Below are 56603 nucleotides of genomic sequence, written 5' to 3'. Positions count from 1 at the left end.
CATGCCCCAGCGGAACGAGCGGTCCATCTGCGGGCTGTACATGCCGGAGCGGCTTTCCTTGATCACATTACCAAACCAGCCGAACAGCATGTAAGCGAGAAACAGGCCACCAACAAAGAAGATCAGCGGGCCGTTGGAGTCAGCACGATCGGCCTTCATATCATTGAACCAGGTGCCCACGCCGTACACCGAAAACAGCATGCCCAGTGTGGCGATGATCGGCCATTTGCTCTGGGCCGGGACGTAATAGCTTTCGTGCGTTTCATGACTCGACATTTATTGTTCTCCTTATGGAGCCGCCCGAGTAGGGGTCGCTTGCGCCACCGGCGGTTTGCGCGCGGTGACATCAAACAAGGTGTAAGCCAGGGTTAGGTGGCGAACATCTGCCGGTAAGTCTCTATCGACGATAAAGCGCACCGGCATTTCGATGCGTTCACCGGGTTGCAGTACTTGCTGGGTAAAGCAAAAACATTCGGTCTTATGGAAATAAGCGGCCGCTTTCGACGGTGCCACACTGGGGATCGCCTGAGCGGTCATCGGCTTGTCGGTGGGGTTGTACGCCACAAACAGCATTTGCGTACTGTCGCCCGGATGCACAACTACTTCATCTGCCTGGGGGCCGAACTCCCAGACCATCTCGGCTGCATTGGTGGCGAGAAACTGCACGCGCACCCGGCGCTGTTCGTCCACCGCCTGGCTGCCTTCGTAGGCCCCGGCGGTTTTACCGTTGATGCCGAAGGCTTGGCACATCACGTCGTAGATTGGTACCAAGGCGAAGCCAAAGCCGAACATGGCGACCACCACCAATGACAGGCGGATCACCAAACGACGTGTCGACAGGGCTTCGCTCATCGCTGCAGCTCCTTATTTCACTTCCGGCGGCGTACTGAAGGTGTGATAAGGCGCCGGCGACGGTATTGACCATTCCAACCCCTCTGCTCCATCCCAGGGTTTGGCCGGCGCGGGTTTACCCCCACGAATGCACTTAATGACGATAAACAGGAACAGCAACTGAGTGGCACCAAACATAAAGGCACCAATACTCGAGACCATATTGAAGTTGGCGAACATCATGTTGTAGTCGGGAATACGCCGCGGCATGCCTGCAAGGCCAACGAAGTGCATCGGAAAGAACGCCATGTTCATGCCGATAAAACTCATCCAGAAATGCAGCTTGCCGAGCGTCTCGTCATACATGTGCCCAGTCCACTTCGGCAGCCAGAAATAGGCCGAAGCGAAGATGCCAAAGATCGCGCCTGGCACCAGCACATAGTGGAAGTGCGCCACCACGAAGTAGGTGTCGTGGTACTGGAAGTCCGCCGGGGCGATGGCCAACATCAGCCCGGAGAAACCGCCGATGGTGAACAGGATGACGAAGGCCACCGAGAACAGCATCGGCGTCTCAAAGGTCATCGAGCCGCGCCACATAGTGCTGGCCCAGTTGAACACCTTCACCCCGGTCGGTACGGCGATCAGCATGGTCGCGTACATAAAGAACAGCTCACCGGTCAGCGGAATACCCACGGTGAACATGTGGTGCGCCCAGACGATAAACGACAGGAAGGCGATCGACGCAGTGGCGTAAACCATCGAGGTATAACCGAACAGCGGCTTGCGGGCGAACGCCGGAATGATCGCACTGACCGCGCCGAATGCCGGCAGGATCATGATGTACACCTCGGGGTGACCGAAGAACCAGAACACGTGCTGGAACAGCACCGGGTCACCGCCACCGGCCGCGCTGAAGAAACTGGTGCCGAAGTGGATGTCCATCAACATCATGGTCACCACTCCTGCCAGAACGGGCATTACAGCAATCAGCAAAAATGCGGTGATCAACCAGGTCCAGACGAACAAAGGCATCTTCATCAGGGTCATGCCGGGGGCACGCAAGTTGAGGATGGTGGCGATCACGTTGATCGCGCCCATGATCGAACTGAAGCCCATTAAGTGCACGGCAAAGATAAAGAAGGTCACCGACTCCGGTGCATAAGTGGTCGACAGCGGTGCATAGAAGGTCCAACCGAAGTTCGGCCCACCACCCTCCATAAACAGCGTGCTGACCAGCATGCTGAACGCGGCCGGTAGCAGCCAGAAGCTGAAGTTATTCATGCGCGGCAGGGCCATGTCCGGCGCGCCAATCATCAGCGGAATCATCCAGTTAGCCAGGCCGACAAACGCCGGCATGACCGCGCCGAAGACCATGATCAGGCCATGCATGGTGGTCATCTGGTTGAAGAACTCCGGCTGCACGATTTGCAGGCCCGGCTGGAACAACTCGGCACGGATCACCATGGCCATGCTGCCGCCCAGCAGGAACATGGCAAAACTGAACCACAGGTACATGGTGCCGATATCTTTATGGTTGGTGGTCAACACCCAGCGCATCAGGCCTTTGGCCGGGCCGTGGTGATGGTCATGTCCGGCATGACCGTGGCCAGCGTGGCCCGGATCGATCACTGCACTCATGTCCTTACTCCTGAGCCTGTTTGAACGCGAGGATGTCTTTTGGCGTGACCATGTCACCGACCGCGTTGCCCCAGGCATTGCGCTCGTAGGTAATGATCGCGGCAATATCGACTTCCGAAAGTTGCTTGCCGAACGCCGCCATGGCCGTACCTGGCTTGCCATTGACCACGATGCCGATATGACCGGCCGCCGGGCCAACAGCAATCGCTGAGCCCTTTAGCGCCGGGAACATCGGCGGCAGCCCCTCACCCGTCGGCTGATGGCAAGACGCACAGTTTGTTAGGTACGACTTCTCGCCGCGCGCCATCAGCTCATCCATACTCCACTCTTTACTGGTCAGCTCCTTCTCGGCAGCCGCCAGCTGTTTACGCTCGGCGAGCCAGGTGGCGTAGTCCTCTTTCGACTTGGCTTCGACCACAATCGGCATAAAGCCATGGTCCTTGCCGCACAGTTCGGTGCATTGGCCACGGTAGATGCCGGGCTCGTCGATGCGCGTCCAGGACTCGTTGACAAAACCCGGGATCGCATCTTTTTTCACCGCCAACGCCGGTACCCACCAGGAGTGAATGACATCGGCGGCAGTAATCAAAAAGCGCACTTTGGTGCCGACCGGCACCACCAGCGGTTCGTCGACCTCTAACAGGTAATGCTCGCCCTTGGTGGCCTTGTTGTTGATCTGATCTTTGGGGGTGGTCAGGTTGCTGAAGAACTCGACATCTTCACCCAGGTATTTGTAGTGCCATTTCCACTGATAACCGGTGACCTGAATATCCAGCTCCGACTCGCTGGAGTCGTAGATATCGATCAAGGTTTTGGTCGCTGGGATGGCCATCAGCACCAGAATCACCAACGGTACAACCGTCCAGAGAATCTCGACTGTGGTGCTTTCGTGGAAGTGCGCGGGCTCCTGACCTGTGGAGCGACGGTGGACCAGCATCGACCAGAACATGGCACCAAACACGATCACGCCGATGACGACGCAGATCCAGAAGATGGTCATGTGCAAGTCAAATACTGAGCGGCTCACCTCGGTGGCACCGGGCGTCATATTGATGCCCCAGCTGGCGTGTGCCGAGCTGTATACCAACCACAACAGGAGGCCCATCCAGACTCGTGGATGTCGCATCATTGCGGGTTCCCCTTAATTATTCTTGTTATCCCGCCGAATCGGTCAGAGGCTGAGCCATCACGCATTTTCTCAGTGAAAACGCCTAGGAAGACTGTCCATGCCGCAGCTGATTCGGAGTTATCAGGTACTGCCTTTCGAGTTCGAGTATAGACAGGGACTTACACCTGGCAACGCGAAAGCCGAAAAGAGCAACGCACTGCAAGGCACGCGCTAAAGACCACGGCTGGCGTGGGATAGGCCGGGGTGGCGACGACTACTTATAGCCAGTCCGCATAAATGTTTAATAATTATGACAATCGAGTCTTAGCAGCTACGCTCAGCCAACTAAGGTCCTCGTCCATGTCCTCACTTCAGGAGCAGTCATGAACATCACCGCTTTGCACGCGCTGATCCAGCGTGCACACCAACACGAAGCCAGTACGGGTCATCTGAGCAAGCAGATGCAGGCACACGCGGGGCAGCTACACCCCTCCATCCGCCTGCCCAGCGAAAACACCTCCGGCGTGCTGCAGCAGTTTGTCAGCGCCTATATCGAACAGGTGCCGGAACTGTTGCTAGCCGCCCAGCAAGTCGCTCAGGAAGCCGGGATCGAGGCGCATATCAAGCCGGTGCTGAAGATTGCCGAGCAATTCTTTCTCCAGCCGCCCGCGCTGATGGCCGGCCATGAGGGGTTGGAAGGCTTACTCGATGAGGCCTATCTGGCCCACCGTTTGGTCGAAGAAGTGAATGATCGCTATATCACTCACCTGGGCGCACCGTTGATTCCGCTGGATACCACGGTGGCTAATCTGATTGCTCACCAACTGATCGGCGAGCCCTTTGCCAATCAACTGGATGAGGCCGTGCATCATGCCGTCGAGGGCATGCTCGACGACGCCAGCTTTGCCCAGGGCTCGGTGCAAGCCTATCGCGAGCGCCTGCACAGCCCGCAGACCGAAGCGGCGTGGCTGCGCTGGCCGTGCCTGTCACGCCGGCTGGGGGTAGAACTGCAATTGGATGAAACCCGCGCGGCGGGCTAGCCCTAACGTCCGCGCGGCTGCCGACTAGCTCGGCAGGTAGCGCGGGCGCGGCGTAGCCATCGGCAGTGGCCCATCATCGATCAGGCGAAACTCGCCCTTTTCCGCGTCATACGCCTTGATCTCACTGGTTTCGATGTCATACACCCAACCGTGGATGAACACCTGCCCGCAAGCCATACGAGACGCCACCGAAGGGTGGGTGCGCAGGTGGTCAAGCTGCGCCACCACGTTTTCCTCGGTGAGGATGCCAAGGGTATTGTGATCGGCGCAGCCACAGTTGTCTGCCACCACCGTCTTGGCCACTTCAGCATGGCGCAACCAGGCTTTTACCGTGGGCATGCGCTCCAGCTCAGCAGGATTGAGTACCGCTTTCATCGCTCCGCAATCGGAATGCCCGCAAATGATGATGTGCTGTACGCCCAAGGCCATCACCGCGTACTCGATCGCAGTGGAAACGCCACCCATCATCTGCCCATAAGGCGGCACCACATTGCCGACGTTGCGGTTAACGAACAGATCGCCCGGCGAGCTTTGGGTGATCAGTTCAGGCACCACCCGTGAGTCGGCGCAGGTGATGAACATCGCACGCGGGCTCTGCGCGGTGGCCAGCTTTTTGAACAACTCTTCCTGCTGCGGAAAGATCTCGCGGCGAAAACGTTTGAAGCCATCGACGATGCTCTGCAGGGCTTCCTCGGCAGTTTCACTGCCCGTGCGCCCCTGCAACGGAATCAACTGATGCTTGTATGGCATGTGTGCGACCTCTGAACCTGAAAAAACCTGCTAAAGCGACAGCCAAGCAGGCTGGCAAGTCACATGCCAAGTGTTACTGCCGCAGGCCCTAACGGCAACCACCCACCTTGCGCTCCGGTTAAAGCAGCGCCATCTGGCCACCGGGTGGGCAGAAGCGCATGCAGTCGGGGTGAACGCCTCGCGTCGATTCAGTCCAAGGCGTTTGCTGGCAAGGCAAAGCGCTGTGCGAGCAATTCAGCAAAAGCGCCCTCACCACGAAAACGCTGACCGAAGCGACTGTCATACAGCGCACCACCAAACCCAGTCGCCAGCGCCATGCACCTGCATCAGCCCACGACCAGTAGCAACAACAGCGGCAGACTGGCCGCCGCCAGCAGGGTTTGCAGGGTAATAATCCCCGCCATTAAGTGGCTGTCTCCGCCCAGCTGCCTGGTCAACACATACGCCGTTGGCGCGGTTGGCAAGGCAAAGAACAGCACCAATACGGTGCTTTCCATCGCCGGTAATTGCAGACCATAGGCCACCGCCCAAGCCAGCATCGGCATGGCTAACAAGCGCAGCAGGCTGTTGCCGAGCAACGCCGGAATCTCGCCACTTAATTGCTCGGGTTTCAACGCCGCGCCCACACACAGCAAGCCCAACGGCAAACTGGCAGCCGCCAACAAGCTGAGCAGGCGATCACTGCCACCGGGTAACCCAAGGCCACTGAGGTTGACCAAGGCCCCACCCAGGCAGGCCAGGATCAGCGGGTTCTTCAGGATCGGCAGCAACAGGCTGCGCGCACTAACGCCGCGCTCGGCGGTCAGCGACCAGACCGACAGTACATTCACCGTCGGTACCATCAAGGCCAGCATCAACGCCGCCAGGGTCAGCCCAGGCTGGCCAAACAGGCTACCGACAGCGGCCAGGCCGAGGTAAGTGTTAAAGCGCAGAATGCCCTGGGAGAACGCGCCGAAGCGCCCCGCCGGCCAGCCGCGCAGGCGGCGCACCACTAGCAGCGCCAGCCAGGCAATACCCAACGCCAGCATTACCGCCAACGCCAAGCGCGGCAACGCAGGGTTATTCAACGGCGCCTTGGCCAGGCTGCTGAATAGCAGCGCAGGAAACAGCATGAAGTAATTCAGACGCTCGGCACCGGGCCAGAACGCCTCACTGGGAAACGCCCAGCGACGCAGGTAGTAACCGGCCACGATCAGCGCAAACAGCGGCCACAAGGCCAGCAACAATTCCAGCACGGCAACCTCCAGCCACAAGCAAGCCGCCATCTTGAGCAGCCGCATGGAGTGACGCAAGGTCGGCGTTGATCTTGCGCTGTTCTAGCTAGGGCAACTGCAAGCCGCCGCCAGCTTTGTGCAACGCGCGCAGGTGTTGACCGAGTTGTGCCAGATTGGCTTCAGCGGCTTGTAGCTCAGCCAGGCGAGCAGGTTCCAGCAAGGTACGCACTTCCTGATCGAGGTTGTCGCTGAGCTGACGCAGTTGTTGCTGGCGTGCCTGGCTCTCGGCTTCCAAGCGTTGCCATTCAGCGCGTTGCGGCAAGCCATAGCCCCCTTCGAGCAACTCCGCCGGACGACTGAGAAACCCACTGTTGGCGAGGATCTGCTGCAGCGCACCACCCGCTGTATTGAGCTCAGGATCAGCGCCCTCGCGCCCGCTCAGGTAGCGGCGCTTAAGCTCATCCTGGGCCAGCAACAACTGTCGGCGCAGCGCCGCCTGCTCAAGCAGCAGCAGCGCCGCGCTGGCGCGCAGATTGGCCTGAGCAAACCAGGGCTGGCGCTTCACGGCCGGCAAGCTCAACCAGTCCTCGACGTGCGCCTGGGTAATTGGCAACTGCGCCTGCAGCACGCTGAACATGGCTTGATAGCGGTCACGGAAGGAGTCAAAGCGATACCCCAGGCGCAACGCCTCAGCATCGTCGGCGAGCACGCTGCGGTCGGCCAACTCACGGGCGACCAAGGTATCCAACAGACCGTTGGGCATGATGCTGTCGAGTGCATGCAAGCGCGGGTGCTGGCTGCCGCTGCGTAACAGCTTGAGGGTTTCCACGGCACAGTTGTTGGAAAGAAACCAGTAGTCGCCGTCATAACTCCAGTGCTGCTCAGCCGCGCGAATCACCAGTTGCTCAAGCTGCGGACGTTCGAGTTTAAGCGGCACCGACGCCAGGCTACGCAGCTCAACCTTGGTGTATTCCTCAATAACCTGCTCCAACGGCAACACGAACAACCGCGATGGGTACGCGCCGGTCAGGCCATCCCAGCTGGACAGCTGCACATCGCCGACAAAAGCGCGGTAGGACAGCACTAGGTGCTCCTGCAGGTCCAACCGACAATCCGGCCCCAGCGGCCGGCCAGGCGCGCAGATTACTAGGCGCAGCATGCTGTGCCCCCAACGACTGGCCAGGGCATCGTTGGCTTCGGCGAGCAGATAATCCACCTGATAGACCCGCTGCGGGTCGATACTGCCAAGCGGCTGGCGGGCAAAGTCGCGCCCGGCATTCAGATAAGCCAAGCCGTCCGCGCACGTTTCTTGGCCAGCAGGCGACCAGCCGAAATGCGCACTCAAGTAGCGCGCCACCGAAGGTCGGCGGCAGGCGTAGCTGGGGTCGAGGAGGAAGTACTCCATGTTCACCGCGAGGTACTCGCGCGGGTTCGTTAATTCATAGCGGTCTGGGCTGCGCGCAACTTGGTGGTTCTCGTGGCCGCGCTCACCACGTCGGCCAACCTGTTGCGGCCAGCCAGCCAGGTCGAGCAACAGCGGATCATCACTCAGGGTAAAAAGCCGCGCAGTCTGGCCCCGGCAATAATCAGGCAACCCGACAGCCCCCAGGCTCTGCTCACGCTGGCGACACTGGCGTTGCAGCTGCCTGTCAGCCTGTGGCCAACGCTGGGCGCGGTCATACAAATGGGTGAGTTCGTGCAGCACAGTCGCCAGCAGTTCGCGGCGCATGCTGCCATGTGGGCGATGGGTTTCGTGGGTGGCGCCCGTGCCGTCACTCAAGGCTGGCAGCAGCGCGGCATTGAGTTCAATGCCACTGAAACGCCCGGCACGGCCATAGACCTGCGCAGGCATGTCGCCCCAGCGCACACTGACACGGCGGTCGAGTTGTTGCTTGAAGCGCGGCGGTAACGCCTCCAGCGCTTCTTGCAACAGCTGCTGGCTGGCCTGACGTTCACGGGCACTGAGTCCCGCGTCGTTCAGGTGCAGACGCAACTCGGCCTGGCTGTTGGTGCTAACAAGTGCGACCAGTAGCAGCAGCCAGGTACGCGGCCAATTCACAGCGCCAGAATGGCTTCGGCCAATACCAGATCGGAAGCACCCTGTGCTTCAGGCACTTGGCTGCGAATGACACCGATGGCCGCTTCCAGCTGCGCGCCACGGATCTGCCCTTGGCTGGCCACAAAGCTGGCCGCATCGTCACGCGCTGCCAACACGATTTTCGAATCGCGAATTGAGGTGGTGGTATCTGAAGTGAAATCCAGGGTGCGATCCAGTGCACGCACGATGATGTTGCTGGTCGCCACCAAGGTTTGCGCCTGGGCAGTGGCACTCAACAGAACAATCGCAACTACAGCACCGAGTAAGGCAGGGCGCATACGCATCTCCAATAATCAACCATCAACCCGACGGGGTTGGTTTGGACGAGTATTCTGCCACACAGTTCCGCCAGCGCTTCTGGCTAAGCGCTGGCATCCCCCACACTCAGAGGCTGAGGATAGCGCTCGCCAGCTGCATATCGTCGCTTACCAACGTCGGCACCTGCTGGCGGATATGCTGCAACGCGGCCTCCAGACGCACGCCGCGGATATTGCCCTGACTCGCTACAAAAGCGGCAGCGTCATCACGCGCGGCAAGCACAATCTTGTCATCACTGAAGGAAGAGGAAACATCGGAGGTGGCGTCCGAGGTGGCGCCAATCGCGCCCACCACTGCATCTGTGGTCACCACAAAACTGGTGGCGCTAGCCGTACCGGCCAGCGCCAAGAGTGCCGCCAGGCTAAAGGTCTTTATCGCATTCATATCCACGCTCCTGAAAAGGCCCAACAGTCGGGCTAATTCATTGTAGACCGAGCGCATGCCAGTTGGTTGCCAGGCAGATCAGCGCCAAAACGGCTTTTCCAACTCAACCTGACGCTGCGCCTCACTGATCCCAGCATCCGCCAGCTGACGACTATCCAGGTGTGCCAAATGCTTACGCGTATGCCGATTGCGTTGCCAGCCACACAGCGTGGCATAGAGCTTCAGCCATAGCGGGCGATGGTCCTGAGCAGATTGTGAGGGCCGGCGTTTGAGCGTGCGTTCCATGGCGCAATTCCTTGTCAACCAACAGAGATGGCAACCTAGGATGCGCGCTAAGGCGCGGAGCGGGCAGAGACAGCAGCTGGAAATTGTTATGGTGCAGTTACAGTTTCATCCATACTGTACCGCTTCACGCACAGCAGACTGTTACGGATAAATAGTCCTGCAGATAAAAAGAAAGCCCCAGCACGCAGGGTGCTGGAGCTTCAAAAATCCCATAAAAGGGAGGAGCAGAAATCGGTGTTTGGCGGCGGTTAACGCCAGAAAGGCTTACTCAATTCGGCCTGACGCTGTGCTTCGCTGATTCCGGCATCTGCAAGCAGACGGGCATCCAAACGAGCAAGTTGACGGCGACTGACAGCACGGCGCTGCCAAAGCAAAACAGAAGACAATATGCGCAGCGGCAGAGCGCTGGAGCCGGTGGCTTGGCTGTGATCAAAAAACAGGTCGGAACTGAGGGTACGTTCCATGGTGGTCATCCTTCCGCTTGTGGCGGGTCAGTGGTGTGTTGCGATGTAAGCATTATTGCCGCCACCTCCTGCACGCAGTAGCCACAGCTGAATTGAATTGCAGCACTAATAGATAGCTTGCTTTGTAACTGTTCAGCCTTTTTTAGCATCAACTGTACTGGCCATAAGTTCTTTAGCCTAAAAAACAATTAATAGCAGATAAAACACCTGCATAAATGCTTAATAAGCAGTGATTTAGCACAGGTACAGTTACAGATTTCACTTCTATTACAGTTGACCTGTTTTTCAGATTTTCACCTGGAAAAAACACTTTCCTGGTTGCCTGGTCAGAAAAAAGCCCGGCTGATAGCCGGGCTTTTTTATACAACGCAGCGGTTAGATTTAGTCGACCGCTTTGACCATGTCTTCGATGACCTTCTTGGCATCACCAAAGACCATCATGGTCTTGTCCAAATAGAACAGTTCGTTGTCCAGGCCGGCGTAACCGCTGGCCATCGAGCGCTTGTTGACGATCACGGTCTTGGCTTTGTAAGCCTCGAGGATCGGCATGCCGGCGATCGGCGACGTCGGGTCGTTCTTCGCGGCCGGGTTGACCACGTCGTTGGCGCCCAGCACCAGCACCACGTCAGCTTGACCGAACTCGGAGTTGATGTCGTCCATCTCGAACACCTGCTCGTAAGGCACTTCAGCCTCGGCCAGCAGGACGTTCATATGGCCTGGCATCCGCCCGGCAACCGGGTGGATCGCGTACTTCACGGTCACACCGCGATGGGTCAGCTTCTCCGCCAGTTCCATCAGCGCATGCTGGGCACGGGCTACTGCCAGGCCGTAGCCCGGCACGATAATCACGGTATCAGCGTTGGTCAGCAGGAAGGCCGCGTCGTCGCTCGAACCGGATTTAACCGGGCGTGCTTCTTTGGCACCTGCTGGGCCAGCTTCTGCCGGAGCACCGCCGAAACCACCGAGGATCACGTTGAAGAACGAACGGTTCATCGCCTTGCACATGATGTACGAGAGGATCGCACCGCTCGAACCCACCAAGGAACCAGCAATGATCAACATCGAGTTGTTCAGCGAGAAGCCGATACCGGCCGCCGCCCAGCCCGAGTAGCTGTTGAGCATCGACACCACCACCGGCATATCAGCACCGCCAATCGGGATGATGATCAGCACGCCAATCACGAAGGCCAAGGCCAGCAGAATGGCGAAGGCGGTCAGGTTACCGGTGAAGGTGTACATCAGACCGAGGCCAAGGATCGCCAGGCCGATGGCCAGGTTGACCCAGTGTTGGCCCTTGAACTGTACCGGTGCGCCCTGGAACAAGCGGAACTTGTACTTGCCCGAGAGTTTGCCGAAGGCAATCACCGAACCGGAGAAGGTGATGGCACCGATGGCAGCACCGAGGAACAACTCCAGACGGTTACCAGCCGGAATCGCATCGCCCAAGGCAGCAACGATACCCAGCGACTGCGGCTCAACCACGGCGGCAATGGCGATAAACACCGCAGCCAGGCCGATCATGCTGTGCATAAAGGCAACCAGCTCAGGCATCTTGGTCATTTCCACACGCTTGGCCATGACCGTACCGACCGTGCCGCCGACCAGCAGGCCGACAATCACGTAGCCGATGCCTTGGGTAGCCAATTCAGCACCAAGCTTGTAGATCAGGCCAACGGTGGTCAGCACCGCCAAACCCATGCCGAGCATGCCAAACAGGTTGCCGCGACGCGAGGTCGTCGGATGCGACAGACCTTTGAGTGCCTGGATAAAGCAGATCGAGGCAACGAGGTAGAGCACGGTGATCAGATTCATACTCATCAGTGCTTCTCCCCTGCAGCGGCTTTAGGCGCTTTCTTCTTGAACATTTCCAGCATGCGCCGGGTCACCAAAAAGCCACCGAACACGTTGACCGCAGCCAGGGCCACCGCCAGGGTGCCCATGGTTTTACCCAGCGGGGTCACGGTCAGCGCGGCAGCCAGCATGGCGCCGACGATCACGATCGCGGAAATTGCGTTGGTCACCGCCATCAGTGGGGTGTGCAAGGCCGGAGTCACGTTCCACACCACGTGGTAACCCACGTAGATGGCCAGGGCGAAGATGATCAGGTTGTAGATGCCGTCGGAAATCATATCCATGTGCGGTACTCCCCTTAGCCGTTGGTGCGCACGACGTTGCCGTCGCGGCACATCAGGCACGCGGCGACGATGTCGTCTTCAAGGTTGAGGTGGAACTTGCCTTCGCCGTCGATAACCAGCTTGAGGAAGTCCAGCAGGTTGCGTGCATACAGCGCCGAAGCATCGGCCGGCACCAGAGCCGCCAGGTTGCTGTGGCCGACGATGGTCACGCCGTGCTCGACCACCACCTGCTCGGCGACGGTCAGCGGGCAGTTGCCGCCTTGCGCTGCGGCGAGGTCGATGATCACCGAGCCTGGCTTCATCTCCGCCACGGTGGCGGTATGCAGCAGGGTCGGTGCCTTGCGGCCCGGGATCAGCGCAGTGGTGATAACGATGTCAGCCTGCTTGGCCTTCTCGTGCACCGCCTTGGCCTGACGCTCCATCCACGACGCCGGCATCGGCCGCGCGTAGCCGCCTACGCCTTGGGCGCATTCGCGCTCTTCATCGGTCTCGAACGGTACGTCGACGAACTTGGCGCCGAGCGATTCGATCTGCTCTTTAACCGCCGGACGCACGTCCGAAGCCTCGATCACCGCACCCAGGCGCTTGGCCGTGGCGATGGCCTGCAAACCAGCAACACCGGCACCAAGAATCAGAATGCGCGCGGCCTTAACGGTACCGGCAGCGGTCATCAGCATCGGCATAAAGCGCGGGTAGTGATGCGCCGCCAGCAGCACGGCCTTGTAGCCGGCGATGTTGGCTTGCGACGACAGCACGTCCAGGCTCTGCGCGCGGGAGGTACGCGGGGCGGCCTCCAGGGCGAAGGCGGTGACGCCGCGAGCATTGATGCGCGCGATGGTCTCGTTGCTGAACGGGTTGAGCATGCCCACCAGCACCGCGCCGGCTTTCATATGCGCCAGTTCAGCATCGGTCGGGGCGACCACTTTCAGCACCAGATCGGCACCAAAGGCAGCAGCATCGTTACCAATGGCCGCACCAACGGCTTCATAGGCGCTGTCCGGAATGCTCGCGCTAACGCCAGCACCGCTCTGTACAGTCACCTGATGGCCTTGGCCGATCAGCTTCTTGATGGTTTCGGGAGTTGCGGCAACGCGCGTCTCACCAGCATGGGTTTCGAGAGGAACACCGATGTGCACTTCAATTCTCCTGCGTGATCTTTTTGGTGAACCGGCGCACTGCGGATGGCACGCGGGCATTAGGGAGGATCAGCACAAACCCGTCGAAAAGTGGCGGGGCCCGCATTCTGCCGGCGAACGGCAGTCCCTTCAAGAAGTTATGGAGTAAGAAAATCGCATTACTACAAGTTATAGGTCTATGACTACTTTTCATACCGACCACAGGCCGCGCCGTTTCTGGCTTAGCCCTTCAATCACGCTGCTTACAGAGGAAAAACCCATGCGTATGGTGGATGACAGCCGATCGAATCTTCTGATATGTAGAAAGTAGCGAACACAGCGTAAAAAATAGCCTTCACACCAGCAGGCATGGGCCTTAGCGGTTTTTAGCGCCTGATTCTCATGTAGTTTGTAAAACAATCCACTACCTAACACTTAAGGCGGCATAAGGCCGTATCCGCGCATGTGTTTATGCACAGATCGACCACTAATTCGCTGACAAATGCTCAAGCAGGCGGGCGTTTACCCAGTCGCTTTTACTGTGCAAACGATGCGGATGCGAACCCGCGTTCTTGCCCCTGAAACACCTAGGCGCTGCGGTAACGCGCCGCCTCGCCGACCAACCAATCACGAAACGCCGCGAGCGCCGCCGACTGCACTTTGCGTTCCGGCACAATCAAGTAATAAGCCCGGCCGCTGTCCGCGAGCGGCTTATCAGACGCAATCACCAGCCGTCCTTCATCCAACTCGCGGCGGATCAGAAACGGCGGAATCAACGCCACGCCCATCTCATGCATGGCCGCCTGAGCCAGCATCGAGAACAGCTCATAGCGCGGCCCGGCCATGTCCCGCGCGGTACTGATACCCTGGGCGTTGAACCACTGACGCCAGGCGTAAGGCCGGGTGGTCTGTTGCAACAGCGGCAGGCTGGCCATTTGTTCACCGCTGAGGTGCGTCTGCTCACCCAGCAGCGCCGGGCTGCACACCGGCATCGGGTTCTCTCCCATCAGCAGGTGCGCCTGGGTACCAGACCAATCGCCATCGCCGAAATACACGGCCGCGTCGAACTCGGTATCGGCAAACAGAAAGGGCCGCGTGCGGTTGGTCAGGTTGACGGTAATTTCCGGGTGCAGGTGCTGAAAGTCTTTCAGCCGTGGCAGCAGCCACTGCGTACCGAAGGTCGGCACCACGGCCAGTTCGATACTCATCGCCCCTTGCTGACCCATTACAGCCAAGGTGTCACGCTCCACTGCGTCCAGCTGCCCAGCCACCCGCCGCGCATAGGACTGGCCCGCCTCAGTCAGCTTCACACCACGCCGTGAGCGGCGAAACAGCTCGATATTAAGGAAGGCTTCCAGCCCAGCGATCTGCCGACAGACCGCGCCCTGGGTCAGGCTCAGCTCATCGGCCGCTCGGGTAAAACTCTGATGGCGCGCGGCTGATTCAAAGGCAATCAGGGCGGCAGTGCTGGGAATCTTGCGGCGCATATGTGCATCAGCCTCACTTTATTCACTGTAAAAAGCCGAATAACCCTATCTCGAAGTGAGTAATACGCACAACAGGGTGCGTATTACTCGTTTGCCTGCCCGGTATAAGCCGCCTAGGATCAAGGCCACTTACCGCTGGGCGCGGTTCGGTTGCGCAGATACCCGCCCCCCCACAGTCTGATTTCGAGGTTTTCGCGATGGCCAAGGCAAGCTTCAACTGGATCGACCCGCTGCTGCTGGATCAGCAACTGACCGAAGAAGAACGCATGGTGCGTGACAGCGCCCAACAGTTCGCGGCCGACAAGCTGAAGCCGCGCGTGCAACTGGCCTTCCGTAACGAGCAGACCGATCCGAAAATCTTCCGCGAGATGGGCGACACCGGCCTGCTCGGTGCAACCATCCCCGAGCAGTATGGCGGCAGCGGCCTGAACTACGTGTGCTACGGCTTGATCGCCCGCGAAGTGGAGCGCATCGACTCCGGCTACCGCTCGATGATGAGCGTGCAATCGTCCCTGGTGATGGTGCCAATCTTCGAATTCGGCAACGAAGCGACCAAACAGAAATACCTGCCGAAACTGGCCAGCGGCGAATACATCGGCTGCTTTGGCCTGACCGAGCCGGACCACGGTTCCGACCCAGGCAGCATGATCACCCGCGCCAAGAAGGTCGATGGCGGCTACCGCCTGACCGGCGCCAAAATGTGGATCACCAACAGCCCGATTGCCGATGTGTTTGTGGTTTGGGCCAAGGATGATGCCGGCGAGATCCGCGGCTTCGTGCTGGAAAAAGGCTGGCAGGGCCTGAGCGCACCGGCGATCCACGGCAAGGTCGGCCTGCGCGCCTCGATCACCGGCGAAATCGTCATGGACAACGTATTCGTCCCGGAAGAAAACGCCTTCCCTGACGTGCGCGGCCTGAAAGGCCCTTTCACCTGCCTCAACTCGGCGCGCTATGGCATCAGCTGGGGCGCCCTCGGTGCCGCCGAAGACTGCTGGCACACCGCCCGCCAATACACCCTGGACCGCAAGCAGTTCGGCCGCCCGCTGGCGCAAACGCAGCTGATCCAGAAAAAGCTCGCCGACATGCAGACCGAAATCACCCTGGCCCTGCAAGGTTGCCTGCGCCTGGGGCGGATGAAAGACGAAGGCACGGCAGCGGTGGAAATCACCTCGATCATGAAGCGCAACAGCTGCGGCAAGTCCCTGGACATCGCCCGCATGGCCCGCGACATGCTCGGCGGTAACGGCATCAGCGATGAATACAGCGTGGCCCGTCACCTGGTTAACCTGGAAGTGGTCAACACCTACGAAGGCACCCACGACGTTCACGCGCTGATCCTTGGCCGCGCGCAGACCGGCCTGCAGGCGTTCTTTTAAACCTGCCCACAAACGCCCTCGGACCGCAGGGTGGATGACGCTCTTTTCATCCACCTTCTCTACCGCATGGTGGATGGATAAAGCGCCAGCTACGCGCCCCGATCCACCCTACGCAGGAATCTTCGCTATGCCCGGCGCCCTTTCGCATATCCGCGTTCTCGACCTGTCTCGTGTATTGGCAGGACCTTGGGCCGGGCAGATTCTCGGTGACCTGGGCGCTGAAGTGATCAAGGTCGAGCGCCCCGGCAGCGGCGATGACACCCGCCACTGGGGCCCACCTTATGTGAAGGACGCCGAGGGCAACGACTCGCGCGAAGCGGCGTACTTTCAGAGCGCCAATCGCAACAAACAATCGGTCACCCTCGACTTCACCCAGCCCGATGGCCAACGCCTGGTGCGTGAGCTGGTGCAAAACTGCGACGTGCTGCTGGAGAACTTCAAGGTCGGCGGCCTGGCGGCCTATGGCCTTGATTACGACTCGCTGAAAGCCATCAATCCGCGCCTGATTTATTGCTCGATCACCGGCTTTGGTCAGGACGGCCCTTATGCCAAACGCGCCGGCTATGACTTTATGATTCAGGGCCTCGGCGGGCTGATGAGCCTGACCGGCAAGCCCGATGGAGAAGAAGGCGCCGGCCCGATGAAAGTCGGGGTCGCCCTCACCGACATCCTCACCGGCCTTTACGCCACCGTCGGCGTGCTGGCGGCGCTCAATCAGCGTGAGCAATCGGGGCTTGGCCAACATATTGATGTGGCCCTGCTGGATGTGCAGGTGGCTTGCCTGGCTAACCAGGCGATGAATTACCTCAACACCGGCGTCTCGCCGAAACGCCTGGGCAACGCCCACCCGAATATCGTGCCCTACCAGGATTTCCCCTCGGCCGACGGCGACTTCATCATCGCCGTGGGTAATGACGGGCAGTTCCGCAAACTGTGCGAGGTGGCCGGCCTTGCGGAGTTGGCCGACGACCCGCGTTTTTCTTCAAACAAAGCCCGGGTTGCCCATCGCGCCGAGCTGATCCCATTGCTGCGTCAGGCCACGGTGTTCAAGACCACGGCGCAATGGATCGGTTTGCTCGAACAGGCAGGCGTCCCCTGTGGGCCGATCAATGACCTGGCCCAGGTATTTGCCGACCCGCAGGTTCTGGCACGCGGCCTGCGCATCGACATGCCCAACAGCCTGGGCAGCAGCACTCCGCAAGTGGCCAGCCCGCTGCGGTTGTCAGAAACCCCGGTGCAATACCGCAACGCACCGCCACTGCTCGGCGAACACACCGAGCAGGTACTCAGCCGTCACTTGGGCCTAAGCCCTGAGCAGATCACTGCCCTGCGTGCAGCTGGCGTGCTCTGAGCGGTTGCTCACCCGCGATCAATCCACCTGCCTGTTACTGCATTTTGTTACGCAGCAACTAGGCAGCAGCCCTAACGCACGCGCCATCTCAGCAACACAGGTCGATGCGCCAGCACGCTCAGCGCGAGAGCACGCGACTTGGCCTACCAGAGCGCACTCACTGCGGAACTCGCCGGCGGCCGTTCACCTGATCAATAGACAAAAGTAATTTGCTGTTCCTTGCGCCGATAGTGGCTAATGGCTCGCAATCGAAATCCGCACTGGAGCGCCTGCATGGCCGATGACGCCAAAACAGACCGCATCAAAGTCGAAGCAGCTCAGCTGACAATCGGCATGTATGTAGTTGAGCTTGATCGACCATGGACGGATACCAGCTTTCTTTTTCAGGGATTTAGAATTCAAAAGCAGCAGGAAATCAGCCTGTTTCAACAGCAATGCAGTTACGTATGGGTGGATGCGCGGCGCTCTTTAAGCGTGAGCGAGCAGATCGCGGAAAATGCAGGCGCGCCTGCGCCACTGCAGCCGGTGATAGCCAAGGTCGATTTCAACCTGGAGATACAGCAGGCAGCGCCTGTATGGCATGCCGCCCGCGAGGAGTCTCTGCGGATTCTTCAGGCCGTCAAATTGGGCCAGGAACTGGACGTTGATGCGGTGAAAGCCGTGGTCAAGGATTGCGTTGAAAGCATCCTGCGCAATCCAACAGCCATGCTATGGCTGGCTCGCATCAAAAACAGTGACGAATACACCGCCGAGCATTCGCTGCGCGTGTCCATTCTGTCGATTGCCCTAGCTAAAGCGCTGGGCTTGCCGACTTATCAACTTGAGCAAATCGGTATCTGCGGCATGCTCCACGATGTCGGCAAAGTCAAAATACCCAATGAGATACTCAACAAGCCCGGCAAATTGACGGATGACGAGCACGGCATCATGCAGAGCCATGCGGCGGAAGGGCGCAGGCTATTGATGAGTAACCAGCAGGTCACTCCAGCCACGGTCGACGTCGCCTACTCCCACCACGAGCGCGTGGATGGCAAGGGCTACCCTCGCGGCCTGGATGCCAGCAAAATTCCTTATTTCGCCAAGATCATTGCCGTAGCCGACAGCTATGACGCCATTAATAGCGACCGCGTTTACAGCAAAGGTAAATCCAGCTTGGCATCGCTGTGTATCTTGCTGGAAGCCGTCGACAGCCATTTCGATGAAGATATTGTGGGCTGCTTTTCGCGCATGATCGGCATCTATCCACCCGGAGAAATCGTTGAGATGACCAATGGTGAGGTCGGCATCATCATTGGCTGTCACCCCGGCAACAAGCTCAAGCCCAAGGTGCTGCGGGTGCTGGATGCGGACAAAAAGGCGTGCAAAGAACGCATTATAGAACTGGCGAAAATGGCCAAGGACAGCGACGACAAGCCCTACCGCGTGCACGAAGTACACAGCAGCGGGGCCTTTGGTATTGATATCGATGCCTACCGCCGTAAAGGCCTGATTATCCCTATCTAGATTGCGCAGCCCCCTCATGCCTCATCGGCGTCATCAGCCCGACCATCACCCCCAGGCTGTAGAAGCTGCTCAGCGCGCCGTGTCAGCAACACCAGACACAGGCCGTTACGGGCGGCCCAAGTGCAGCTGTGCCTCCAGCCCGCAAGCGCCAAGCCAACCGCCAACCGCCAACCAGCAGCATGCGATTGGCAGGATGGAGACGCCTGCATCATCAACGCCTAGATCGCCTTATTAACTGTCCAACGCACTGGCCGGGCCAAAGAACTCGTAATGGCTCTGCGCGGCCGGCACACCCAGGCTGTGCAAATGCCGTTTGACCTGCGCCATAAACGGCTTAGGACCCAGGAAGTAGGCATCCAGGTCACGCTGCTCGGGCAGCCACTCGCTCAATAACTGCTGGGTGAGGAAGCCTTCGGCATCGCCCACATCACCGTCACGCGGCTCGCTGTAGCACACGTAATGACGCACTTGCGGACGCTCGCTGCGCTGCGCCTCGACCCACTCACGGAAGGCATGCACACCGGCATGGCGCGCACAGTGGATAAAGTGAATATCACGGCCGCTGTCACGCGCCGCTTCAAGCATGCTCAGCGCCGGCGTGATGCCGACACCCGCGCTGATCAGCACCAACGGTTTGCTGGATTCGCGCAGAACAAAATCGCCGGACGGGGCAAACAACTCCAAGCTATCGCCGACTTGCAGCTGGTCATGCAGGTAGTTGGACACCTTGCCGCCCGCCTCGCGCTTGACGCTGATGCGGTACTCGCGGCCATTGCTCAGGGCCGACAGCGAGTAGTTGCGGCGCTGCTCGGCGCCCTCCAGCAGTAAGCGCAAGCCGATGTACTGGCCGGGCTGAAAGTCCGCCACGGCGCCGCCGTCAGCCGGGGCTAGGAACAGCGAAACAATCTCCTCACTCTCCACCACCTTGCGGCTCAAACGGAATTCGCGCGCCCCGCGCCAGCCACCCTCGGCACTGGCATTCGCGGCATAGGCGGCTTCTTCGGCGCCGATGAGAATGTCAGCGAGCTGGCCATAGGCGGCGGCCCAGGCATCAATCACCGCATCGGTGGCGATCTCAGCACCCAGCACTTCGCGAATCGCCCGTAACAAACAGCTGCCAACAATCGGGTAATGCTCGGGCAGGATTTGCAGCGACACGTGCTTGTTAACGATTTGCCCAACCAGCGGGCCGAGCGCCTCCAGCTTGTCGATGTGCCGCGCATACATCAGCACCGCATTGGCAAGGGCGCGCTGCTGGCCGCCACTGGCCTGGTGCGCCTGGTTAAACAGGACGCGCACCTCGGGGTACTCGCTAAGCATCAGCTCATAGAAATGCCGCGTCAGCGCTTCGCCACCCGTTTCCAGCAGCGGGACAGTGGCTTTAATCAGGGCGGTTTGCTCAGGGGTCAACATGCAGGCTTCCTCATCGGGGCGACACACTGCACTTGCGCAGTGGTTCGGTTCATATCACTCTGACTATTACAGGAAGCATGCCAATATTTTTATTGTTTAAATTCAATGACTTATAAATATATGCGTCTTTATGACAGCAGTTATTTTGAGTCTTAATGACCTCTAGCGTGTCCTTATGACAGCAAACCCACTGCTCACCGCCCTGATCCCCCTGGTCGCCGACCTGTCCCGCGAGCTGCCCGAGGCCGAGCGCTATCGCCGCCTGCTGCAAGCGCTCAGGCAATTGCTGCCCTGCGACGCCGTGGCGCTACTCAAGCTCGACGGTGAGGTATTGATCCCGCTTGCGGTCGAGGGCCTGAGTGCCGACACCCTTGGCCGGCGTTTCAAACTCAGCGAACAGCCACGCCTGCAAGCGCTGCTGGCGCAACGCGGGCCACTGCGTTTCGCCACCGACTGCGAGCTGCCTGATCCGTATGACGGCCTGGTCGACGGTCATCGCGGCCACCTGCCCGTGCATGACTGCCTCGGCTGCGCGCTCTATGTGCAAGATCAGCCCTGGGGGCTGCTGACCCTCGACTCGCTCGACCCCGCCAGTTTTGGCCGGGTGGACCTGGACAACCTGCAGGCCTTCGCCAGCCTCGCCGCCGCCACGGTGATGGCCAGCGAGCGGATCAACGCCCTGCTGCAACGCGCCGAAGACCAGCACCAATTGGCCGAGGCCTATAAGCAGGCAGCAGTGCAACAGCGCCCGCGTGAACTGATCGGCCAGAGCGCGGTGCACAAACAGCTGCAGCAGGAAATCGCCCTGGTTGGTAACAGCGAGCTGAACGTGCTGATCAGTGGCGAAACCGGGGTCGGCAAAGAGTTGGTCGCCGAAGCCCTGCACGCCGCCTCGCCGCGCGCCAATCGGCCCATGATCAGCCTGAACTGCGCGGCGCTGCCGGATAATCTGGTGGAAAGCGAACTGTTTGGCCATGTACGCGGCGCCTTCACCGGGGCGCACAACGAACGCCGCGGCAAGTTCGAGCTGGCCGATGGCGGCAGCCTGTTTCTCGATGAAATCGGCGAACTGCCGCTGCTCGCTCAGGCCAAGCTGTTGCGCGTACTGCAAAGTGGCCAGCTGCAACGCGTGGGGGCCGACCAGGAGCAGCGGGTCAACGTACGGGTACTGGCCGCCAGCAACCGTGACCTGGCCGAAGAAGTGCGCGCCGGACGCTTTCGCGCCGACCTCTACCATCGCCTCAGTGTTTACCCGCTCAAGGTGCCTGCGCTGCGCGAACGCGGGCGTGATGTGTTGCTCCTGGCCGGCTACTTCCTTGAGGAAAACCGCGCCCGCCTGGGGCTGCGCAGCGTGCGTCTGACCCTGGCCGCACAAGCCAGCCTGCTGAGCTTCACCTGGCCAGGTAATGTGCGCGAGCTGGAACACCTGATCGGCCGCGCTGCGCTCAAGGCGCTCGCCGGTTGCCGCGAACGCCCACGCATTCTCAGCATCGACAGCGCCCACCTCGACCTGCCAGAACAATACCCTGGCATGCCTCTCGCCGCGTCCAGCAGCCCAGCCGCAAGCCCTAACAACCTGCCGCTGCGCGAGGCCGTCGACGCCTTCCAGAAACAGCTAATCAGCCAAGCCCTCAGCCGTCATCAGCGCAAATGGGCAGCCGCCGCGCGCGAACTGGGCCTCGACCGCGCCAACCTGATCCGTCTGGCCAAACGCCTGGGCCTTAACTAGAAAAAAGGCCACCCGCCGATCCTCACCGTCATTGCACAGCTGCGGCCGCTGCTCGCACGCTACGCCCGTGTATTCAGCCCGGGGCTGCACGTACTGTCGCAGAACAAAATCCCCAAGAAGGTGAGTGTCAATATTCTCGGCAACCTGGGCTAGGCCTAGGACAGCAGGCCGGCGCTTATGGCGAATGTTGCAAGCGCATCAGCTGGGTACGCGACACATCGGTCTGGCAATCACTAAGTTTGATACGAAAGATCGAACGAAAGGTGATGCGCCGCTCACCCTGTCGTTACAGGTCATGTAGGAACGCCGAACCACCCGCAAAGACGACAGAGCGACATGCACGTAAATAATAGTGCGACACGACTTGGGCACAGAATGGACACATGAAAAACAAAAAGCCCTAGGTTTTCACCTAAGGCCTTGTTTTATATGGTGCACCAGACGGGATTCGAACCCATGACCACTGCCTTCGGAGGGCAGTACTCTATCCAGCTGAGCTACTGGTGCAACGCGGCGCAATCATACGCATCTCGCTGGCGGGCGTCCATGCCGCTACTTTGTTCGTGATTCTGCACGGGAACCGCCGCCTGGCTATCTGCGCCTGCAAGCAGGGAATATGCACAGGTCTCGTTAATTTTTTCGAACATACTATTGCCCTTTACCCCTCTTAACCCTAGCATTCGTTTGAGATTTCAAACGCTCTTACTGAAATCATCTGCGGTTAGCTTTTTCGCTCGTTTATTAAACAGCATGAGCCCAACGATCAAATCCAGCGACGCTGTAGTGCGGCGCATTCGATGACAGGTACCGATGCCAGGGTGTCGGAATTGAGGAGACTGCCATGCAACTGAAAGACACCCAGCTGTTCCGTCAGCAAGCTTATATCGATGGTGTTTGGTTGGACGCCGACAGCGGCCAGACCATCAACGTGAATAACCCGGCAACTGGCGAAATTCTCGGTACGGTCCCCAAAATGGGCGCGGCCGAAACCCGCCGTGCCATTGAAGCCGCAGAGAAAGCGCTGCCGGCCTGGCGTGCACTGACCGCCAAGGACCGCGCCAACAAACTGCGTCGCTGGTTCGAGCTGATCATCGAAAATCAGGACGACCTCGCTCGCCTGATGACCCTGGAGCAGGGCAAGCCATTGGCTGAAGCCAAAGGCGAAATCGTTTATGCCGCCTCCTTTATTGAGTGGTTTGCCGAAGAAGCCAAGCGCGTCTACGGCGATGTGATTCCCGGTCACCAGCCAGACAAGCGCTTGATCGTGATCAAGCAGCCAATTGGCGTGACGGCAGCGATTACCCCGTGGAACTTCCCGGCCGCGATGATCACCCGCAAAGCCGGCCCAGCGCTCGCCGCGGGCTGCACCATGGTGCTCAAGCCTGCGTCGCAAACGCCTTTCTCTGCGTTTGCCCTGGCTGAGCTGGCCCAGCGTGCCGGTATTCCTGCCGGTGTGTTCAGCGTGGTGTCCGGCAGCGCCGGCGATATCGGCAGCGAGCTGACCAGCAACCCAATCGTGCGTAAGTTGTCCTTCACGGGCTCGACGGATATCGGCCGCCAGCTGATGGCCGAATGCGCCAAGGACATCAAGAAGGTGTCCCTGGAGCTGGGCGGCAACGCGCCGTTCATCGTGTTCGACGACGCGGACCTGGATAAGGCCGTCGAAGGCGCGATCATTTCCAAGTTCCGCAACAACGGCCAGACCTGCGTCTGCGCTAATCGCCTGTACATTCAGGACGGCGTATACGACGCCTTCGCCGAGAAACTGGCCGTTGCGGTGGCCAAGCTGCAGATCGGTAACGGCCTGCAAGAGGGCACCACCACTGGCCCGCTGATCGACGACAAAGCCGTGGCTAAGGTGCAGGAGCACATTGCCGATGCCTTGAGCAAAGGCGCGCGCCTGCTCACCGGTGGCAAGCCGCACACCTTGGGCGGCAGCTTCTTCGAGCCGACCATCCTGGTCGACGTGCCGAAGCATGCGGCGGTGGCCAAGGAAGAAACCTTCGGCCCGCTGGCCCCGCTGTTCCGCTTTAAGGACGAGGCCGACGTCATTGCCATGTCCAACGACACCGAGTTTGGCCTGGCCTCGTACTTCTATGCCCGTGATTTGGGCCGTGTGTTCCGCGTAGCGGAAGCACTGGAGTACGGGATGGTGGGCGTTAACACCGGGTTGATCTCCAATGAAGTCGCGCCGTTCGGCGGCGTGAAAGCCTCCGGTCTGGGCCGCGAAGGCTCGAAGTACGGCATTGAGGACTACCTGGAAATCAAATACCTCTGCCTGGGTATCTAACCCCCGGCGAAGTAACTCCGCAGAGGTGCACGAGAGCGCTGCACCTTCTGCATTTATATGGACAGACCCTGTGGCCGGGTGTGCTGCGGCAGTCGATCATCGAATACTGCCAAGCCCTCCCGGTAACACATCCTTGAACCACGCCGCGATTAAACGGCGAATGAGGACACCATGAGCAAGACCAACGAATCTTTGATGCAACGCCGGATGGCTGCCGTTCCACGCGGTGTCGGCCAGATCCACCCGATCTTCGCTGAGCGCGCGGAAAACGCCACCGTATGGGACGTCGAAGGCCGCGAGTTTATCGACTTCGCCGGCGGCATCGCCGTGCTCAACACCGGCCACTTGCACCCGAAGGTGGTCGCCGCGGTACAAGAGCAGCTGACCAAGCTGTCGCACACCTGCTTCCAAGTGCTGGCTTACGAACCCTATGTCGAGCTGTGCGAAGAAATCGCCAAGCGCGTACCGGGTGACTTCGCCAAGAAAACCCTGCTGGTGACCTCCGGCTCGGAAGCGGTCGAAAACGCCGTGAAGATTGCCCGCGCCGCCACTGGCCGCGCCGGCGTAATCGCCTTCACCGGCGCCTACCACGGCCGCACCATGATGACCCTCGGGCTGACCGGTAAAGTCGTGCCTTACTCGGCCGGTATGGGCCTGATGCCAGGCGGTATCTTCCGTGCGCTGGCACCGTGTGAGCTGCACGGTGTGAGTGAAGACGAGTCGATCGCCAGCATCGAACGCATCTTCAAGAACGATGCGCAGCCGAGCGACATCGCGGCCATCATCATCGAGCCGGTGCAGGGCGAGGGCGGTTTCTACACCAACTCTCCAGCCTTCATGCAGCGCCTGCGCGCCCTGTGCGATGAGCACGGCATTCTGCTGATCGCTGACGAAGTACAAACCGGCGCGGGTCGTACCGGCACCTTCTTTGCCACCGAGCAACTGGGCGTGATTGCAGACCTGACCACCTTCGCCAAGTCGGTAGGCGGTGGTTTCCCGATCGCGGGCGTGTGCGGCAAAGCCGAGATCATGGACGTGATCGCACCCGGCGGCCTGGGCGGCACCTATGCCGGTAGCCCGATTGCCTGCGCAGCGGCCTTGGCCGTGTTAAAGGTCTTCGACGAAGAAAACCTGCTGGAGCGTTCACAAGCGCTGGGTGAAAAAGTCAAAACCGGTCTGCGCGCGATCCAAGCCAAGCACAAGGTGATTGGCGATGTCCGCGGTCTGGGCTCGATGATCGCCATTGAACTGTTCGAGGGCGACGAGAAGCGCACCCCGGCGGCAGCATTAGTCGGCAAGATCGTTGCGCGTGCACGTGAGAAGGGGCTGATCCTGCTGTCGTGCGGCACCTACTACAACGTCATTCGTTTCCTGATGCCCGTGACCATTCCTGACGCACAACTGGAGAAGGGCCTGGCAATTCTTGCCGAGTGCTTCGACGAACTGGCCTGATTCTTAGCTGGTTCACACAAAAACCCGCCTCGGCGGGTTTTTTGTTTTCTGCCGCCTAACCCGGCTCAGCCCTGAAATTTACGGCGGCGTGGCACCTGTTTCAAGGGGAGGGATTGAGCCGTGGCAAAATGCCTCATGCAGCTCTTATTAGCCCTATAAAACCCCTCTAAAACAGCCTATTCGGCCATGATGTAAACTTGGCTATGTGCTCAAGATTTCGTCGATTTGCATGCGCGCTCAGCTAGCGGCCCCTTACACTGCGCGCTGCTGGCTGCAGTGAAGCCATTCTTTTGCTAATACGCTTTTCTCTGAGGTTTCCATGACTGCCACGGCCAAGGCTGCGGAGATTCTGATCGCCGAAGCAGAACCCTGGACTGCCGATCTGCTCGTGCAACTGGTACGCGACGTTCGTCCCGATGCGCGCATTCTGCGAGTCACCGACGGCGAAGCGGCGCTGGCCAAATGCAAACGTCGCCTACCGGATCTGGTGATTGCCGATGGCGACCTGCCGGGTGTCGATGGCCTGGAACTGCTGCGCCAACTGCGCCGTCACCCGCGCACCCCGGCACTGCCATTTATCCTGATCAGCAGCCGCCTGGATGCCAACAGCGTACGCGCTACACGGCCGCTGGCCCCGACGGCCTACCTGGCTAAACCGTTCAATGCCGAACAACTGCGCCAGCGCCTGTTGAACATTCTCGGCAGCGCAGAGGCGCCAGCGGTGAACGCTAACGCTCCTCTGTTAGTCGACAGCCTGGATGAGTACCTCAACGCAGTGCGTGAAGAAGGCCAGGGCGCGCCGCTGTTAGCCTCGGTCCGTGACTCGGTGAGCCAGTGCCTGAAAGGCGATGAGACTAACCTGCGTGAGCTTGAACAGATATTTTCCCGTGATCCGCAGATCACTGCGCGCCTCATCGCTGCGGCCAATAGTGCTGCCCAGCATCAGGGCGTACCGTGTCAAACCCTGAGCCAGGCACTGCCGCGCCTGGGCGTGGCGCGCACGTTGAATCTGGTGCTGGGCATGGCCGTGCAGCGCAACGCCCAACTCAGCGACCCGCGCTTGGCCGAGCTGGCCAACAGTGCCTGGGAAAACGCCCAGCGCAGTGCCGACCTGGCGCGCTGGTTGGCCAACGAACTGCATCTGGACGCCGAGTTGTGCTTTACCGCCGCGCTGTTGCACAACATCGGCGAGCTGGCATTGCTGCGTAGCCTGCAAGATTGGCAGGACGCTGGCGGCGTACTGCGTGACGAGCAAATCCCGCAAAGCCTTCAGCAACGCGCCGCCAGCTTCGGCTCGGCGCTGCGCATCCGCTGGCGGTTGCCGTTCGGCCTGCGCGAGCTGATTACCGCGTTTTACACCCTTAGTAGCGGTGTCTTTTCGCGCGAGGCGCTGGTGCTCAATCTGGTGTGCCTGCTGCTACGCCAACGCAGCAATCAATCGGCCAAAGAGTTACGCGACGAACGCTGCGTACGCTTATTGCGCCTGGATATCAGCCTGCTAGAGCGCATTCCCAAGCTTTAGCGGCCAGTGGGCTGAGCCACTGAGGCTCTAACTGAGAACAGGTGATTTAAGCGTGCTGACGGTCTCACTCAGCTCCAGTAGCAGACCGGTAATTTGCTCGGCGCTCATGTTGAACGGATCAAACCGGTCGCTGGCCGAATACTTGAGGAACAGCTCGCGGTTGGTCTGCTTGGCACCGGCCCAACCCATGCTCCAGTTGCTGTAACGGCGCATGCTGATTTCGGCGTAATCGAGGATGGTCAACTCCTTGTGCCGAGTGTCATCGGCCAGGCGGTTGTACAAGGCATTAACCTCAGTCCGCGGACCTTCCAGTGCCTGCAGAAAGATATCGGCGTTGCAGCAGAGAATCCCGGTCAGGCCTTTACGCGGGTTGTTACGCTGCGAACTGTCGAGAATTTCGCGAATCAACTCAGCAGAAACGCTGTGGCTGGCTCGGCTGGCATAGGTGAGGCGGACAAGCATGGTGATCTCCTTTATTAAAGTGGCAACAGGGTTCGAGCAAAAATCAACGTACCGACACCCCAGGCGGCGTTAACCAGAAAGCCGATCAGAAAACGCCCCGGCAGCTTCACCGGATCAAAGCCCATCCCCTTGAGTGGAAACACCACCAGCAAAGCGACGGTGGTCAGGGCGATACCGCCGAACAGCAGGGCCTTGAGCCAAGGTTGTGGGGTGCCTGCCTGCCAACGCAGCACCAGCAGCATCACCACCGCCCAGAGCCCACCCCAGAAGGACGCCGAAAGTAACGCGGGCACCCCCAATGGCGCAGTGGGGCTCAGGTTGAACGGTGCAAACGGCACCACTGCCAGTGCATGCAGCAAGCCCAGCACAGGCTGGTGAAAAAACGGCACGGCCAGAAAGCCCGCGAGAAAAAACAGACTCAAACGCAACATCGGTAATCCCCAGGCTAACGACTGTTAGCCGATACTGCCTTATTTGTATAAGATCCGTACAACTAATTGCACGGCATTCTTCTATCCAGCTGTGTAACAAAACCCCGCGTGCACTCTCTATAGTGGCGACATCACGGCTGAGCCTATTCAGCCCGCTGCGCCCACCCGGCGCGCCCCTCATAAAGGAGCCAACTGTGCACGCCATGCTGCCCTTGCTCGACCAACTGGCTTTTCCGGCAATCCGCCGGGGGCCACTGGAAGCGCTGCAGATCAACCTGACCTACCGCTGCAACCAGCGCTGCCTGCATTGCCACGTGAATGCCGGGCCAACGCGCACCGAGGAAATGACAGACGAAAGCCTGGCGTTATTGCATCAAGTAATCGATGCGCACCCGGTGCAAACCTTGGACCTCACCGGCGGCGCACCGGAAATGCACCCACGTTTTCGTGAAATTGTTGTACATGCGCGCCGTGAAGGCCTGCGGGTGATCGACCGCTGCAACCTGACCATCCTCAGTGAGCCCGGCTATGAAGACCTGGCCCAGTTCCTTGCCGAGCAAGGCGTGGAGGTCAGCGCCTCGTTGCCATGCTACTCACGGGATAACGTCGATAAACAGCGCGGCGATGGCGTATTCGAGGCCAGTATCAAAGGCCTGCAACAGCTCAACGCCCTAGGCTATGGCCAACCCGGCAGCGGCCTGATTCTGAATCTGGTGTACAACCCGCAAGGGCCAAGCTTGCCGCCGCCTCAGCAAGGCCTTGAGGCCGACTATAAGCAGCACCTGGCGGAAGATTTCGGAATCGTCTTCAACCACCTGCTGACCATTACCAACCAGCCGATTGCGCGCTTTGGCAGCACCTTGGTCAGCAAGGGCCAGTTCAACACCTACATGCAATTGCTGCGCGACAGCTACCGCCCGGAAAATCTCGACGCGCTGATGTGCCGCGCGCTGGTCAGCGTCGACTGGCAGGGCTACCTGTACGACTGTGATTTCAACCAGATGCTCGACCTGCCGCTCCCCCTGCAAGGTCAGTTGATTGGCCGCCAGCGCGCGCATTTGCTTGACCTGCTCGGCGCCACACTCGATGGCAACCCGATTGTTACCCGCGACCACTGCTACGCCTGCACCGCTGGACAGGGCTCCAGCTGTGGCGGCGCATTAAATGAATAAGCTTGGAGTGAACCTATGAGCAGCACGGTCGGGCTGTTTTTCTGGGGGTTTCTGCTGGTGTATGGCGCGCTGATGGTGGCGCTGTCGCCGCGCGCAGTGACCCTCGGTGGCTTCTTCAACGGTGAAGACAATCAAGGCCGCAGTGCAGCGCCCTGGTTGCTGACCTCAAGCATTTTTATCAGCTGGATCTTCGCCAAGTCGGTGACCAACGCCGCCAATCTGGGAGCCAGTTACGGCCTGATCGGCGGCCTGGCCTACGCCATGTATTGGCTGTCGATTCCGCTGACCGGCTTCGTCATCTACCGCCTGCGCCGGCGTTATGCGGCCACGGGGCTGGTGAGTTTTCTCAGCAGCCATTATGGCCGTGGCGCGGCGCTGGCGTTTTCTGCCGCCATCCTGATCCGCCTGTTTAACGAGGTGTGGAGCAACACCGCCGTGGTTGGTGGTTATTACGGCGACGCCGGCAGCCTTGAGTTTATCGGCGCGGCCTTGCTGTTTACCGCCGTGACGCTGGCCTATAGCCTGCGCGGCGGCCTGCGTAGCTCGATCCTTACCGATGCGGCGCAGGCGGCGATCTTTATCGTCGCGCTGGTCTGGGTACTCGGCCTAGTACTCCCGCAGCATTCCCCCAGCGAGCTGGCCAGCACCAGCCACTGGGCACTGAATGCCGGCGTCGATCTGCTGCTGGTCGCCGGTCTGCAGGCCTTCAGCTATGGCTTCCATGACCCGGTGCTGACTGATCGCGGCTTTATCAGCGAAGAGAAAACCATGCGCCGCTCATTCGTGATTGCCGGCGTACTGGGCTTTATCGCCATCCTCGCGTTCAGCCTGATCGGCGTCCATGCGCAGCTCACTGGTTTAGCGGCCTCAGACAACGTGCCCGCTGCCCTGGCCAAGACTATGGGCATCGGCGCGTTGATGGTGATGACCGTGGTGATGGTCTCTGCCGCGGGCTCAACCCTGGACTCAACCTTCTCCAGCCTGGCCAAGTTGGCAGGGCGCGAGCTGCCCAAGTTGGCCGGGCGCGACCTGGGGCAGAAGGCCATTGGCGTCGGCATGGCCGTCATGGTGGTCTTCGCCTTGCTCGGCAACCTGCCGATGATCGCCGGCACCGACATTCTCAAAGCCACCACCATCAGCGGCACCATGGTTATCGGCCTGGCACCAGTGTTTATCCTGCACGGCCTGACCACGCCAACCCGCCTGGGCTTTCACCTGAGTTTCTGGACTGGTCTGGGCTTGGGCGTCGCCCTGACCCTCGGCTGGATCCCACCAAGCTGGGCCATTGGCGACGGCAAATACGCGCTGCTACTCGGCACTAACCTGTATGGCCTGGGCCTGTGTGTGCTGGGCTATCTGGTTCCCGGCTGGCTGCGCGCCGGTCAACGAGGCGCAGCCTGATGCGCGCCGGCCGCGATTGCCCGCTGGATTATCGCCTGGCGCCAGATGCCTTTAGCGGCGAGCCGCTGTTCGAGTGCGCGACACTGTATGTAGTCGGTGGTTTGTACGGTAATCGTCAGGCGCTCGCGGCACTGCAACGGCGACTGGCTGCCGAACCCAATGCGCGGGTGGTGTTCAACGGTGATGCGCACTGGTTTGACCGCGACCCGCAGATTTTCCAGCAGATTGAAGAAGGGCTGAGCGCGCACCTGGCCCTGCGCGGCAATGTCGAAACCGAGCTGGGCCGCGACGACGACAGCGGTGCCGGCTGCGGCTGCGCCTACCCGATGAACGTGGACGACCAAGTAGTCGAACGTTCCAATGCCATCCAGCAGGTGCTGAATAGCACCGTGCAAAGCTTGCCCGGTATGGCCGAGCGCTTGGCTGCGCGCCCGAGTACAGCGCTGGTCAGCGTCGACGGGCAACGCGTCGCAATCAGCCATGGCGATGAGCAGTCCCTGGCCGGTTGGAATTGCTCGCGTGAGGCGCTGAGTGAACCGGCCCGCCAGCAGCAGCTGGATAGCTGGTTCGCCACTCACAATGTGCAGGTTCTGGCCACCAGCCATAGTTGCGCCGCCGTCGCGCTGAACCTTAAGCACGGCGCACTGGTCAATAACGGCGCGGCTGGCCTGCCTAACTTTGCCGGCGGCCGTTATGGCCTAATTAGCCGCATCGCCACCACGCCGCACCCGGCGGCGCTGTATCGCTGCCAGCGCGACGGATTGTTTATCGAGGCCCTGCCGCTGAACTACGACCCCGCTGCCTTTCTCGCCGACTTCGACCGCCAGTGGCCCGCCCACAGCCCGGCGGCGCAGTCCTATCGCTCACGTATTCTTGGCACTGTGGCGGATCAACCGTCGCAGGCCCTGCTGGCCGGTTTTAGCCTGTGCCAAAGCCTCTGCGCCCTGGAGGCGCTGACTGATGAATAGCCGCAAAATCGCCCTGATGGGCTTGATCCTCGCATTGCTCGGCAGCTTCTTTGTCTTCGACATTGGCCAGTACCTCAACCTCGAGGCGCTGAAAGCGCAGCAAGTTGCACTCAACACCCAGGTCGCCGAGCAGCCCTGGCTGGCGGCGGGGCTGTTCTTTCTCGCCTATGTCGCGGTCACGGCGCTTTCCTTACCCGGCGCGGCGCTGATGACCTTGCTTGGCGGGGCGCTATTCGGGTTGATCGAAGGCTTCGTGCTGATTTCCTTTGCCTCCACGTTGGGCGCGAGCCTGGCCATGCTCAGCAGCCGCTTTCTGCTGCGTGACTGGGTGCAGAGCCGCTTCGGCCAGCGCCTGGCGAGCATCGATGCCGGGGTCGAGCGGGAAGGCGCGTTCTACCTGTTTGCCCTGCGTCTGGTGCCGCTGTTTCCGTTCTTCCTGATCAACCTGGCCATGGGCCTGACCCGCCTGCCGCTGCGCACCTATTGGTGGGTCAGCCAGCTCGGCATGCTGCCCGGCACCCTGGTGTACGTGAATGCCGGGCGTGAGCTGGGCCAGCTGGAGTCGTTGTCCGGCATTCTTTCACCGGGCCTGCTCGGCGCCTTTGTGCTGCTCGGGGTATTCCCGCTGATTGCGCGCAAGTTGCTCGGGCTGATTCAGGCACGCCGCGTGTATGCCGGCTGGCACAAACCCAAGACCTTCGACCGCAACCTAGTCGTGATCGGCGCTGGTGCCGGCGGGCTGGTCAGCGCCTATATCGCCGCAGCCGTGAAGGCCAAGGTCAGCCTGATCGAAAAACACCAGATGGGCGGCGACTGCCTGAACACCGGCTGCGTGCCCTCCAAGGCGCTGCTGCGCTCGGCCAAACTGGCCAACGAACTGAAGAAGGGTGAAGCCTTGGGCTTTACCGGCGTGCAGGGCCAGGTGGATTTCCCGGCCGTGATGCAGCGCATCCAACGGGTGATCGCCGACATCGAGCCGCATGACTCGGTGGAGCGCTACACCGACCTGGGCGTCGAGGTGATTGAGGGTGAAGCGAAGATCCTTTCGCCCTGGACGGTTGAGGTTAATGGCAAAACCCTGAGCAGCCGCAACCTGATCATCGCCGCCGGCGCGCGGCCGTTCGTGCCCGATATTCCTGGCCTTGAGCAGGTGCAGGCTTACACCTCCGACACCATCTGGACCCTGCGCCAGCAGCCGCGCTGGCTGCTGGTGCTGGGCGGCGGGCCGATTGGTTGCGAACTCTCGCAGGCCTTCCAGCGCATCGGCAGCCAAGTGATTCAAGTGGAACGCGGTGGCCGCCTGCTGCCCCGTGAAGACGCCAACGCCAGCGAAGCGGTAATGGCCAGCCTGCGTGCCGACGGCGTCGACCTGCGCCTGGGTCATCAGGCCGAGCGTTTTGAAGTGGTCGACGGCGAAACCCGCATGATTGCCCGCAACCTCGACACCGGCGAACCGGTGACCATCGCCTTCGACTGCCTGCTGCTGGCCCTCGGCCGTAAAGCTAATGTCAGCGGCTACGGGGCTGAGGAGCTAGGCCTGACGCTGCGCGACAATGGCACGTTGGAAACTGACGAATACCTGGCCACGCGCTTCCCCAATATATTTGCGGTGGGCGATGTCACCGGGCCGTACCAATTCACCCACGTGGCCGCCCACCAGGCCTGGTACGCGGCGGTCAACGCGCTGTTTGCCGGTTTTAAACGCTTCAAGGCGGATTACCGGGTGATTCCACACTGCACCTTCACCGATCCGGAAGTGGCCCGTGTTGGCCTCAGTGAGGGCGAAGCCCAGGTTCAAAACGTCGCCTATGAAGTCACCCGTTATGGCATCGACGACCTCGACCGCGCCATCGCCGACGAAGCCGCCCATGGTTATGTACAGGTGCTCACCGAGCCCGGCAAAGACCGCATTCTCGGCGTGACCATCGTTGGCGAACACGCCGGTGAGCTGCTCACCGAGTACGTGCTGGCGATGAAGTACAACCTGGGCCTGAACAAGATTCTCGGCACCATCCACAGCTACCCGACCATGAGCGAGGCGAACAAGTACGCCGCTGGCGAATGGAAACGCGCCCACGCCCCACAACGGCTGTTGCGGCTGGTTGAGCGTTTCCACACCTGGCGGCGCAGCTGATGCGCGCGTTAGTGCTGGGGCTAATTCTCGCCGCACCGCTGGCCCAGGCGGAGAACCTGCTGACGCCCTGGACAGCAGGCCCGCCGACCGCCGCATGGTCGACGCCGTGGAAGCTGGCGGACATTCCCAAGCTCAAGCCGTCTGAGCGCAGCCTGATCCAGCTGGATGGCCAGCAGGCATTGCGGATCAACGCCGATGCCGCCGCCGGCGGGCTCGTGCACCCCTTGAGTCTGCCCGGCGATCAAGCCTGGCAGCTGAGCTGGCAGTGGCGCACCGAGCAGCGCCTGGCCCAGGCCCGCTTCGCCACCCGCGAAGGCGATGACTACGCCGCCCGGGTGTATGTGCTGCTGGATTACCCGCTAGACTCGCTAAGCTTCGTCACCCGACAAAAGCTGCGTCTGGCGCGGACCTTCTTCGACCCCGACCTGCCCGCCGCCACCCTGAGCTACGTCTGGGATAACCGCGAAGTCCCTGGCACCCATGCCCGCAGCGCCTACACCGAAACGGTGGAGATGCATGTGCTGCGCGGTCCTGAAGCCGCGCTGGGCGAGTGGCTGACGGAATCCCGCGATCTTCGCGCCGACGCCACTGCCGCCTTCGGCAGCGCGCCACGTAAGATTCTCGGCGTGGTGTTTGCTGCCGACAGCGACAACACCGGTGAAAGCGTGACCAGTTATTTCGCCGCGCCACAAATACGCAAGCTGCCCTGACAACAGCGCGGGTAAGTCTTTACCATGCAGCCACTGTTAGACACCCAACCTATGGAAGCTTGGCGTGACCCATCACTATGACCTGCTATTGATCGGCGCCGGCCACGCTCACCTCGGGGTGCTGCGGCGCTGGGCCTTGGTCGAACGGCCGCCGGGGCGTATCGCCCTACTCAGTGCCGGACCGGTGGCCTGGTATTCCGGCATGTTGCCAGGGCTGTTGGCCGGCCGGCATAGCGCTGCAGATTGCCAGGTGGAGCTGCAAACCTTGTGTCGTGCGGCCAAGGTTGAGCTGGTCATCAGCCCGGTAGAAAGCTTGTCCGCGGCCCAGCAGCAGGTGCAGCTTGATGATGGCCGTACCCTCGACGCCAGCTGGTTATCGCTGAACGTCGGCGCGCAGATCAGCGCACCGCCCCAGCAGGGCGAGGCCATGCAGCTGCTGGCCGTCAAACCCTTCGATAGATTCCTTGCCGGTTGGCAGCAGTGGCAGGCCGCGCCCCGGCCCATGGCCATTCTCGGTGGCGGCGCGGCGGGGTCGAGTTGGCCCTGGCCTTGGCCGGCCAGGTGCCACAGCTGGCGCTGTTCTGCGCCGGCCATCTACTCGATGGCTTGTCGCCTGGGGTGCGTTTGCGCGCGCTCGGCCACTTGCGCCAACACCGCGTAGAAGTGCGCGAGGATTGCCCAATCAGCCGCATCGAGAACGACTGCCTGCTCAGCGGCAATGCGCCGGTCTGGCGCGGCCAGCGGTTATTGCTGGCCAGCGGTGCCAAGGCCTTTGCCTGGCCGCAGCACAGCGGCCTGGGCTGCGATGAGCGCGGCTTTGTGTTGATTGCACCCACCCTGCAGAGCTACACCCACCCAACAATTTTTGCTGTGGGCGACTGCGCCAGCCTGCCCGGTGCACGCAAGAGCGGGGTGTATGCAGTTCGCCAGGGCCCGGTGCTGGCCACCAATCTGAGTGCGGCGCTGCGCGGTTTGCCGCTCAAACGCTACCGCCCACAGCGGCAAAGCCTGGCCCTGCTGGCCACCGGTGATGGCGGCGCCCTGCTGGACTGGCACGGCTACAGCGCCGGCGGGCAACTCTATGGCCGCTGGAAAGATTTTCTTGATAAGGGTTTTATCCAGCGTCATCGTTTTTAGCCGCTCTGCGCCCTAACACCACGGGGTTAACCAAACGCTAAGTGATTAACGCACCTGCGACCAAAGTGTCATGGCTGAATACGCCCATGGCTGCTCGAATCAACCTTTCAGCAAAGGTTGGCCGCAGGGAGCGTCACCCACTATGGTCTATAGAATTGTCGACAGCGGCCGATTGCCTAAGCAGGCATATCCAACTGCACGCACCCAGGTTCCAGCAGGCATGGCCCGCCCACCGCATAGCGGCGCGCCACAGGCAGTTTCTGGCCTTGCTTGGGCCAGAATAAGAATAATGAGGTTTGTCATGCGCTCCGCGTTTATTACCTATCCCAAGGCTTGCCTGCTGCACGCCGTCGGGCTGGCCGGATTAATGGTGGCCTATCAACAGATCCAGCTGCCCTGGTTTATCAGCATTCCGTCGTTCCTGCTGTTGGCGCTCTGGCCCTGGCTCGGGCCCTGGCAGCGTCAGCACGAAGAGCCGCTCTCGCAGGCCAATCCGCAGCATCCATCATTCAACGACCTTAGCCAGAGCCTGTCGCGGCAAACCTGCCACAACGCCCTGGCCGCCGCCGAAGTGGCCCATGCGGCGCAGCAACTGGCCGGCAAGCTGCACTCGCAGCTGAGCGCCACCGAGCAGATCAACCAGGCCGCTGAGGCCATCACCCACACCGAACAGGACAACGCTCAGCGCGCCGAGCAAACCCTGCTGGCCGCGCAAAGCGTGCGCCAGAACAGCGCCAGCGGGCAGCAAGAGCTGCGTGAAGCGATCGAGGCCATGCAGCAGTTGAGCGCGCAGACGGCGACCAGCCGCGAGCTGATCGACGGCCTCAGCAGCCGCACCGAACAGATCGAGAAAGTCACCCAGGTGATCCAGTCTATTGCCAGCCAGACCAACCTGCTGGCGCTCAATGCGGCCATCGAAGCAGCCCGCGCCGGTGAACTCGGCCGTGGTTTTGCCGTGGTCGCCGATGAAGTGCGCAACCTCGCTGGGCGCACCAGCAGCGCCACTGAGGAAGTCGCGCAGATCGTCGGCGATATCCGCCAGCAAAGCGGCGCCGTGGTCAGCCACATGCAACAACAAGCCGAGCAGCTCACCCAGGCCGCGCAACAGATCGAGCATACCGGCGAGCAACTGCTGGGGATTGCCGAGTTGGCCGAGGATGTCGAAGCCCAAGTTGGGCAGATCGACAGCGGCACCCGGCATAACCACGAACGCCTGGCCGAACTGTCAGTCGCCGTCGGCCAATTGCGCGGCGATGTCGACGACAGCGAAGGGCAAACCCGCCAGCTCAGTAACGCCGCCGAGCGCTTGGTCGGCCAGGCGGAAAGCATCAGCGAGCAACTCGCCGAAGTCGGCCTGGATGACTATCACCAGCGTATTTTTGATCTCGCGCGTAACGCCGCCGCGCAGATTGCCGCGCAGTTCGAAAGCGATATCCAGGCTGGCCGGGTCAGCGTCAGCGACCTGTTCGACCGCCACTACCAACCGATTGCCGGCAGCTTCCCAGCCAAATACAGCACCCGCTTCGACCGCTATGCCGATCAGGTGCTGCCGACCATTCAGGAGCCGCTGCTCAGCCAGCATGAAGGCCTGGTATTCGCCATCGCCTGCACCCCGGAAGGCTATGTACCGACCCACAACAACGCCTTCAATCATCCGCCCTGCGGTGACCGTACCGTAGACACCCTGAAGAGCCGTAGCAAACGCCTGTTCAACGACCGCACCGGCATCCGCTGCGGCAGCCATCAAAAGCCGTTGCTGCTGCAAACCTATATGCGCGACACCGGCGAGCTGATGCACGATCTGTCGGTGCCGATCATGGTTCAGGGCCGCCATTGGGGTGGTTTACGCCTGGGTTATAAGCCCCAGGCCTAAATCGGAGCGACGCTACCCCGTTGATACCCCCTTGTCAGGCCAGGGCGGCGAGGCGCACGGATAGGCACTAAAGTGCTGCCGGGTATTCATTCTCTCGATACTCGACATTAAAACTTTTGAATTATCGAATCACCGCAGTGCTCCTATGCTGTACGCCATTCACGCTAGCCATGGGCATTTGCCCACAAGGAGCACGTTATGAAGATTCTGCTGGTTCTGACTTCCCACGACCAACTCGGCGATACGGGCCACAAGACCGGTTTCTGGCTGGAAGAATTTGCTGCGCCTTATTACGTGTTCAAGGATGCCGGTGCGCAGCTGACCCTGGCCTCGCCCAAGGGCGGTCAGCCCCCCCTTGACCCGAAAAGCGCTGATGCAGATGCGCAAACCGCCGCTACCGAACGCTTCAACGCCGACCCTGCCGCGCAACAAGCACTGGCCAACACAGTGCCGTTAAGCCAGGTGAAGGCGGAGGATTTCGATGCGGTGTTCTACCCCGGTGGCCACGGTCCGCTGTGGGATTTGGCCGAAGACCGCACCTCGATTGCCCTGATCGAACGCTTCCAGGCACTCAACAAGCCGGTGGCGGCGGTGTGTCATGCACCGGGCGTGCTGCGCCATGTGAAAGCGGCCAACGGTAAGCCGCTGGTCAGCGGTAAAAAAGTCACCGGGTTCAGTAACAGCGAAGAAGCGGCGGTGCAGCTCACCGAAGTGGTGCCCTTCCTGGTGCAAGACATGCTGATCGCTAACGGCGGCCATTACACCAGCAAGAACGACTGGCACAGCCATGTGGCGGTCGACGGCCTGCTGATTACCGGGCAAAACCCGGCGTCCTCAGAGGCCACCGCCGACGCACTGATCACGCTGCTAAACAGCCACTAATCGCTAAAGAGCCTGGCGTACAACTTAAACCCAGCTGAACGCCAAGCAGAGGTCATTTCAACCATGCAACTTAACGCCGATTTCAGCCAGCGGGCGCTTGTGCGTCCAGACGATAGCCCCTGGGTCGCATCGCCCATGCCCGGCGTGGAGCGGCGCATGCTCGACCGGGTTGGCGAGGAGGTAGCACGGGCAACCTCCATCGTGCGCTATGCCGCAGGCTCTCACTTCAGCGCGCACCAGCACCCCGGCGGTGAGGAGTTTTTGGTGCTCGAAGGGGTGTTCTCCGACGAGCGCGGTGATTACCCGGCCGGCACTTATGTGCGTAACCCAATTGGCAGCCAACATGCGCCGTTCAGCCGCGATGGCTGCACGATCTTCGTCAAACTCATGCAGTTTGATCCAGCAGATGATCAGCACGTCGTCATCGACAGCAACCGCGCCGAGTGGCGCCAGGGCTTGGTCCCCGGCCTGCAGGTGTTGCCGCTGCATCAACATGGCACCGAGCATGTGGCGCTGGTGCGTTGGGCGCCAGGCACCTATTTCAATGCGCACCGGCATTGGGGCGGCGAAGAGATTTTGGTGCTCGAAGGCACCTTTCAGGATGAGTTCGGCGACTACCCTGCCGGCAGCTGGCTACGCAGCCCGCACCTGTCGCAGCACACCCCATTCAGTGAACAGGGGTGCCTGATCTGGGTAAAAACCGGGCACCTGCCCGATTAACCCTCGCTGGTCATCAACCGCTTGTACACACGGGTGCGCCGCGCCGCTTTGAGTTGCTCCAGCAATAAGGCGCGCAGCGGTGACACCTGCGCATGAGTGCGCTTACCGCGGCTGAGTTGGCGCAACTGAAACTTCACCGTGGCCATATAGGCCAGCGAGGCCAGCGCCTTGTTCTTCCAACGAATCGGCGGCAGTTCGGCGCAGGCCTCGTGAAGCCCTGCCTGCCACTGCTTAGGCAATGCCGGCTCAATGGCCAACGCCGTACCAATACCGGCCATGGCCACACCGCTGGCCAAGACCTGCTCCACCACCGGCAGACGGCGAATACCGCCAGTGACCATCACCGGCATCTGCGCCACGGCAGCGATCTCGCCGGCAAACTCCAGAAAATAAGCCTCGCGCGCCAAGGTACGGCCATCGCGCGAATCACCTTGCATGGCCGGTGCCTCGTAGCTGCCGCCAGACAACTCAACCATGTCCACCGCCAACTCATTGAGCAACAGCACCACCTGCTTGGCATCGGCTTCGGCAAAACCGCCACGCTGAAAATCCGCCGAGTTGAGTTTGACCGCCACGCTGAAACCCGGCGCGACCCGCGCACGCACGGCCTTGATAACCTCCAGCAGCAAACGGGCGCGATTTGCCAACGAACCGCCCCAGTCATCGGTGCGCTTATTGCTCAGTGGCGAGAGAAACTGGCTGATCAGATAACCGTGCGCCGCGTGAATCTGCACGCCATTGAAGCCGGCCTGTTCGGCGAGCTGGGCAGACCGGGCAAAGCGCTCAATCAATGCGGCAATCTCAGCATCATCCAGCGCCTTGGGCACGGGGAACATCTTCGACAAGCCACCCAACTCCAGCGCTACCGCAGAGGGCGCAACGGTTTGCTGACCGAGATTGGCCTGCATCTGCCGCCCTGGATGGTTGAGCTGCATCCATATCTGCGCACCGTGGGAGCGGCCAATGCGCGCCCACTCACGGAATTTATCCAGCTGCCGCTGATCCTCCAGCACCACACCACCAGGGCCGGTCATGGCGCGGCGGTCGACCATGACGTTCCCCGTCAGCAGCAAGCCCGTACCGCCTTCGGCCCAGGCCTGATACAAGCGCAGCAACTCGGCGGACGGCCCCTGCGCCACGTCAGCGAGGTTCTCTTCCATTGCCGCCTTGGCAATACGATTAGGGATAACGCTGCCGTTGGGCAGTTGCAGAGCTTCGAATGCGCGCATAGACGACTCCGGGTGGCAGATCGAACAAGCCTAAGGTTAAAGTCAGCTTTAAGGTCAATAGCCCGGAGTAAAGCGCATGAAGATTGGCGAACTGGCGACCCGCAGTGGCCTGGCGTCGTCGCGCATTCGTTTCTATGAAGCCAGCGGGCTGATCAATGCCCAACGCCAGGCCAACGGTTACCGGCACTACCCCGAGCAAGCCGTGCAAACCCTGGCCATCATAAGCGGCGCGCAACAGGCCGGATTTAGCCTGGACGAGATTCGCCGCTTGTTGCCGCAAACCGAGTCACAGGGCTTGGGGCACGCTGAATTGCTCGCCAGCCTGCAACGCAAGGTCGTCGAAATCGAGGCCATGCAGCAGCGCTTGCTCGAGAACAAAGCACAACTGCTGACGATCATCGCCACCATCGAAAATAAACCCGAAGGCATGCCCTGCACCGAGAATGCCGAGCGGGTGCTGGCCAATCTGCGCGGCGCCTGAATCAGCCAAACAAGCCCGGCCAATGTTTAGCGATACAGCAACCAAGCATGTGAAAAATCAGATTTAACCGATGCTTGGCCCTGTGTGACCCTGCAGGCCATGTGTTCTTCCACCGCGTTTTCCGCCCCCTCTGCATGCGCCACGCAACTGTCTAGACGGCGCCATTGCGCCGCCCGGCAGAGCAATGCCACGCTGCCAAAACCCCTGGCCTTCTGGGCGCTCTGGCATTGCCGCCATGCGCGCCCACCGGATGCTGCACAGCTATTCCTCTGATTGCCTTGTAGCCAGCGCCGCTGGTTGCCAACGCGGAGCCCTGCCTGCTCCAGCCCCCGCATGTTGTACCCAGGAATCATCTTATGAATGCCGCAATCAAACCCGTGCTGCCCGCCGCCGAACGTTGCCCGTCCTATTACAGCGCCACCCTCAATGAAGAAACCGACTACCCGACCCTGCAAGGCGAGGTCAGTGTCGACGTGGTGATTATCGGCGGCGGTTTTACCGGCGTAGCGTCTGCCGTTGAATTGGCCGAACGCGGCCTGAAAGTGGCGATTGTCGAGTCCAACAAGATTGGCTGGGGCGCCACCGGACGCAACGGCGGCCAGGTCACCGGCAGCCTGTCGGGCGATGCGGCAATGACCAAGCAGATGCGCAACACCCTCGGCGAAGAGGTTGAAGACTTTATCTGGCACCTGCGCTGGCGCGGCCACGACATCATCAAGAACCGCGTGGAAAAGTACGGGATCAACTGCGACCTCAAGCACGGCCACATGCATGCGGCGATGAAGCCGGTACATATGCAGGAACTGGAAGCCACCTACAACGAAGCCGTACGCCGTGGCATGGCCGACGATGTCACTCTGCTTGACCGTGAGGGGGTGCGCAGCCACTTGGCCAGCGACCTGTACAACGGCGCGTTGAAGAACACCCGCAACATGCACCTGCACCCGCTGAATCTGTGTATCGGTGAAGCCAAAGCCGCCGCCAGCCTGGGCGCGCTGATCTTCGAACACTCCGAGGTGCTGGAAATCGTCCATGGCGACAACCCGGCGGTGGTCACCGCCCAAGGGCGGATCAACGCCAAACAGGTGCTGCTGGCCGGCGACGTGTACCACAAGCTGGAGCCGAAAAAGCTCAAGGGCATGATCTTCCCGGCCATGGGCGGCATCGTCACCACTGCGCCGCTGGGTGAACTGGCGAAGCAAATCAATCCGCAAGACCTGGCCGTGTATGACTGCCGCTTCGTCCTCGACTACTACCGCATGACCACCGACGGTCGCCTGCTGTTCGGCGGCGGCTGCAACTACTCGGGGCGCGATTCACGCGATATCGCCGCCGAGCTGCGCCCCGGCATCGAGCAGACCTTCCCGCAGCTCAAGGGCGTCGCCATCGACTTCCAATGGAGCTGCGCCATGGGCATCGTGATCAACCGCATCCCGCAGCTGGGCAAGCTCTCGGACAACGTCTGGTACTGCCAGGGCTACTCCGGCCACGGCATCGCCACCACCCACATCATGGGCGAGATCATGGCCAACGCCCTGACCGGCACCCTGGGTCATTACGACACCTTCGCCGCCTGTAAACACATCAAGGTGCCGCTGGGTGATGTGTTCGGCAACCCGATGCTGGCGGCTGGCATGTGGTACTACCAGATGCTGGAAAAGCTACGCTAAGCCACGCGCTTGTACTAAATCGCGGCCAAGACCGCTCCTACGACAGGTATGAGTCTGTAGGAGCGGCCTTGGCCGCGAGGGTTGGATCAGCGCAAGGTTCCTGAACCTCACCACGCTCATCAACAAAGGCCACCGCCGGCGAGCCATCAGCATTCAGCTGGTAGATCGCACTCGGCTGGCCGTTGTCGTTGAAGAACACCTGGCCGAGCCCCGCGCCATTCCACAGGCGTTCGCCGGCCTTGCTGCGCGAAGGGATACGCGGTTTGACCTGCATGCGCCGGCGGGTGGTCAGCCAGTTGAGCGGCGACCAAGGCGCATACAACCAGCGGTTGAGGCGGTCGAACCAGTCGAGCAGACGCGGAGGGAATTCATTCTTCAGGCCGCTGCTGGTGATCTGCCAAATTTGCGGGCCGCGTTTGCGCTGGCGGATCAGCACCTCGTAGACGAACGAGTAATGCACATCGCCGGAGAGAATCACGTAGTTACCCGGTGTACGCGAGTGACGGAAGATCTTCAGCATCACCTGCGCCGCGCCGCGGTGGGCCATCCAGTTTTCCGCATCGACCATCAGTGGATGGCCGGCCCAGCTGAAAATCTTCTGGATGGCCTCGATCAGCTTGACGCCGAACATCGGCGCCGGGGAAACGATGATTGCCGATGGCTGATCGAGCAGCGCCTGCTGAAACTCGCACAGCGCTTCCCAATCCAGCAGACCGGACGGCCGCTTGAGGTTGCGCTCGCTGCGCCAGCGCCGGGTGCGGGTATCCAAAACAACCAGCGCCGGGCTGCTCGGCAACACGAACTGCCACTGGTGGAAACTCAGTAGCTCGTCGATCAAAGCGTCCTGCGGCTTACTGTCCATATGGTTGGCGGCATCGCGACCCTCGGTCATCGCGCGGATCATCTGCAGCGGCTTGGCGAACACATCCGGGTTGTTACCCCAGCCCTGGCACAGCAGGTAGGCGATCAGCGCATTACCGATGATGCGTTTGGAGAACGGGTGGCCGTAGGCGGTTTCTTCCCACTGCGCGGAGAGGTTCCAGTCGTCGGTGATGTCGTGGTCATCGAAGATCATCAGCGTCGGCAAGTGGGCGAGGGCGCGCGCGACCTGGCCCAGGCCGCCGCGAAACGCTTCGATGCGCTCACGCTCAGCCTGGTAACGCGGCACTTCCTCGGTGCTGAGTGCCGGCATCTCGGCGTCCAGCAACGTCCAGGGCACGGGCGACCAGACCAGCAGGTACATGGCCAGCACTTCGGCGCAGGTGACCAGGTGGTTGTCGGCACTGCTGGTGGTAAACACCGGCTTTTCCACGCCACCGAAGAAGCGCTCACGCAGGGTTTCATTGCTCTTCAGCGCCGGCAGCAACTCAGCGCGCTGGTAGTAGCTGGCGGGGTGCTGGTACAGCGCCGTGCTGTCATCGACTACCGCACCTTCCAAATGCTCGCCAAACAAACCCAGGCGCTCGATCACCTGATGAACCGCCCGCAGCATCGGCCCGCTGACATCATCGGCGTAGATCTGGTCGCCACTCATCAGCAGCAATGCCGGGCGCTGTTCGGGGGTGTGCGCTTCGGCCAGTAGACGGTCGGCGCAGAGCAGGCCATCGGCCGCCGGGTGATGCGGCTTGCGGCAGGAACCGTGAAGCAGATGGTTCAGCTGCGCACGCAGAACGAAGTTGGCCTGGGTCGCGCCGTCGTACAGCAGATGCGGCGCCCAGTCGGCGATGCCCAGCGCGGCCTGACCAGGCTGTTCGATCAACAGGTCATAGTCGATCTGTACATCAGAGGGCAGCGGCGCTTCCAGCTTCAAGTCGATCAGGTGAATAAACGCCTGCTCACCGATCTGGATAACCTGGCAGCTGTCGCCTTGCAGTGAGTAGCCCTGCGGGTCCTCAGCGTCGCCATGCGTCAGCTGCAGGTTCAACGTCAGTGGCTGACTACTGACCAGCCACAGCACCAGGCGCTGCGATTCCATGCGGCGCAGCAGCGGGCCGGCCAGCACCAAGGGCAGGTCGGCGTGGGCAAGAGCGGTGGAGGTCGGCATCAGGGCATCGGGCTCTATGGAAATGTGGTTGGTAATAGAGCGTCATTCTGCGCCAGAGGTTCAGTCTCTGCAGGCTGAGCCTACTGCGCCGCCTGGCGCAGGCGCGGCAGATCGAGGAGTTCAATCTCGCCATAGGTCAGGCGCAAAATGCCCTGGCCTTCCAGCTCCTTGAGAATCTGATTGGTGGTTTGCCGAGAGATCGCCAGCATCAACGCCAGCTGCTCTTGGGGCAAATGCAGAACACGGCGCGGCTCACCTTCGCCGTAATTCTCGGCCATCAGCAGTAAGCGCCGAGCCAAACGGGCGGCGGCGGGCAGTAGGCTCATTTCTTCTAGAGCGATAAACGCCAGGCGCAGTTTCTGGCTCATCAGCAGGGCGAAGTCGCGCCAGTACTGCGGCTGTTGCTCAAGCAACGTGAGCAAGCGTGCCTGCGGTACCCACAACAGGGTTGAGGCACTTTCGGCAAAGGCGTCGTGGGTGCGCGGCTGGCCGTCGAATAAGGAGATTTCGCCAAACCAGTAAGGCGCTTCGACCAGGGTCAGCAGCGCCTCTTTACCGGTCGCACTGACCGCACCAATGCGCATACCGCCAGCAACCACCGCATACAGGCCGCAGGGCTTGTCGCCACGACGAAACAGCACCTGGCCCGCGGCTAGCGGCTGCACCTGGGCGGCCGTCAACAGGGCTTCTTGCAACTCCATGGGCAAGGCGCTGAACCAGTGGCCCTGACGCAGACGCGCCTGATAAGCGTAGGCCGCCGCGCTCATCGGGCGCTCACAGAGCGGTGGCTCGCAGTTTGTCGGCTAGCTGACAGAGCCGTGCGAGTAGGCGAGTTCATGCTGAGCACCTGTCCTGCGTGAGGAAAATAATAATGAAAACCCTAGTCGACCATCTGGCGCAATACGCGGCGTATCACCGCGATCAACGCAACATTCTCAGCCACTTTATCGGTATTCCCCTGATTGTGCTGGCCGTGGCCGTGCTGCTTTCCCGTCCCGGCAGTGAGGTGTTCGGGCTGTGGCTGTCCCCAGCCTTGTTGGTGACGTTGGCTGCCGGAGTGTTCTACGTGCGCCTGGATCGGCGTTTCGGCCTGGTGATGGCGCTGCTGCTGGCGCTCAGCCTGTGGGTGGGCGCCGGCGTGGCGCTACAATCGACGCCAGTCTGGCTCAGCAGCGGCATTGGCCTGTTTGTGATCGGCTGGGTCATCCAGTTTGTCGGCCATTACTACGAAGGGCGCAAACCAGCGTTTGTCGATGATGTGATGGGCCTGGTGATCGGCCCACTGTTCGTCACCGCCGAAGCCGCCTTCCTGCTGGGCCTGCGCAAAGACGTTGAGCAGGCCATCGTCGAGCGCGCAGGGCCAACCTGCATCCGTGACAAGCACGCTAGCTCCTGAGCACGAACGGTACGGTTCAGCCTTTGGAGAGCGCCATCCACTGGTCAGTCAGTGACCGCGTATGGCGATACACGGTGATCGGCGCAAACGGCCGGCCCGAGGCGCTCTGCAGGGCGCTGCTCTGGCTATTGAGGTCAACCAGGGCGGCCTTGAGGTAATCCCAGCGGGTTTTCAGCTTGCCGACCTGCGGATCGGCCTTGCCATCCAGCGCAGCCAGTTGCGCATCCACTGAGGGCACGATCTTGCGCTCATCCTGGCCGAGGTAGGTATCAGGCTGCTCACGGGCGGTTTCGAAATTGCCGAAGTAGGCGCGGCTCAAATACTGCACCGCGAGGTATTCGAGCTTGGCGGACAGTTCACTGTCGTCCGGGCTGGCGAGTGTGCGGCTGTGCTCCAGCACGCCGAGCAGGGCTTTGCTGAGGTCCTCGGGGTAGCGCCAGGGCATGTCTTCTTCGTTCGGCCCAAAGGCCACGCCACGCCGAATCTGCACCACCAGTTCCTGATGCGCGCCGCGCAGGGCATCGCTGCTTTGCGGCAAGCTTTGCACGGCCGCCGCCAGGGCTTGCAGATCGTTCTCAAGGGCATCCTGATGTTTCTTTTGGAAACCTTCACCGCGTAACAGCATCAGGCTGCTGGTGGCCCGGCTGGCCTGTACCTGCACCTGTTCTTGCGGGGTCACGGCATGAGCTGCGGTCAGTGGTGAGAGAGCGGCCAGCAGGCCAATAACCGCGAGCAATAGCGGGCGATACAGCGATGTAAAACGCATACGAGGGGTGCTCCTTATTATTGTTGTGAGCAGCGCTGAGTCGAGTCAGCTAATACAAACGCGCGCCACAGGGTACTGCACTGAATAGCGCAGAAAAGCAGCCTAAAGAGTGATTTCGTCGGAAAGATGCGCCAATCCGCCAGATACGCTGCGCGCTGTAATCTGACGGCCCGTCAACTGGCACCCAGCAGTGACACCGACTTGACCTGCGCCCACAGTGATTGCTCGCGCTGAATGTTCAGGCGGTCGAAGGAGTAACGGGTGATCCGCGCCATCAGTTGCTCGCGCCCTACCTGCACACGCACCAGCACATGCGCCTGTTCGGCGACGTTGATCCAGTCCACTACCTGCGCCGGTAGCAGGTTGAGCACACTGCTGTGCTGCGCCTGCTGCAGGCTCAGGCTGACATCGCGCGCCTTGATCTTGACCCGCACCAACTGACCCTGCGGCAGCGGCCCATGGGGCAACTGCAGGCTAATGTCGCTACCGGGCAACTGCACCGCGAGCAACCCGTAAGCGGGGTCATGGGCCATGACCTGTGCATCCACAACGGCCTCGGCATCCTCCTCAAATACAAACGGCAGGTCGGCGCGCAGCAGGGTTTCCTTCAAGGGGCCGCTGGCGCTGACCTTGCCGTCTTCCAGCAACACCAGATGATCGGCCAGGCGCGCGACTTCATCGGGTGAATGACTGACATAGATAATGGGCATCTGCAGCTCACTGTGCAGGCGCTCCAGATAGGGCAGCACTTCCTGTTTGCGCTTGAGGTCGAGGGCAGCCAGTGGCTCATCCAGTAACAGCATCCGCGGGCTGGTCAGTAGGGCACGGGCGATGCCGACGCGCTGCTGCTCGCCACCGGATAGCTTGCCCGGCAAACGCTGCAGCAAATGGCCAATACCCAGTAACTCCACTGCCTGCTCCAGAGCAATACGCCGCTGCGCTGCAGGAATACGTTTAAGCCCGTACTCCAGGTTGCGCCGCACCGACAGATGAGCAAACAGATTGGCGCCCTGAAACACGTAACCCACGGCGCGTTTGTGGGCTGGCACGAAGAGGCCTTGGGCACTGCCTTGCCACACCTCGCCATTGACCTGCAGATAGCCCTCGCTGGGCCGATCCAGCCCGGCAAAACAGCGCAGGCAACTGGTCTTGCCTGAGCCCGAGTGGCCGAACAAAGCACTGACCCCACGACCGGGCAGGCTGAGATCGACATCCAAAGTGAAGCCAGCATGCTCAACCTTGAAGCGCGCCTGGATTTCGCCCGCGCCGCCAAGCGTCGGCGTCGGCACATTGCGCCGCTGCAACGGCCAGATCATTGCCACACCCGCTGGCTGCTTCGCCCGGAATACAGGGCCAGCAGCACGATAAAGGAAAACAGCACCATCCCGCCGGCCAACCAATGGGCCTGGGCGTAATTCATGCTTTCCACGTGGTTGTAGATCTGCACAGACGCCACCTGGGTCTTGCCGGGGATATTGCCGCCAATCATCAGCACCACACCGAACTCACCAACGGTATGGGCGAAGCCGAGAATGGAGGCGGTCACAAAACCCGGTTTGGCCAACGGCAGCACCACCGTAAAAAAAGCATCCCACGGCCCAGCACGCAGCGTGGCGGCGGCCTCCAGCGGCGCCCGACCAATTGCCTCAAAGGCGTTCTGCAGCGGCTGTACGACAAAGGGCAGGGAATAGAACACCGAGCCAATCAGCAGCCCGGTAAAGGTAAACGTCAGGGTGCCCAACCCGAGGCTCTGCGTTAGCTGACCGATAACGCCGTGCGGACCCATGCTCACCAATAGGTAGAAACCGATCACCGTGGGCGGCAGCACCAGCGGCAGGGCGACGATGGCGACAATCGGCTGCTTCCAGCGCGAGTCGGTACGCGCCAACCACCAGGCAATCGGCGTACCGATCAGAAGCAGCAATACCGTGGTCAGCGCGGCCAGCTCAAGCGTCAGCAATACCGCAGCAAAATCAGCGTTAGTCAGAGGCATCAGCACATCCCTTTAACGCTGATAGCCGTAAGACTGGATAATCGCGGCCGCTTTTTCGCCTTTGAGGTACTCGGTAAAGGCCAGCGCAGCAGGGTTGTGTTGGCCTTTTTTAAGGATCAACGCATCCTGCTTGATGGGTGTATGCAGCTCCGCCGGCACCCGCCAGGCCGATCCGCTGCTGAGCTGGCCATCCTTGTACACCTGTGACAGGGCGACAAAACCCAGCTCAGCATTCCCGGTGGCAATGAACTGATGCGTTTGAGTGATGCTCTGCCCCTCAACCAGTTTGTCTTTCAGCGTTGCGCTCAAACCTAACGCCTCCAGCACCTGGCTGGCAGCCAGGCCATAAGGCGCAGCCTGCGGATTGGCCATCGCCAAGTGCCTGAACGAGCTGGCCTTGAGCACAGCGTCACTGCCATCCAGATAGCCTGGCTGAGCCGACCACAACACCAAACGGCCGACCGCGTAGGTAAAACGCGAGCCGCTGACCCCCAGGCCTTCACGCTCCAACTTGGCCGCCGTGCGTTCATCGGCACTGAAGAACACCTCGAACGGTGCGCCATTGCGGATCTGCGCATACAGCTGGCCGGTGGCCCCAAAAGAGGCGATCACACTGTGCCCGCTATCGCTCTCAAACGCCCGGGCAATGGCCTGTAACGGTGCGGTGAAGTTAGCCGCAACCGCCACCTGTACCTGCTCAGCCAGGACGTTACCGGTGAATGCCAGCGCCGCGAATAGCGGACACAGCGTGTGCAAAATGCCAGACCTCATACCGACTCCTAGGGGTGACGTGATAGCAGCAATGCCGCAACAATTAGCGTTATATACAAGAGAACATAGCGATAGGCGAAACTTATTCGTGCTGGCTGCACGCCTACGCATAAGCAGACGGAGGGAAATGCCGTAAGGGTTGGGATGTCGACGCAACCGTTTTGTTGAAACCAGGCGGCAACCTCAGGCTTCAACGCCGTGCGGCGAACGACCAAGCATTGCCCATGGCTTAGTCGATTCGGCGCCAGACACTGGCTAGCCAAGGTTGCTGTTCGCGCGGCAAGCCGGCTGGGCGGTAGTAATGCTGCAGTTCGCTAAAACCCGCGGCGGTTAACAACGCGCGCCAGGTGCTCAGGTCGTAATAGGCAGCGTAGCGGTCACCCTGCCAGCCTTCCTGATTATCGCCACGGGGGTTGGAGCTGAACAACACGCCGCCCGGTTTGAGCGTGGCATGCAACTGCGCCAGCACCCGTGGCAATTCCTGACTGGGAATATGGAACAGCACGGCATTGGCGAACACGCCGTCAAAGCGCTCGGGCGGCAGATCGAGGGCGAGAAAGTCCTGCTGCCAGGCTTCGCAGCCACTGTCCGCGCGGGCCATTTCGACAAAACGCGGGCAGCCGTCCAGACCAACGGCGGTGTGGCCCATGGCGCTGAAGGTGCGCAGATCGCGCCCGGGGCCGCAGCCGAAATCGAGAATCTGGTAGGGCGCAGTCGCTTCAATGGGCGCGAGCAGGGCGGCGATGTTCTGGCTGACATCGTGCTCGCGGGTGCCCTCACGAAAGTCTTCGGCGCAGTCCTGATAGTGCCGCACCGTCAGCGCGCTGATCTGCGCCAACTGCTCCGCGCTCAGTCGCATAAGCGCTTAACCCTCGGCCAACAAACGGCGTAACTCAGCCAATACCGGAGCGCTGGCCGGGCGTATATCGCGCCACAGGGTAAAGGCCTCAGCCGCCTGCTCGACCAACATGCCCAAACCATCCAGGGTGCGTGCCGCGCCCTGTTCGGCGGCCCAACGGTTGAAGGCCGTCAGCGCCTTGCCGTACATCATGTCGTAACACAGGGTATGCCCCGGCTGGATCAGGCTCGGCGCAATCGGCGGTACATCACCCGCCAGGCTGGCCGAGGTGCCGTTGATAATCAGGTCGACCGGCGCATCGATCCAGTCATAACCGCTGGCGACCACCGGCCCCAAGTCGGCGAATTCACGGGCTAATTGCTCGGCCTTTTCCACCGTACGGTTGGCAATCACCAGCGCCGCCGGCTGTTCGGCCAGCAACGGTTCCAGCACCCCGCGTACCGCACCGCCCGCGCCGAGCAGGAGGATGCGTTTACCTTTGAGCGGCACCCCGGCATTCACCGTCAGATCACGCACCAGGCCCGCGCCGTCGGTGTTATCACCGAGCAGGCTGCCGTCGTCCAGCTTCTTCAGGGTATTCACTGCACCGGCGCGGCGGGCACGGGCGCTGAGCTGATCGGCCAGGGCAAACGCCTGTTCCTTGAACGGTACGGTGACATTGGCACCCAAACCATGCTCGAAGAAAGCGCGGGCATAGCCGGGGAAATCCTCCAGCGGCGCCAGTAAGGCCTCATAGCTCAGCTGCTCACCGCTCTGCTCGGCAAACAGGCGATGGATCAGCGGCGATTTGCTATGGACGATGGGGTTACCGAATACACCGTAGCGGTCCATGGAACATCCTTTCTAATTTCAGAGTCACTGCCTAAGCCGAGAGTCCAAAGCCGATGTAGCCCGGATGAAATCCGGGAGCGGTCACTGGAACTCCCCCGGATTTCATCCGGGCTACACCATTACGCCTTGGCCGACAGCCAATCGCGGTCGGTGAGAAAGTACTCGGTCAGGCGCGCTTCTTCACTGCCTGGCTCGGGCTTCCAGTCGTAGCCCCAACGCACATGCGGCGGCAGTGACATGAGGATCGACTCGGTGCGCCCGCCAGACTGCAAGCCGAAGAGCGTGCCACGGTCGAACACCAGGTTGAACTCGACGTAGCGACCACGGCGGAAGGCCTGGAATTCGCGCTCGCGCTCACCATAAGGAGTCAGCTTGCGGCGCTGCACGATGGGCAGGTAAGCCTCGATATAGGCATCGCCGATGGCGCGCATAAAGGCGAAGCTGGTGTCGAAGTCCCACTGATTGAGGTCATCGAAGAACAGCCCGCCAATACCGCGCGGCTCGCCTCGGTGCTTGAGGTGGAAGTAGCGGTCACACCACTCTTTGAACTTCGGATAAACCTCGGCACCGAAGGGCGCGCAGGCGTCATGAGCCACCTGGTGCCAATGCGCACAATCTTCTTCATTGCCGTAATACGGGGTCAGGTCGAAACCGCCACCGAACCACCAGACTGGCTCTTCGCCCTCTTTCTCGGCGCTGAAGAAGCGCACGTTGGCGTGGGACGTTGGCACGTAGGGGTTTTCCGGGTGAATCACCAACGACACGCCGAGGGCTTCAAACCCCCGACCGGCCAATTCTGGGCGATGGGCGCTGGCCGAAGGCGGCAGGCTGTCGCCGAACACATGGGAGAAGTTCACCCCGCCCTTTTCAATCAGCGCGCCATTCTCCATGACCCGCGTGCGGCCACCGCCACCCGCCGGGCGCTGCCAGGCATCCTCGAAGAACTCGGCACCGCCATCCTCGGCTTGCAGGGTGTTACAGATACGGTCTTGCAGATCCAGCAGGTAGGCTTTGACGGCCTCAGTACGGTCACTCACGGCGGCACCTTGAAAGCAGGTAAGGCGGCTCAGCAGCCAGAGGGCTGAGCGGCGAAATCGGCGGCAAGCATAACATTTGCATTCGCCACCTCGCAGTTGACGCGGGTCAATGGAGAGGATTGGATAGCACACCCTTATCTAGCGTCAGGAGACCGGCATGGCCAAGCGTATCCAGTTCAGCCACCACGGCGGCCCGGAAGTTCTCGAATACAGCGACTACACCCCTGCCGCACCAGGCCCTAGTGAAGTCCGCGTGCACAACCAGGCGATTGGCCTGAATTTTATCGACACCTATTTCCGCAGCGGCCTGTATGCACCGCCCAGCCTGCCAAGCGGCCTGGGCACCGAGGGTGCGGGGATTATCGAGGCGGTGGGTTCTGCTGTAAGCGGTTTTCAGGTGGGCGACCGCGTGGCCTACGCCACCGGGCCGCTGGGCGCGTACAGCGAGCTGCATGTATTGCCCGCCGAGAAGCTGGTGAAATTGCCGGATGCGATCAGCTTCGAGCAAGCGGCAGCTGTGATGCTCAAGGGCCTGACCGTGCAGTACCTGCTGCGTCAGACGTTTGCCCTGCAGGGTGGCGAAACCATCCTGTTCCATGCCGCCGCCGGCGGGGTCGGTTCCCTCGCTTGCCAATGGGCCAAGGCGCTGGACGTCAAGTTGATCGGCACCGTTAGCTCGGCCGAGAAAGCCGCGCGGGCCAAGGCGCAAGGCGCCTGGGCAACCATCGATTACAGCCATGAAAATGTCGCCCAGCGTGTACTGGAACTAACCGACGGCCAGAAGTGCCCGGTGGTTTACGACGGTGTTGGCAAGGACACCTGGGAAACCTCGCTGGACTGCGTGGCCCCACGCGGTTTGCTGGTCAGCTTCGGCAATGCCTCTGGCGCGGTGACGGGGGTCAACCTGGGCATCCTCGCGCAGAAGGGCTCACTGTTCGTTACCCGACCGACGCTGGCGGGCTATGCCGATACGCCGGCACGCCTACAAAGCATGGCCGACGAGCTGTTTGCCATGATCGAAAGCGGCAAGCTGCACGTGGACATCAGCAACCGCTATGCCCTCAAGGATGCAGCAGTGGCGCAAACCGCCCTGAGCGCGCGGCAGACCACCGGCTCGACCATTCTGCTGCCGTAAAAATCCGTAGGGTGGGTGAGTGACGCCTCCACACAACGTGCATCCAGTGAGGTGCCCGTACGTCGCGTAACCCACCCTTCAGACGCGCGGAAAACCCTCAGGACGGTCTGATCACATCCCCAGTGATCAGGTCACGGATCAGGCTGGGGTTCTTGCGCCCGCCTAAAGCCCCGCCAAGCACAGCATCCAGCTGACCGGGGAAATACTGCTCGACCCTTAGGCGCGAGCGCGCGGACGGTCGGCCCGCGGGATTGGCTGACGTTGAAACCAGTGGCCCGGTCAGACGGCAAAGCGCACGGACCTGCGGATGGTCGCTGACGCGCAGGGCCACGCTGTTGTGCTGGCCGCTGATCCACTCGGGTAAGCGATTCTGATGCGGCACCAGCCAGGTGTTGGGCCCCGGCCAGCTACCGGCCAAGCGCGCCAGCCAGATTTCCGGCAGGTCTTCGAGGAGGAAGTTGAACTGCTCGATATCGCCAGCGACCAAAATAAGCCCCTTGTGCATGGGCCGATCCTTCAACGCCAACAAGCGCTCCACGGCTTCGGCATGCCAAGGGTCACAGCCCAGGCCCCATACCGCTTCAGTCGGATAGGCAATCACCCCGCCATTGCGCACAACCAGTGCGGCCTGTTGTATTTGCCAGTTGCTGACCATTGACTGCTCTCCACTAAGGTCTAACGGGCAGTGTATCCAAGCCAAGAGCCTATACAAGGTCTCGCGCGCCAGAGCCAAGCCAAGCAAAAGTGCGCTGGCCAGCAGTGTTTAAGGCGGTAGCCGATCAAACATGCCGCATTGTCTTGCAGCCGATTAAGGCCCGCGAGCTACCCAGTGGCCATTTTCACACACCACTCGGCCTTCCAATTCCAACTCCGTCAGCGCGGCTAAAACCGCGGCCAACGGCAGACCACTGGCCACCACCAACGCCTCGCTGCTATGCGGAGCGGCGTGCAACAGGGCCAGTAATGGATGACTAAAAGGCTCCGCTTTATCCACCGCGCTCATTGGCGGCTGTGCCTGCCAGCCGCGCAAAGCCTGCAAAATATCCTCGATGCTTTCAACCAAGGTCGCGCCTTCACGGATCAGCTGATGACAGCCACGCGCCCCGGGATGATGAATTGAGCCGGGAATCGCATACACCTCGCGGCCCTGCTCGGCCGCCAGACGCGCCGTGATCAGCGAGCCGCTGGACGGGCTGGCCTCAACCACCAGTACGCCGACGGAGAGACCGCTGATGATGCGGTTACGCCGCGGAAAATTGCTGGCGTGCGGCGGGCAGTCCAACGGCAACTCGGAAACCAGCGCGCCGCCCTGGGCCACTATCGCCGCCGCCAACTGTTTGTGCCGCGCCGGATACAAACACTGCAAACCGGTACCCAGTACCGCCACCGTCTTGCCGCGGGCGTCGAGTGCGCCTTGATGGGCCGCGCCGTCAATGCCCAGCGCCAAGCCACTGGTTATCACAAAGCCGCCGCCGGCCAGGCTGCGAGCAAAGCTGTGCGCGGTATCCAGCCCAGGCCGCGATGCACGCCGGCTACCGACCATGGCCAGTTGCGGCTGTTCCAGCAGCGTCGGGTCGCCCTGCACAAACAACAGCGGCGGGGCATCCGTCAGTTCGCCCAGCAAACCGGGATAAATAGGGTCGTCCCACATCAGCAGGTGCTGCGTCTCGCCCTCCAGCCAGGCCAGACTGCGTGCGGCGCGCTCACGTACCTCTGAACTGCGCCGCGCCTCACTGCAGGCCTGCGGCAAACCCAATGAGCGCCAGGCGCTGGCCGGTGCGCTGAGCGCGGCAGACGCACTGTCGAAGGCACTGAGGAGTTTGCGAAAACGGCGGGGGCCCAGCTCCGGCAAGCAATGCAGGCGCAGACGGGCTTCAAGTTCGGCGGGGGAAATAAGGGCAGGTGGCGACATCGGGATCATCCTTGATCGGTCGCGCCGCGTGGGCGGCAGATTCAGGTCAGGCGGCCAGAGCTGGCACGCCATAAAAAGCCCCGCATCTGCGAGGCTTTCGGTGTTACGGGTTACGCACTTTGTCCATCAGCTCAAGCGAGCGAGAAGCGCCCAGCACCAGGCCATAGCTGAGCTTGTCGTAGATGCGGAACACCATCAGCAAGCCTGAACGCTCATCCGGAATTTTCACCGAGTCACCGGTTATGCGGTCACGCACGGTTTCGCCGGTTTTGTAGATCGCCAGCACGTTGCCTTCTTTCAGACCGTCACGTGCGCCTTTGTTGATGGTCACCACATCGAACTGACCAATCTGGGTCACACCGCGCGGCACATCGAGGATCACCCCGTTGACTTCACCCTCTGGCTCACTCGGCATAAAGGTCGAGTTGATCGCACGCTCTTCGGTGGCGAACAGGCGGTCGCCAAGGCGCACTTCCTGGGTCGAGCGGGTGAGTTCCATCGTGCCGACATCGCCTTCCTCGGCAACAATTTGCCCGGAGCCGATGTCGTCGGCGTTGATCCCAAGAAATTCCTTGGTCTCAGGGTCTGTATAGGTTTTGCCTTGACGGAAAATGCCGTAGGCCGGCGCGGCTTGATCAAAGCTGCCACGGGCATACACACGGTCACCAGCACCGCTGACGACGCGCTCGGCGTTGCCGGCGACGATATACGGCGCACCCAAAAACTGCTCGGGCTTATCCACAATGCGGTTGCTTAGCAGGAAGCTGTTGATCGCCTCCAGCGGAATGGCCGGAATGGCTTCAGCCATCGGCGTGCTGCGGATCTGCGGCGACAGTTTGATGGTGCCACGCGACTCGCCACGGTTAAGCATCAGGCGCGGTTGGCCATCAACATATACCAGGGTGAGTTGGTCGCCCGGATAGATCAGATGAGGATTTTCTACCTGTGGGTTGGCGTGCCAGATTTCTGGCCATTTCCATGGTTGGCTAAGGAATTTCCCGGAAATATCCCAGAGGGTATCGCCCTTGACCACGGTATAACGGTCTGGGTGACCGTCCTTGAGTTGCACGGCGGCCTGGGCCAAGC

53 protein-coding genes, 1 tRNA gene and 1 pseudogene (2 of these 55 cut by a window edge) are annotated in these 56603 nt (G+C 61.0%); 22 read left to right on the top strand and 33 right to left on the bottom strand.

Features of this window, described 5'->3' with window-relative positions; all coding sequences use genetic code 11:
* The 4 genes in view from ACEPAJ_RS03860 to coxB are tightly spaced (at most 12 nt apart) and all read right to left on the bottom strand, a layout consistent with a single transcriptional unit that may run on beyond the window.
* Positions 1-276, bottom strand: the beginning of a protein-coding gene (locus ACEPAJ_RS03860) for a cytochrome c oxidase subunit 3 (protein ID WP_425913655.1). 621 nt of this gene lie to the left of the window's left edge; 276 of the gene's 897 nt are visible here — the first part of the coding sequence; it begins with the start codon at positions 274-276; its stop codon lies off the left edge, out of view.
* Positions 277-288: 12 nt separating this feature from the next.
* Positions 289-852 (bottom strand): cytochrome c oxidase assembly protein, encoded by a 564-nt coding sequence (locus tag ACEPAJ_RS03855; protein WP_425913653.1) that lies wholly within the window; start codon positions 850-852, stop codon positions 289-291.
* A 12-nt stretch (positions 853-864) separates the two neighbouring features.
* Positions 865-2469, bottom strand: a complete 1605-nt coding sequence (ctaD, locus tag ACEPAJ_RS03850) for a cytochrome c oxidase subunit I (RefSeq protein WP_425913652.1) — start codon at positions 2467-2469, stop codon at positions 865-867.
* Between the two features lie 4 nt (positions 2470-2473).
* Positions 2474-3598 (bottom strand): cytochrome c oxidase subunit II, encoded by a 1125-nt coding sequence (gene coxB, locus ACEPAJ_RS03845; RefSeq protein ID WP_425913650.1) that lies wholly within the window; start codon positions 3596-3598, stop codon positions 2474-2476.
* A 362-nt stretch (positions 3599-3960) separates the two neighbouring features.
* Here coxB and ACEPAJ_RS03840 point away from each other — a divergent pair, with 362 nt between their 5' ends.
* Positions 3961-4617, top strand: a complete 657-nt coding sequence (locus tag ACEPAJ_RS03840; RefSeq protein ID WP_425913648.1) for a hypothetical protein — start codon at positions 3961-3963, stop codon at positions 4615-4617.
* A gap of 24 nt (positions 4618-4641) precedes the next feature.
* Here ACEPAJ_RS03840 and ACEPAJ_RS03835 read toward each other — a convergent pair whose 3' ends face one another.
* The 12 genes and pseudogenes from ACEPAJ_RS03835 to ACEPAJ_RS03780 form a co-directional block, all read right to left on the bottom strand.
* Positions 4642-5367: a carbonic anhydrase gene (locus tag ACEPAJ_RS03835; protein WP_425913647.1), complete on the bottom strand. Its 726-nt coding sequence runs from the start codon at positions 5365-5367 to the stop codon at positions 4642-4644.
* Positions 5368-5485: 118 nt separating this feature from the next.
* A pseudogene (locus ACEPAJ_RS03830) lies at positions 5486-5663 on the bottom strand (PA0069 family radical SAM protein); the annotation flags it as partial.
* Positions 5664-5693: 30 nt separating this feature from the next.
* Positions 5694-6632 (bottom strand): AEC family transporter, encoded by a 939-nt coding sequence (locus ACEPAJ_RS03825; RefSeq protein ID WP_425917924.1) that lies wholly within the window; start codon positions 6630-6632, stop codon positions 5694-5696.
* 55 nt (positions 6633-6687) lie between these two features.
* Positions 6688-8640 (bottom strand): DUF4105 domain-containing protein, encoded by a 1953-nt coding sequence (locus ACEPAJ_RS03820; protein ID WP_425913646.1) that lies wholly within the window; start codon positions 8638-8640, stop codon positions 6688-6690.
* The gene (locus ACEPAJ_RS03815) at positions 8637-8957 is read right to left on the bottom strand and encodes a DUF2388 domain-containing protein (RefSeq protein WP_425913644.1); all 321 of its coding nucleotides are present in this window, start codon (positions 8955-8957) and stop codon (positions 8637-8639) included. Before ACEPAJ_RS03815 ends, ACEPAJ_RS03820 begins: the two co-directional genes overlap by 4 nt.
* Before the next feature lie 106 nt (positions 8958-9063).
* Positions 9064-9381, bottom strand: coding sequence for a DUF2388 domain-containing protein (locus ACEPAJ_RS03810; protein ID WP_425913643.1), 318 nt, complete (start codon positions 9379-9381; stop codon positions 9064-9066).
* Positions 9382-9459: 78 nt separating this feature from the next.
* Entirely contained in the window at positions 9460-9666 is a 207-nt protein-coding gene (locus tag ACEPAJ_RS03805; protein ID WP_322948197.1) for a DUF1127 domain-containing protein, read from the bottom strand.
* Positions 9667-9914: 248 nt separating this feature from the next.
* The gene (locus ACEPAJ_RS03800) at positions 9915-10130 is read right to left on the bottom strand and encodes a DUF1127 domain-containing protein (protein WP_274087415.1); all 216 of its coding nucleotides are present in this window, start codon (positions 10128-10130) and stop codon (positions 9915-9917) included.
* Between the two features lie 381 nt (positions 10131-10511).
* Positions 10512-11948, bottom strand: coding sequence for an NAD(P)(+) transhydrogenase (Re/Si-specific) subunit beta (locus tag ACEPAJ_RS03795; RefSeq protein ID WP_425913641.1), 1437 nt, complete (start codon positions 11946-11948; stop codon positions 10512-10514).
* Complete coding sequence (locus ACEPAJ_RS03790; protein ID WP_090241161.1) at positions 11948-12265, bottom strand: NAD(P) transhydrogenase subunit alpha; 318 nt, start codon at positions 12263-12265, stop codon at positions 11948-11950. Before ACEPAJ_RS03790 ends, ACEPAJ_RS03795 begins: the two co-directional genes overlap by 1 nt.
* Positions 12266-12279: 14 nt before the next feature.
* Positions 12280-13401: a Re/Si-specific NAD(P)(+) transhydrogenase subunit alpha gene (locus ACEPAJ_RS03785; protein WP_425913639.1), complete on the bottom strand. Its 1122-nt coding sequence runs from the start codon at positions 13399-13401 to the stop codon at positions 12280-12282.
* Positions 13402-13967: 566 nt separating this feature from the next.
* Positions 13968-14867: a LysR family transcriptional regulator gene (locus tag ACEPAJ_RS03780; RefSeq protein WP_425913637.1), complete on the bottom strand. Its 900-nt coding sequence runs from the start codon at positions 14865-14867 to the stop codon at positions 13968-13970.
* Positions 14868-15064: 197 nt separating this feature from the next.
* On the opposite strand from ACEPAJ_RS03780, the gene ACEPAJ_RS03775 reads away from it, so the two are divergent.
* The 3 genes from ACEPAJ_RS03775 to ACEPAJ_RS03765 all read left to right on the top strand — a co-directional run bounded on the left by ACEPAJ_RS03775 (position 15065) and on the right by ACEPAJ_RS03765 (position 19097).
* Entirely contained in the window at positions 15065-16243 is a 1179-nt protein-coding gene (locus tag ACEPAJ_RS03775) for an acyl-CoA dehydrogenase (RefSeq protein WP_425913636.1), read from the top strand.
* A gap of 127 nt (positions 16244-16370) precedes the next feature.
* A complete protein-coding gene (locus ACEPAJ_RS03770) occupies positions 16371-17594 on the top strand; it encodes a CaiB/BaiF CoA transferase family protein (RefSeq protein WP_425913635.1) in 1224 nt (407 codons plus the stop codon).
* A gap of 273 nt (positions 17595-17867) precedes the next feature.
* A complete protein-coding gene (locus ACEPAJ_RS03765; RefSeq protein WP_425913633.1) occupies positions 17868-19097 on the top strand; it encodes an HD-GYP domain-containing protein in 1230 nt (409 codons plus the stop codon).
* A gap of 231 nt (positions 19098-19328) precedes the next feature.
* On the opposite strand, the gene hmpA is transcribed toward ACEPAJ_RS03765, so the two are convergent.
* Positions 19329-20510 carry an NO-inducible flavohemoprotein gene (hmpA, locus tag ACEPAJ_RS03760; protein ID WP_425913632.1) on the bottom strand — a complete coding sequence of 394 codons (1182 nt, stop codon included), beginning with the start codon at positions 20508-20510 and terminating at the stop codon, positions 19329-19331.
* Between the two features lie 175 nt (positions 20511-20685).
* Here hmpA and norR point away from each other — a divergent pair, with 175 nt between their 5' ends.
* Positions 20686-22239, top strand: coding sequence for a nitric oxide reductase transcriptional regulator NorR (norR, locus tag ACEPAJ_RS03755; RefSeq protein WP_425913631.1), 1554 nt, complete (start codon positions 20686-20688; stop codon positions 22237-22239).
* Positions 22240-22669: 430 nt separating this feature from the next.
* On the opposite strand, the gene ACEPAJ_RS03750 is transcribed toward norR, so the two are convergent.
* Positions 22670-22746: transfer RNA gene (locus ACEPAJ_RS03750), tRNA-Arg, on the bottom strand.
* 334 nt (positions 22747-23080) lie between these two features.
* On the opposite strand from ACEPAJ_RS03750, the gene gabD reads away from it, so the two are divergent.
* From gabD to ACEPAJ_RS03735, 3 genes are all read left to right on the top strand, one after another.
* Positions 23081-24529, top strand: coding sequence for an NADP-dependent succinate-semialdehyde dehydrogenase (gene gabD, locus ACEPAJ_RS03745; protein WP_425913630.1), 1449 nt, complete (start codon positions 23081-23083; stop codon positions 24527-24529).
* A 171-nt stretch (positions 24530-24700) separates the two neighbouring features.
* Positions 24701-25981, top strand: a complete 1281-nt coding sequence (gene gabT, locus ACEPAJ_RS03740; protein WP_425913629.1) for a 4-aminobutyrate--2-oxoglutarate transaminase — start codon at positions 24701-24703, stop codon at positions 25979-25981.
* A gap of 319 nt (positions 25982-26300) precedes the next feature.
* Positions 26301-27503 (top strand): HDOD domain-containing protein, encoded by a 1203-nt coding sequence (locus ACEPAJ_RS03735; RefSeq protein ID WP_425913628.1) that lies wholly within the window; start codon positions 26301-26303, stop codon positions 27501-27503.
* A 27-nt stretch (positions 27504-27530) separates the two neighbouring features.
* Here ACEPAJ_RS03735 and ACEPAJ_RS03730 read toward each other — a convergent pair whose 3' ends face one another.
* Positions 27531-27965, bottom strand: a complete 435-nt coding sequence (locus tag ACEPAJ_RS03730; RefSeq protein ID WP_322948206.1) for a BLUF domain-containing protein — start codon at positions 27963-27965, stop codon at positions 27531-27533.
* Positions 27966-27979: 14 nt separating this feature from the next.
* On the bottom strand, positions 27980-28396 hold the full coding sequence (locus ACEPAJ_RS03725) for a hypothetical protein (RefSeq protein ID WP_425913627.1): 417 nt from the start codon (positions 28394-28396) through the stop codon (positions 27980-27982).
* A gap of 203 nt (positions 28397-28599) precedes the next feature.
* On the opposite strand from ACEPAJ_RS03725, the gene arsS reads away from it, so the two are divergent.
* From arsS to ACEPAJ_RS03675, 10 genes are all read left to right on the top strand, one after another.
* Entirely contained in the window at positions 28600-29568 is a 969-nt protein-coding gene (gene arsS, locus ACEPAJ_RS03720; protein ID WP_425917922.1) for an arsenosugar biosynthesis radical SAM (seleno)protein ArsS, read from the top strand.
* Positions 29569-29583: 15 nt separating this feature from the next.
* A complete protein-coding gene (locus ACEPAJ_RS03715; protein WP_425913625.1) occupies positions 29584-30969 on the top strand; it encodes a sodium:solute symporter family transporter in 1386 nt (461 codons plus the stop codon).
* Positions 30969-31937 (top strand): hypothetical protein, encoded by a 969-nt coding sequence (locus tag ACEPAJ_RS03710; protein ID WP_425913624.1) that lies wholly within the window; start codon positions 30969-30971, stop codon positions 31935-31937. Before ACEPAJ_RS03715 ends, ACEPAJ_RS03710 begins: the two co-directional genes overlap by 1 nt.
* Positions 31930-34071, top strand: coding sequence for an FAD-dependent oxidoreductase (locus tag ACEPAJ_RS03705; RefSeq protein WP_425913623.1), 2142 nt, complete (start codon positions 31930-31932; stop codon positions 34069-34071). The genes ACEPAJ_RS03710 and ACEPAJ_RS03705 overlap by 8 nt, the downstream gene beginning before the upstream one ends.
* Positions 34071-34781, top strand: coding sequence for a DUF3047 domain-containing protein (locus tag ACEPAJ_RS03700; RefSeq protein ID WP_425913621.1), 711 nt, complete (start codon positions 34071-34073; stop codon positions 34779-34781). Before ACEPAJ_RS03705 ends, ACEPAJ_RS03700 begins: the two co-directional genes overlap by 1 nt.
* 64 nt (positions 34782-34845) lie before the next feature.
* The gene (locus ACEPAJ_RS03695; protein ID WP_425913620.1) at positions 34846-35442 is read left to right on the top strand and encodes a hypothetical protein; all 597 of its coding nucleotides are present in this window, start codon (positions 34846-34848) and stop codon (positions 35440-35442) included.
* A complete protein-coding gene (locus ACEPAJ_RS03690; protein ID WP_425917920.1) occupies positions 35325-35918 on the top strand; it encodes an FAD-dependent oxidoreductase in 594 nt (197 codons plus the stop codon). Before ACEPAJ_RS03695 ends, ACEPAJ_RS03690 begins: the two co-directional genes overlap by 118 nt.
* Positions 35919-35988: 70 nt before the next feature.
* On the top strand, positions 35989-37791 hold the full coding sequence (locus ACEPAJ_RS03685) for a methyl-accepting chemotaxis protein (RefSeq protein ID WP_425913619.1): 1803 nt from the start codon (positions 35989-35991) through the stop codon (positions 37789-37791).
* 198 nt (positions 37792-37989) lie between these two features.
* Positions 37990-38673: a type 1 glutamine amidotransferase domain-containing protein gene (locus ACEPAJ_RS03680; protein WP_425913617.1), complete on the top strand. Its 684-nt coding sequence runs from the start codon at positions 37990-37992 to the stop codon at positions 38671-38673.
* 63 nt (positions 38674-38736) lie between these two features.
* Positions 38737-39393 (top strand): cupin domain-containing protein, encoded by a 657-nt coding sequence (locus tag ACEPAJ_RS03675; protein WP_425913616.1) that lies wholly within the window; start codon positions 38737-38739, stop codon positions 39391-39393.
* On the opposite strand, the gene ACEPAJ_RS03670 is transcribed toward ACEPAJ_RS03675, so the two are convergent.
* Positions 39390-40622: an NADH:flavin oxidoreductase/NADH oxidase family protein gene (locus ACEPAJ_RS03670; protein WP_425913614.1), complete on the bottom strand. Its 1233-nt coding sequence runs from the start codon at positions 40620-40622 to the stop codon at positions 39390-39392. The genes ACEPAJ_RS03675 and ACEPAJ_RS03670 overlap by 4 nt on opposite strands.
* A 76-nt stretch (positions 40623-40698) precedes the next feature.
* Between ACEPAJ_RS03670 and ACEPAJ_RS03665 the strand changes: the two genes are divergently transcribed.
* Together ACEPAJ_RS03665 and ACEPAJ_RS03660 are read left to right on the top strand one after the other, a co-directional pair.
* Positions 40699-41103, top strand: a complete 405-nt coding sequence (locus tag ACEPAJ_RS03665) for a MerR family transcriptional regulator (protein ID WP_425913612.1) — start codon at positions 40699-40701, stop codon at positions 41101-41103.
* Positions 41104-41459: 356 nt separating this feature from the next.
* Complete coding sequence (locus tag ACEPAJ_RS03660) at positions 41460-42773, top strand: NAD(P)/FAD-dependent oxidoreductase (RefSeq protein ID WP_425913610.1); 1314 nt, start codon at positions 41460-41462, stop codon at positions 42771-42773.
* Positions 42774-42810: 37 nt separating this feature from the next.
* Here the strand turns inward: ACEPAJ_RS03660 and ACEPAJ_RS03655 are convergent, their stop codons facing one another.
* Together ACEPAJ_RS03655 and ACEPAJ_RS03650 are read right to left on the bottom strand one after the other, a co-directional pair.
* Positions 42811-44817, bottom strand: a complete 2007-nt coding sequence (locus tag ACEPAJ_RS03655; RefSeq protein ID WP_425913609.1) for an alkaline phosphatase D family protein — start codon at positions 44815-44817, stop codon at positions 42811-42813.
* A gap of 80 nt (positions 44818-44897) precedes the next feature.
* Complete coding sequence (locus ACEPAJ_RS03650) at positions 44898-45584, bottom strand: Crp/Fnr family transcriptional regulator (protein WP_425913607.1); 687 nt, start codon at positions 45582-45584, stop codon at positions 44898-44900.
* 104 nt (positions 45585-45688) lie between these two features.
* Here ACEPAJ_RS03650 and ACEPAJ_RS03645 point away from each other — a divergent pair, with 104 nt between their 5' ends.
* On the top strand, positions 45689-46213 hold the full coding sequence (locus ACEPAJ_RS03645; RefSeq protein WP_425913606.1) for a DUF962 domain-containing protein: 525 nt from the start codon (positions 45689-45691) through the stop codon (positions 46211-46213).
* Between the two features lie 16 nt (positions 46214-46229).
* On the opposite strand, the gene ACEPAJ_RS03640 is transcribed toward ACEPAJ_RS03645, so the two are convergent.
* The 7 genes from ACEPAJ_RS03640 to hemF form a co-directional block, all read right to left on the bottom strand.
* Positions 46230-46979: a hypothetical protein gene (locus ACEPAJ_RS03640; RefSeq protein ID WP_425913605.1), complete on the bottom strand. Its 750-nt coding sequence runs from the start codon at positions 46977-46979 to the stop codon at positions 46230-46232.
* A 173-nt stretch (positions 46980-47152) separates the two neighbouring features.
* Positions 47153-48295, bottom strand: coding sequence for a molybdenum ABC transporter ATP-binding protein (gene modC, locus ACEPAJ_RS03635; RefSeq protein WP_425913604.1), 1143 nt, complete (start codon positions 48293-48295; stop codon positions 47153-47155).
* Positions 48292-48972: a molybdate ABC transporter permease subunit gene (gene modB, locus ACEPAJ_RS03630; RefSeq protein WP_425913603.1), complete on the bottom strand. Its 681-nt coding sequence runs from the start codon at positions 48970-48972 to the stop codon at positions 48292-48294. Before modB ends, modC begins: the two co-directional genes overlap by 4 nt.
* Positions 48973-48984: 12 nt before the next feature.
* On the bottom strand, positions 48985-49743 hold the full coding sequence (modA, locus tag ACEPAJ_RS03625; protein WP_425913602.1) for a molybdate ABC transporter substrate-binding protein: 759 nt from the start codon (positions 49741-49743) through the stop codon (positions 48985-48987).
* Positions 49744-49972: 229 nt separating this feature from the next.
* On the bottom strand, positions 49973-50602 hold the full coding sequence (locus ACEPAJ_RS03620) for a class I SAM-dependent methyltransferase (RefSeq protein ID WP_425913600.1): 630 nt from the start codon (positions 50600-50602) through the stop codon (positions 49973-49975).
* A 6-nt stretch (positions 50603-50608) separates the two neighbouring features.
* Entirely contained in the window at positions 50609-51433 is an 825-nt protein-coding gene (aroE, locus tag ACEPAJ_RS03615; protein ID WP_425913598.1) for a shikimate dehydrogenase, read from the bottom strand.
* Between the two features lie 119 nt (positions 51434-51552).
* The gene (gene hemF, locus ACEPAJ_RS03610) at positions 51553-52470 is read right to left on the bottom strand and encodes an oxygen-dependent coproporphyrinogen oxidase (protein WP_425913597.1); all 918 of its coding nucleotides are present in this window, start codon (positions 52468-52470) and stop codon (positions 51553-51555) included.
* Between the two features lie 157 nt (positions 52471-52627).
* Between hemF and ACEPAJ_RS03605 the strand changes: the two genes are divergently transcribed.
* Positions 52628-53605, top strand: a complete 978-nt coding sequence (locus ACEPAJ_RS03605; RefSeq protein WP_425913595.1) for an NADPH:quinone reductase — start codon at positions 52628-52630, stop codon at positions 53603-53605.
* Between the two features lie 97 nt (positions 53606-53702).
* On the opposite strand, the gene ACEPAJ_RS03600 is transcribed toward ACEPAJ_RS03605, so the two are convergent.
* The 3 genes from ACEPAJ_RS03600 to ACEPAJ_RS03590 form a co-directional block, all read right to left on the bottom strand.
* Positions 53703-54260: an L-threonylcarbamoyladenylate synthase gene (locus ACEPAJ_RS03600; protein WP_425913594.1), complete on the bottom strand. Its 558-nt coding sequence runs from the start codon at positions 54258-54260 to the stop codon at positions 53703-53705.
* 153 nt (positions 54261-54413) lie between these two features.
* Entirely contained in the window at positions 54414-55517 is a 1104-nt protein-coding gene (gene dprA, locus ACEPAJ_RS03595) for a DNA-processing protein DprA (RefSeq protein ID WP_425913592.1), read from the bottom strand.
* Positions 55518-55620: 103 nt separating this feature from the next.
* On the bottom strand, positions 55621-56603 hold the 3' portion of the coding sequence (locus ACEPAJ_RS03590; RefSeq protein ID WP_425913590.1) for a LysM peptidoglycan-binding domain-containing protein. It continues 43 nt past the right edge of the window; only the last 983 of its 1026 coding nucleotides appear in the window; the start codon falls outside the window, past its right edge; the stop codon is at positions 55621-55623.

The sequence above is a fragment of the Pseudomonas sp. GWSMS-1 genome, from assembly GCF_049847425.1.
Classification (GTDB): Bacteria; Pseudomonadota; Gammaproteobacteria; order Pseudomonadales; family Pseudomonadaceae; genus Aquipseudomonas.
Note: the sequence above shows the minus strand (reverse complement) of the source record. Positions and strands in the feature narration are given on the sequence as shown.

Coding starts and splice junctions, on each gene's coding strand:
- ACEPAJ_RS03855 (WP_425913653.1), bottom strand. CDS start 852: ATGAGCGAAGCCCTGTCGACACGTCGTTTGGTGATCCGCCTGTCATTG.
- ctaD (WP_425913652.1), bottom strand. CDS start 2,469: ATGAGTGCAGTGATCGATCCGGGCCACGCTGGCCACGGTCATGCCGGA.
- coxB (WP_425913650.1), bottom strand. CDS start 3,598: ATGATGCGACATCCACGAGTCTGGATGGGCCTCCTGTTGTGGTTGGTA.
- ACEPAJ_RS03840 (WP_425913648.1), top strand. CDS start 3,961: ATGAACATCACCGCTTTGCACGCGCTGATCCAGCGTGCACACCAACAC.
- ACEPAJ_RS03835 (WP_425913647.1), bottom strand. CDS start 5,367: ATGCCATACAAGCATCAGTTGATTCCGTTGCAGGGGCGCACGGGCAGT.
- ACEPAJ_RS03825 (WP_425917924.1), bottom strand. CDS start 6,632: ATGGCGGCTTGCTTGTGGCTGGAGGTTGCCGTGCTGGAATTGTTGCTG.
- ACEPAJ_RS03815 (WP_425913644.1), bottom strand. CDS start 8,957: ATGCGCCCTGCCTTACTCGGTGCTGTAGTTGCGATTGTTCTGTTGAGT.
- ACEPAJ_RS03810 (WP_425913643.1), bottom strand. CDS start 9,381: ATGAATGCGATAAAGACCTTTAGCCTGGCGGCACTCTTGGCGCTGGCC.
- ACEPAJ_RS03805 (WP_322948197.1), bottom strand. CDS start 9,666: ATGGAACGCACGCTCAAACGCCGGCCCTCACAATCTGCTCAGGACCAT.
- ACEPAJ_RS03800 (WP_274087415.1), bottom strand. CDS start 10,130: ATGGAACGTACCCTCAGTTCCGACCTGTTTTTTGATCACAGCCAAGCC.
- ACEPAJ_RS03795 (WP_425913641.1), bottom strand. CDS start 11,948: ATGAGTATGAATCTGATCACCGTGCTCTACCTCGTTGCCTCGATCTGC.
- ACEPAJ_RS03790 (WP_090241161.1), bottom strand. CDS start 12,265: ATGGATATGATTTCCGACGGCATCTACAACCTGATCATCTTCGCCCTG.
- ACEPAJ_RS03780 (WP_425913637.1), bottom strand. CDS start 14,867: ATGCGCCGCAAGATTCCCAGCACTGCCGCCCTGATTGCCTTTGAATCA.
- ACEPAJ_RS03775 (WP_425913636.1), top strand. CDS start 15,065: ATGGCCAAGGCAAGCTTCAACTGGATCGACCCGCTGCTGCTGGATCAG.
- ACEPAJ_RS03770 (WP_425913635.1), top strand. CDS start 16,371: ATGCCCGGCGCCCTTTCGCATATCCGCGTTCTCGACCTGTCTCGTGTA.
- ACEPAJ_RS03765 (WP_425913633.1), top strand. CDS start 17,868: ATGGCCGATGACGCCAAAACAGACCGCATCAAAGTCGAAGCAGCTCAG.
- hmpA (WP_425913632.1), bottom strand. CDS start 20,510: ATGTTGACCCCTGAGCAAACCGCCCTGATTAAAGCCACTGTCCCGCTG.
- norR (WP_425913631.1), top strand. CDS start 20,686: ATGACAGCAAACCCACTGCTCACCGCCCTGATCCCCCTGGTCGCCGAC.
- gabD (WP_425913630.1), top strand. CDS start 23,081: ATGCAACTGAAAGACACCCAGCTGTTCCGTCAGCAAGCTTATATCGAT.
- gabT (WP_425913629.1), top strand. CDS start 24,701: ATGAGCAAGACCAACGAATCTTTGATGCAACGCCGGATGGCTGCCGTT.
- ACEPAJ_RS03735 (WP_425913628.1), top strand. CDS start 26,301: ATGACTGCCACGGCCAAGGCTGCGGAGATTCTGATCGCCGAAGCAGAA.
- ACEPAJ_RS03730 (WP_322948206.1), bottom strand. CDS start 27,965: ATGCTTGTCCGCCTCACCTATGCCAGCCGAGCCAGCCACAGCGTTTCT.
- ACEPAJ_RS03725 (WP_425913627.1), bottom strand. CDS start 28,396: ATGTTGCGTTTGAGTCTGTTTTTTCTCGCGGGCTTTCTGGCCGTGCCG.
- arsS (WP_425917922.1), top strand. CDS start 28,600: ATGCTGCCCTTGCTCGACCAACTGGCTTTTCCGGCAATCCGCCGGGGG.
- ACEPAJ_RS03715 (WP_425913625.1), top strand. CDS start 29,584: ATGAGCAGCACGGTCGGGCTGTTTTTCTGGGGGTTTCTGCTGGTGTAT.
- ACEPAJ_RS03710 (WP_425913624.1), top strand. CDS start 30,969: ATGCGCGCCGGCCGCGATTGCCCGCTGGATTATCGCCTGGCGCCAGAT.
- ACEPAJ_RS03705 (WP_425913623.1), top strand. CDS start 31,930: ATGAATAGCCGCAAAATCGCCCTGATGGGCTTGATCCTCGCATTGCTC.
- ACEPAJ_RS03700 (WP_425913621.1), top strand. CDS start 34,071: ATGCGCGCGTTAGTGCTGGGGCTAATTCTCGCCGCACCGCTGGCCCAG.
- ACEPAJ_RS03685 (WP_425913619.1), top strand. CDS start 35,989: ATGGCTGAATACGCCCATGGCTGCTCGAATCAACCTTTCAGCAAAGGT.
- ACEPAJ_RS03680 (WP_425913617.1), top strand. CDS start 37,990: ATGAAGATTCTGCTGGTTCTGACTTCCCACGACCAACTCGGCGATACG.
- ACEPAJ_RS03675 (WP_425913616.1), top strand. CDS start 38,737: ATGCAACTTAACGCCGATTTCAGCCAGCGGGCGCTTGTGCGTCCAGAC.
- ACEPAJ_RS03670 (WP_425913614.1), bottom strand. CDS start 40,622: ATGCGCGCATTCGAAGCTCTGCAACTGCCCAACGGCAGCGTTATCCCT.
- ACEPAJ_RS03665 (WP_425913612.1), top strand. CDS start 40,699: ATGAAGATTGGCGAACTGGCGACCCGCAGTGGCCTGGCGTCGTCGCGC.
- ACEPAJ_RS03660 (WP_425913610.1), top strand. CDS start 41,460: ATGAATGCCGCAATCAAACCCGTGCTGCCCGCCGCCGAACGTTGCCCG.
- ACEPAJ_RS03655 (WP_425913609.1), bottom strand. CDS start 44,817: ATGCCGACCTCCACCGCTCTTGCCCACGCCGACCTGCCCTTGGTGCTG.
- ACEPAJ_RS03650 (WP_425913607.1), bottom strand. CDS start 45,584: ATGAGCGCGGCGGCCTACGCTTATCAGGCGCGTCTGCGTCAGGGCCAC.
- ACEPAJ_RS03645 (WP_425913606.1), top strand. CDS start 45,689: ATGAAAACCCTAGTCGACCATCTGGCGCAATACGCGGCGTATCACCGC.
- ACEPAJ_RS03640 (WP_425913605.1), bottom strand. CDS start 46,979: ATGCGTTTTACATCGCTGTATCGCCCGCTATTGCTCGCGGTTATTGGC.
- modC (WP_425913604.1), bottom strand. CDS start 48,295: ATGATCTGGCCGTTGCAGCGGCGCAATGTGCCGACGCCGACGCTTGGC.
- modB (WP_425913603.1), bottom strand. CDS start 48,972: ATGCCTCTGACTAACGCTGATTTTGCTGCGGTATTGCTGACGCTTGAG.
- modA (WP_425913602.1), bottom strand. CDS start 49,743: ATGAGGTCTGGCATTTTGCACACGCTGTGTCCGCTATTCGCGGCGCTG.
- ACEPAJ_RS03620 (WP_425913600.1), bottom strand. CDS start 50,602: ATGCGACTGAGCGCGGAGCAGTTGGCGCAGATCAGCGCGCTGACGGTG.
- aroE (WP_425913598.1), bottom strand. CDS start 51,433: ATGGACCGCTACGGTGTATTCGGTAACCCCATCGTCCATAGCAAATCG.
- ACEPAJ_RS03605 (WP_425913595.1), top strand. CDS start 52,628: ATGGCCAAGCGTATCCAGTTCAGCCACCACGGCGGCCCGGAAGTTCTC.
- ACEPAJ_RS03600 (WP_425913594.1), bottom strand. CDS start 54,260: ATGGTCAGCAACTGGCAAATACAACAGGCCGCACTGGTTGTGCGCAAT.
- dprA (WP_425913592.1), bottom strand. CDS start 55,517: ATGTCGCCACCTGCCCTTATTTCCCCCGCCGAACTTGAAGCCCGTCTG.